Raw genomic sequence first — 54,131 nt, 5'->3', positions numbered from 1 at the left:
TGCGAACCGCGCGCTCGAGTTGCTCGGGCACGGAAAAGGGCAGTACGAACACCTCAGCCCGCTCGATGACGTCAACCGCAGCCAGTCGACGAACGACGTCTACCCCACGGCGATCAAGCTCGCCATGGTGTTCAGCCTGGCTCGGCTGCTCGACGAGCACCGTCTGCTCATCGAGTCCTTCCGCGCGAAGGGGCGTGAGTTCGCCGAGATCCTGAAGGTTGGTCGAACCCAACTGCAAGACGCCGTGCCCATGACTCTCGGCCAGGAGTTCCGTGGTTTCGCTACCACCTTGCAGGAGGACGTCGACCGCCTGTCCGAAGTGATCCCGTGGCTCAATGAGATCAACCTGGGGGCGACGGCCATCGGCACGGGAATCACAGCAGACCCGCGTTACGCCGAGCTGGTGCGTCGCTATCTGAGCGAGATCGCCGGCTACGAGATGGAGACGGCGCCCGACCTCATCGAGGCAACGAGCGATACCGGCATCTTCATGACCCTGTCGGGAACGCTCAAGCGCGCCGCCGTCAAGCTGTCAAAGATCTGTAACGACCTGCGCCTGCTGTCGTCAGGTCCGCAAGCGGGGCTCGGCGAAATCAACCTGCCGCCACGGCAGGCCGGCTCGTCGATCATGCCGGGGAAGGTCAACCCGGTGATCCCCGAGGTCGTGAACCAGGTGGCGTTTTCCATCATCGGTGCAGACGCCACAGTCACCGCCGCCGCCGAGGCAGGCCAGTTGCAGCTGAACGCGTTCGAACCCGTGATCACCTCGAGCATCATGCAGTCACTCGCGTGGATGACCAACGCCTGTAGAACTCTGCGCCTGAACTGTGTTGATGGCATCACCGCGAACACCGACCGCCTCGAGCGCATGGTCGAGTCGAGCGTCGGGGTTGTGACGGCCTTGACGCCGTACATCGGCTACAAGACGGCAGCCGCGCTCGCCTACGAGGCGCTCGCCGGGGGAAGTTCGGTGCGCGAACTGGTCATCGAGCGCGGACTGATGGATCCCGAGCTCGTGCACAAGGTGTTGTCGCCGGGACGACTGTCGGGCGTCGTGCCGGCGACCGGTGCCATCACGCTGCCCCCGGCGCCCCGTAACGAGTAGGCGCAGCGCGCGCGGCGAGTTACCCGGCGGGTCGCTCGTCGTCGAGCGCGATGTCCGGGTCCGGTTCGGGCTCGACCCGCTCCTCAGGGTCCAGCGTCGGAGGCGGCAGCACGGTGTCGGCGTCGTCGTCGACATTGACAACGCGTTCGTCGTCGAGGTTCGGCTCGTACTCGCGGTCCATGATGGTCGTCCCTTCGTCGGTCGCGTACGGCGTGCATCCATTCTGGTCGGATGCTCGGGCCTCGGCCAGGGGCGTTCGTCCCGTCTCCGTCGGGGCGGCGCGCTAGCCTCACCCGTGTGACGGATTATTCGCGAACACCCGACTACACGGCCACCGGCGTGCACAGGGTGGTGTCCCCTCTCGGGGGTGCGCCGATCGAGGTGCGGGCGGAGACGGGCACCTCGGTCGCGCCGGCCGCCCCGGCTCCCCGCGGCGGCCGACGCCCGGGCGCGGGGCGGGTACTCCTGGCCGTTCTCGGCTTCACGGTGCTCGGTCTCGTCTCACTGTTCGTCATCGCCTACCTGGTGAGCGGCCTGGGGGCGACCAGTGTGATCATCGCCGCGATCCTCGCGCTCGTGCCGCTCGGCATCGTGTTCTGGGGCGTCCGCTGGATCGATCGCTGGGAGCCCGAGCCGCGAGTGGCCTTGGCGTTCGCGTTTCTCTGGGGCGCTGGGGCGAGCGTGTTCATCGCGCTGGCGGTCGATGCCGAAATCCAGTCCATCGTGGCGGCGGCCGGCGGTCCGGGCGCGGCGGCAGAGTTTCTCGGAGCGGCCGTCCAGGCGCCCATCGTGGAAGAAGTGGCGAAGGGGCTCGGGGTGTTCCTGCTGTTCCTCGGCGTGCGGCGCCGCTTCGACGGCCCGGTTGACGGCATTGTGTACGCCGCCGTCGTGGCCGGCGGTTTCGCCTTCACCGAAAACATCCTCTACTTCGGGGTCGCGTTCGTCGAGGGCGGGCCCCTGGGCGAAACGTTCTTCGTGCGGGGGCTGATGTCGCCGTTCGCGCACGTCATGTTCACGGCGGCGATCGGTCTTGCCCTGGGCTTCGCGGCCCGACGCGGTGCTCGCTTCCCCGTTTTCGCCTTCGTTGTCGGACTCATGCCCGCCATCGCGTTGCACGCGTTCTGGAACGGAGCGCTCTTTTTCGTGGGCGACTTCTACGGCTACTACCTGCTCGTACAGGTGCCCATGTTCGTCATCGCGGTCGCGATCGTCTCTCTGTTGCGTGCGCAGGAGGGTCGAGTCATCGGTGAGCGCCTCGCCGAGTACGCGGCCGTCGGGTGGTTCCACCCACAGGAGGTCGCGATGCTGGCCAGCAGGAGTGGCCGACGCACTGCGGAGCGCTGGGCTCGCAGCGTCGGCCTGGGGCCGGTCATGCGCGACTTCATTCGCGACGCGACGTTGCTTGCCTACGCTCGACAGCGCATCATCGGGGGCCGCGACCAGATCGGTGCCCAACTCGACGAAGCCGAGCTGCTGCACCGCGTGAGCGCCGCGCGGCACGCGCTCGCCGCACCCGGCGTGCGCGCTTCCTAGCCGCACGCCCGCACTCTCTCGGGCTTAACAGACTCGCCGCCCAGTGGCGGGGCGATGCCTCCGGCGCTCCTGGGCGGCGAGTTGAACTGCTTCCATAGTGCGCCGAGTTGGCGGGCGCGTCAAGGGGTCGACACGGTTCTCCCTACCCCCACGACGGGGGCACGCGACCGGTCACGCGCCGTCGATAGCGTTGAGCGTTGATGGTTGTCGGTGAAACGACGACGCCGTACCCGTGAGGAGGGGGAGCCGGGCGTGGAGAACTGCGTGCGCTGCCGGGCCGTCCTTCGGGTCGGGGTTCGGTTCTGCACCCAGTGCGGCGCACCGTTTTCGGCACCGCCCAGCGCTCCACCGGCCTCGGCGCCCGCGCCCTCGCCTGTCGCCTCGTCTCCTGACCCGAGCATTCCGACCGAGGTCGCGCTAGACACCGTTGTCGTTCACCAGGCAGAGCTCGACCGGGCAACGGTCGCCGCACCCCAGGCCGTGGCAATCAAGGAACGCACACCCCGTCAACGCACCTCGCACCGACTTCCGGCGGAACGAAGCTCGGCGGCGACGTGGGCCTTCGTGACCGGTCTCGCCCCGTTCGCCTCGTCGGTGATCGGCAACATGGTGTCGGCTCAGGCTGGTGCGCAATTGGCGACGGGCGCCGGTTCGCTCGCGGTCGTGCTGGGAGTGCTGACCCTCGTCTTCGTCGTGAACGCCGCCTTGTTGACGGTCTGCGGCATCACGGCGAGTCGCGGAATTCGCGAAACAGCCAACGGCTACACGAAGGGCAGAGGCCTGGCGATCGCTGGCATGACTCTCGGCGCCATCAACCTCGTGCTGTGGCTTGCCGGTCTGGTGGTGAGCGTTACCGCGCTCGGCCCCTTCTTCGCCTGATCAGGCTGCACCCAGGTTTCTCCCTGCTACCTGCCAGCGCAGACCGCATCCAATCGTCAGGTTGCGGCGGAAATGTTCAGTGAAGGCAATTCCGCCTGACCCCCGATCTTGGGGACTCGTCCCCGTAGGGGAACCACAGTAGGAGGAACAATGCGTAACCGAATTCTCGCGGGCGTGGGCGTTGCCGCTCTCGCCACGGTCGGCCTCGCGGCACCCGCGAACGCCGTCTCTGACACCACCGCCGACGTTTGGGTCGTGCACGCCGTTCCCGGCGCCACGGTTGACGTGTACTTGAACGGCGACCTGCTTCTCGAGGGATTCGAACCCGAGACTGTCGAGGCTCTCGTTGACGTGGATCCCGGCAACTACGTCGTGGACATCGTGCTGACGGGTGAGCCCGCTCCCGCGGAGGGCGAGGGGCTTTTCGGCACCGGTGCTGCGGGTGTCGACGTTGAGGCCGGCGTGAGCTACACGCTCGTCGCTCACCCGGGTCTTGAAGAGGGCGAACTCCTCCTGAGCCCGTTCGTCAACAACATCAGCGAGCTCGCGGCCGGCGACACCCGCGTCACCGCACGCCACACCGCGAACGCGCCCGAGGTTGACATCCTGGCCGACGGCGGAGCGATCTTCGAGGGTGTGTCGAACACCCAGGGCGCTGACATCGACGTTCCGGCTGGCACCTACACGGTGGGCATCGCGCCCGCTGGCAGCACGGATGCCCTGTTCGAGGCAGACCTGGACCTCGCCGCTGGAACCGCGTACTTCGTGCACGCTTTCGGCGACACTGACGACCTCGGTGTCGTCGTCTTCACCATCGATGGCCTGGGTGCCGCCCCTGAGGGCGTGCCCGCTGGTGGTGCTGGTCTCGTCGCTGAGGGCGGTAACGGCGCTCTCCTGGGCGGTGCGGCTGCTCTTCTGATCGCGCTCCTGGCTGCCGCGGGTATCATCGCCCGTCGTGCGACCGTTTCGAGCAAGTAAGTCTGAGCAAGCAACTCACATGACAAGGGGGCTGGCGGCTACCGCACTGGTGGCCGCTAGCCTCCTTTTCGTTTCTGGATGCGCGGAACCCGAGTCAGCGGCAACTCCACCGGTCCCTCAACCGACGGAGGAGTTACCAGTCGCGCAGCCTCTGCTGTCAGGGGAAAACCGAGCGTCATCTCTTGAGGATCTCCAAGACAACAAGACGATCGCCCCGGTTTCGCTTACGTATCCCGCCCGCGGCATCGACATGAGCGTCGTTGGAGTCGGCGTTGATGATCGCAATTACATGGAGATTCCGGTCAGCATCTATGAAGCTGGCTGGTATCGCTTCGGACCTGGACCGGCAACCGCGAACGGCGCCACCGTTATCGCTGCTCACGTGGACATGCCGAACCAGGGGATTGGGCCGTTCGCAAACTTGCGCGACGCACAAGTGGGCGAAGAGATCACCGTGGTCGACGAGAACGGAACGACTCACACTTATCGTGTGGTGAAGGTCGAGCGCATCGAGAAAGCCGAGGTTCCGCTCGACCAGGTGTTCACGACGCGTGGGGAGCCGACTCTTGTCTTGATCACCTGCGGTGGCGACTTCGACTTCAGCGCCCAGTCGTACACCGACAACTACATAGTTACCGCGGAAAAGGTGTCGTGACGGGTTCACCCGCTATCATGACCGCGACCGGCGGGGCATACCGTCCCGTGCATCCGGTGCCGAAGGAGGCTCGCCCGACCGTGACGACCGCCATCGACGACGCGACCGACATCGGTCGCCGGCTCATCGCCGGCGACGAACGGGCGCTGGCCGATGCCTATCGCGAGTGGTCGTCGCTCGTGTACTCGCTGGCATTGCGGTCGCTCGGCGATGCCTCCGACGCCGAAGACGTCACCCAGAAGGTGTTTGTCAAGGCGTGGCAGAGCAGAGAGCGGTACGACCCCGCGCGGGCGGCGGTGCCGGCATGGCTCGTCGGCATCACACGCAACACCATCGCCGACACGCATGCGGCACGGGCCCGTGAGCGCGCCATCGCCGACCAGGTGAGCGCGGTCACGCTCGATGACCCGCACCCGGCCGCCGAGGCCGGGCTCGCCGAGCGACTGTTGATCGCCGACGAGCTGGCGAAACTTGACCCCGAACCGCAGAAGGTCGTCAGGCTCGCGTTTTTCGACGACCTGACCCACACGCAGATCGCCGAGCGGCTCGATATGCCGATCGGCACCGTGAAGTCCCACATCAAACGAAGCTTGACCCGGCTGCGCAGCCGATTGGAGGTGAGTCATGGAGCAGCACTGTGACACCGGCGCGCTCGCGCTCGGTGCGCTGGGCGAGGCGCTCGAATCCGACGCTGATGCCCACCTGCGTCAGTGCGGGCGCTGCCAACATGAGCTCGCCCGCATGACCGCCACGGTCTCGGTCGCGCGGTCGACGCTCGGCGAAGCCGAGTTGCACCGACCGCCGGCGCACGTGTGGCAGAACGTGCACCGCCAGGCCGGACTCGGCGATGCTGTGCGCACTGACCCCCTCACGACCGAGGGCGCTGATCAGCGGGCTGCCCGCGAGACCGCCCCGATGCCCGTCGATGAGCTCCCTCCTGCCGCTCCCGTTGCGTCGCTCGCCGCCGCCCGTGAGCGTCGGGGCCTGCGCCGTATCGTCGCGCCGCTGACCGCGGTGGCGGCCGCCGCCGCGCTGATCGCGGGGGTGGCCTTCGGCTGGCAGGCGCTTGCTCCCCGCGACACCGGCACGATCCTTGCCGTCGCCGCTTTGGATGCCCTTCCCGATTGGCAGGGGGCCTCTGGCTCCGCAGAGATCGTCGAGCGCGGCGATGGCGCCCGGGTCGTGCGCATCGCCCTGGACGCGCCGCCCGTGAGCGGTGCGGTTCAGGAGGTGTGGCTGCTCACGCCCGAGGTCGACGGCCTCATCAGTCTCGGGCTTCTGGGCGATGCTCGAGGGGAGTTCGTCATTCCCGCCGAGGTCGACCTCGACCGGTACTCGGTGGTCGACATCAGCGCAGAACCGCTCGACGGTGACCCCTCGCACTCGGGCGACTCGATCGTGCGCGGCGCGCTCGAGTCGTAAGCCCGCTCACGACGCGCGCGCGGCCCTAGGCTTGCCGCATGCCGGAAACCGTTGCCATCGTGGGCGTGGCGAGCCCGTACGCCTGGGAACTCGTCGAGAGTGCGCGTCGCTTGGGGCTTGGCGTCACCACGATCGACAATGTCGGCAGTGCCGATGTCAGCCTCCCGGGCCTGCACTATGACCCCGTGCCGGCCGACCTCGACCTGGGATCGATCGTGGGTGTCGCGTCTGCTCAGCATCGATTCCGCGCCCTGCACGCCGCGTACTCCCTCGGATTCTCGAACCCCGTCTGGATTGCCGACCCCACCGCGACGATGCCGTCGACGGCGGTCGTCGGCCACATGGCGTTCGTCAACGCGGGTGCCGTGATCGGTGCCAACACCCGGATCGACTGTGCGGCGAACGTCAACCGCCTCGCCGCGGTCGGTGAGTCCGCGGTGATCGGTATGGGAGCATCCATCGGACCGGGAGCCGTCGTTGGAGCCCGATCGCTCATCGCGCCCCGGGCCGCGATCGGTGCGGGGGCGATCGTGATGGATGGACTTCGCGTGGGCGAGGGCGCCTACATCGCTCCCGGCTCAGTGGTCACCGAGGCCGTACCCGACTTCGCTGTCGTGGCGGGAAACCCTGGCCAGAGGCTGACGCCGCAGGAACCATGGGCGGTAGGTGCCGCCTGCCCGTACTGCATCAACGCCTGATCCGCGCCCTGCCGGGCCCGACCAGGGCAGTCACCGCACGCTCCGGCGCACACGCTAGAACCTCGCCGGTTCGGGGGCGCGGGTAAAGAGTCGACCCGTGACCTCGTCAGGATGCACGCGCACCCAGCGGTACTTGAGGGTCGGAATCCATGGCTCCAGCCCGAGCTCTTCGGCCGCGTCGATCTCGCTTTGCCGTTCGACGCGTTCGGCCCGTCCCTTCACGACGATGCTCCACGCCTGCTCGTCGGTGTGGCCGTCGACCTCAAAGGCGACCCGGTCATTGATCGCGAGTTCCAGCAACTTGGTGCCGGGGGCGGTGCGAAAAAGAAGGGTGTGCTCGTGCACGACGTAATTGACCGGGAAGATGTCGACGGCGCCCACAGCGCTCACGGCGATCCGCCCGAGCGTATGCCGTTCCAGCTGATCCCAGCACTCTTCGGGCGTCAGCATCGTGACGGCCCCGCTTCCGATTTCCATGGCGACCTCCTGACCTGGCAGTGCACCCATGGTGCGGCCGCAGCCTTCGGCGCGGCCAGGGCCGAAGGTCCCGACCTCGCGGGGTGCCCGGTGTCGCCCTAGCGCTGGCAGACGCCGCTGCCGACGGCTGCCGACAGCTCAGGAGCCTGGGCGATCACGGGGGCGAGCTCAGCCATGGTGTGGGCGTACCCAATGTCGTCACGGAGTTGAGCCTTGGCGAACACCATGCCCACCACCGCGCCGTCGAGACTGAGCACGGGGCCGCCCGAGTTTCCCGGGTTGACATTCGCGGCCAGGGTGTAGGTATCCCGCGGGGCACGCGATGAACCGTCGATCGCCTCCGCGTCGATCGAGCCGACGGCGAGCACCTCCGCGCCGCCTGAGCGGAAGCGTCCGCCGAACGGATATCCCTGCACGGCCCCGACATCACCAGGCGTGAGGCTCGGGGCCACCGGCAAGACCCGAGCCGACAGGTTGTCGACCGCAATGACGGCGATGTCTTGTTGCCCGTCGAAGTACACGATCCGCCCCTCCCGCGCGCCGACTCCCGGCAGTTCGATCACCGGGGTGTCAACCCCGGCAACGACGTGGGCGTTCGTCAGCAGGCGGTTGTCGGCGATGACGAATGCGGTACCCGACTGCACCTGACCGCAGGCGTACGCCGAGCCGGTCACGCGAGCGACTGATTGGGCCGCACGCGTGAGTTCCGGGCTGCCGGCATCGATCGGGGGAACCTCAGCGGGCCCTGCAATGGTGCCGCCGAGTGCCTCGGCAATGCGGGGAATGCCTTCATCGACGACGGCGCCGCGCAGAGCGGCGATCGCGCGAGCGACGGGCTCGGGCGTGAACCGGTCGATGGTGCGCAGCACGGTCGAGTTCGCCGTGGTCGACGACACGACGGGGATACCCAGTGCCGTCACCGTAGACCCGGCGAGCGAGACCACGAGCACCGCGACGACGCCCCCGGCCGCAAAGCCCGCCAGTCGGTCGAGCGGGCGGAGCCGTTTCGCGACGCCCCGGCGGAGGGAATGGCCGATGACCTCACCGATGCTGAGTCCGCCGGTGATCAATACGAGGAGGGCTCCGAGTGTGGCAAGGGGTCGCCACGCGGGATCGGGCACCCAACCGCTGACGAGGGGAACAAGGAACACGGCGGCGATCGCGCCGAGAACGGCACCCACCACGGCCCCCAGCGTGTAGAAGAATCCCGCTCGAGCGCCGCGCACGAGTCCGCCGATGATGGCTATGACGAGGAGTACGTCCAGCACGATCACAAGCGGCACCGAGGCTCCCTCCCGACGATGATTCTGTCAGGTCGTCCGTGTGAGCAGGCTGCTGGTATTCTTGTGCGGTTGCCGTCAGAACGGCCGCGGAGAAAGAGAGCCACAGCATCCGGCTGTGTGCGCCGCGCAACGAGCAGGAAGGGGTCCCCTCTATGGCACTGGACACGGTTACCAAGAAGGCGATCATCGACGAGTACGCAACCCACCCCGGTGACACCGGATCCCCTGAGGTCCAGGTCGCGATCTTGACGCACCGCATCAAGGAGCTGACCGAGCACCTCAAGCAGCACAAGCACGACCACCACTCGCGTCGTGGCCTGCTTCTCCTCGTGGGTCAGCGTCGCCGTCTGCTGGGTTACCTGGCTGACATCGACATCGAGCGTTACCGCTCGCTGATCGAGCGACTGGGTCTGCGCCGCTAGTCGATCGACACCGCGAACTTCTTCTGCGAGAGCCGCCCCCGAGATTTCGGGAGGCGGCTTTCGTGGTTTTCGGCTCGTCGTCTGTCACGATGAGCCTGTGACTCGCGCCTCGCTCACTCGCGCCGCTCGCGCCGCGCTCGGGGCCGGAGGGCTCGCCATCATCGCCCTCGACGTCGCCTGGACGGTGCGCGCGACGGGCGGGCTCGACCTGGGCGATTACGTCGGGCAGTTCACGATTCTCAGCGTGGCCGTCACGAGCATCCTGCTGGTGGTCGGTGCGGCGACCCGTCGCGAACCGCGCGGAATGGTTCATCTGCGCGCGATGGCGCTCACGGGCCTCCTCGTGGCGGCGGTGCTGCACGCGACCCTGCTCGGCGGGGCGCCGGGCGCGAGTGGCGACCTGGTCAACACTCTGCTGCACACGGTGTTCCCCGCGCTCGCGCTGATCGAGTGGGTCGCGGTGCGCTCCCGCACGCGCGTCACACTCCTCACCCCGATCCTCGGTCTCGCCTTTCCGGTGATCTTCTTGGCGGCCACCCTTGTGCGGGGCGCGATCGTCGATCGCTACCCATACGATTTCGTCGACCCGGGTGTGCAGGGCGGCTACGCGGGTCTCGTGGGCAGTCTGGCGATCGTTCTCGTGGCATTTCTCGCGGTCGGCGCCATCGTCTCCGCTCTCGGCGCGGTCCGTGATCGGATGCGCGGCTCGCGCTGATTGCCCCGCTCGGTTCCCAGCCCGCATGCGGCCCGCGGTGTCAGCCTGTGACCATGCGTCGTCGCCTCGCCGCAGTGTTTTCTGCCGCCGCCGTGTTGGCGGGCATGGTGGCCTGCGCGCCTCCGGGGGAGCGGCCCGTCGCCGGTCTCGACGTCGTGCTGATGGAGCGTGATCGCGCCGTGCTCGAGCTGCACGGCGAGACGCTCACCCGCGTTGCGGGGTTTCTGCGCAACACCTGGGGTCCGGTGATCTTGCCGGACGAGCCGATCGTGCGCTTGGTCACGGCGAGTGAGTGGGGCCCGGCCGTGGCGCGCTGCATCGCGACGCTCGGATTCCCAGGGGTCGGCACGGCCGACGGGGGAGAGCGGCTCGACTTCAGCGGCGTCCAGGTGTCGGGCCCACGCGAGAACTTCGAGATCGACGTTGCTACGTACCGCTGCTACGCCCGCTACCCGGTGCGCACCCGTATCGATGAGGGGGTGCGTGCCGTCGAGGCCCCCTGGGCATTCGCGTACACCCGTCAGACGCAGCTGCCGTGTCTGCGTGCTGACGGGCATCCGGTCGCCCCATTGCCCTCACGAGAGGAGTTCGGCGAACGCTGGCGAACCGATGAGGCGTTCGATGCCTATGCAGCGATTGTCGACCCGGCCGACCGGGTGCGCGCTCGCGCACGCTGTCCTGCTCCACTCGATGTGCTCCTCGCCGCCATCGAAGCGCCCGAGGGTAGTCAGGCGGCAGGTCCATGAATGACGACGAGCAGCGTCGGCCCGCCACCGTCGTGCGGGCTACCGTTCGACCGTGGGCCGACCGGCTGGCGTGGACGCTCACGGCGGTTCTCGCCGGGTCGGCTCTCGTCATCACCGAGGTTGTCGACGGCGCGCTGGCGGTGGTCGTCAGAATCGGTGTCGTCGGAGCCTTCCTGCTTATGGTGGCTGCTCTCGCCATCGTGACGGTGCGCCTGCGCACGAGCCTGCGTTCCGACGGCACAGCGGTCGTGGTGCGTGGCCCATTCGGCGCCTCCGTCGTGCCCTTCCACGACTCGCTCGCGGTCGGCCGCTGGCTCGACACTGAGACGCGACGCCCCGTCATCTGGTTGACCGATCACGGCGCGCCTATCGTCCGCGTGCCTCCTCGAATCGACCCGGTGCGCATCGAGCTGTTTGCCAGCCGGGTCGGCCTTGAGGTGGCCGAGCGCGACGGCGCTCCGCCGGCTCCGCCGGAGCCGCCCCCGGTGGCGCGCGACCAGCCAGACGAGCCCGAATACTAGGCGGCCCGGCGTGCCCCTGATAGCCTGGTGAGCGGTGCAGTTGCACCGACAAGTGAATACCGTGCGCAGCAGGCCGGCTCGAAGCTGGTCACCGGTGGAGTTCTCCCGTTCGTGTCGAACGGTGGATGTCTACTGTTGGCCAGAGCAGACACCGGCGGCGTATCCCGCTGATCGTCCCTTCCTGCCTGCTTGCCTCGTGCGGTGCGCCGCGCATCCCTCGCGTCTGTGACGCGGTCGTCGGATGCCCGGTGCGCGAAAGAACGCAAAGGAGAGAGACCTCGTGGAAGGTCCCGAAATCAAGGCTGCCGAAACCGTTATCGATAACGGTTCGTTCGGCACCCGCACTGTCCGTTTTGAAACTGGCCGTCTCGCGCAGCAGGCGCAGGGCGCCGTTGCCGCCTACCTCGACGAAGAAACGATGCTGCTGAGCGCGACGAGCGCCGGCAAGCACCCCCGTGAGGGCTTCGACTTCTTCCCGCTGACGGTCGACGTCGAGGAGCGCGCGTACGCCGCGGGCAAGATCCCCGGCTCGTTTTTCCGCCGTGAGGGTCGCCCGTCGACCGAGGCGATTCTCGTCTGCCGTCTCATCGACCGCCCGCTGCGCCCCTCGTTCGTTGAGGGTTTGCGCAACGAGGTGCAGATCGTCATCACCGTGATGTCGATCGCTCCCGACGAGTTCTACGACGCGCTGGCGATCAACGCCGCGAGCGCCTCGACCCAGATTTCAGGCCTGCCGTTCAGCGGCCCGATCGCTGGCGTGCGCATGGCTCTCATGCCGACGGGCGACGGGGGCGGCCAGTGGGTCGCGTTCCCGAAGCACTCGCAGCTCGCAGACGCCGTGTTCGACCTGACCGTTGCCGGTCGCGTCGTGACGAAGGCCGATGGCACCGAAGATGTCGCGATCATGATGGTCGAGGCTGAGGCCACCGAGTCGAGCTGGGGCCACATCCAGGCCGGCGCGATCAAGCCGAGCGAGGCAGTCGTGGCCGAGGGGCTCGAGGCGGCGAAGCCGTTCCTCGCTCAGCTGGTGAAGGCTCAGGCCGAGTTGGCCGCGCAAAGCGCCAAGGAGGTGCGCGACTACCCCGTGTTCCTCAACTACAGCGACGAGCTGTACGCGGCGGTCGACGCGGTCGCGCACGACGACCTCGCAGCGGTCTACCAGATCGCCGACAAGGTCGAGCGTCAGAACGCCGACGACGAGCTGAAGGCGCGCGTCAAGGGCGAGATCGAGCAGAAGGTCGCCGCGGGCGAGCTGCCCGAGGAGGCGCTGGCGCAGTTCGGCGCTGCGTACAAGGGCGTCTCGAAGAAGATCATGCGCAACCGCGTGCTCACCGAGGGCGTGCGCATCGACGGTCGCGGGCTTGCCGACATTCGTGCGCTCGACGCCGAGGTCCAGGTCATCCCGCGCGTACACGGCTCGGCCATCTTCCAGCGCGGCGAGACGCAGATTCTCGGTGTCACGACGCTGAACATGCTGAAGATGGAGCAGCAGATCGACTCGCTGAACCCCGTCACGAGCAAGCGCTACCTGCACCACTACAACTTCCCGCCCTACTCGACCGGCGAGACCGGCCGCGTGGGCAGCCCGAAGCGTCGCGAGATCGGTCACGGCTTCCTGGCCGAGCGCGCTCTTGTCCCGGTGCTGCCGACCCGCGAGGAGTTCCCGTACGCCATCCGTCAGGTCTCCGAGGCGCTCAGCTCGAACGGTTCGACCTCGATGGGCTCGGTGTGTGCCTCCACCCTGTCGCTGCTCAACGCCGGTGTGCCCCTCAAGGCGCCCGTTGCCGGTATCGCGATGGGCCTGATTAGCGACGAGATCAACGGCGAGACCAAGTACGCGGCCCTCACCGACATCCTCGGTGCCGAAGATGCCCTCGGCGACATGGACTTCAAGGTCGCCGGAACCCGCGAGTTCGTCACCGCGATTCAGCTCGACACCAAGCTCGACGGCATCCCGTCGTCGGTGCTCGAGGGGGCCCTGACGCAGGCTCGCGAGGCGCGCCTCGCGATCCTCGACGTCATGAACCAGGCGATCGACGCACCCGACGAGATGGCACCGACGGCTCCGCGCGTGATCAGCGTGCAGATCCCGGTTGACAAGATCGGCGAGCTGATCGGCCCGAAGGGCAAGACGATCAACGCGATCCAGGACGAGACGGGCGCGCAGATCTCGATCGAGGAGGACGGCACCGTCTACATCGGCGCCGTCGACGGACCCTCGGCCGAGGCCGCGCGTCTGCAGGTCAACGCGATCGCCAACCCGGTGAACCCCGAGGTGGGCGAGCAGTACCTGGGCACGGTCGTCAAGATCGCGGCGTTCGGTGCGTTTGTCTCGCTGCTCCCCGGCAAGGACGGCCTGCTGCACATCAGCGAGGTGCGCAAGCTTGCCGGCGGCAAGCGCGTTGAGAACGTCGAAGACGTGCTGTCGGTGGGTCAGAAGATCCTCGTCGAGATCACGAAGACCGACGACCGCGGCAAGCTGTCGCTTGCGCCGGTCATCGCCGAGGCCGACGCCCCGGCCGAGCCCGAGGGCGAAGACGGCTAAGGCCGACCCCCTCGATCACCGGATGCCCGTCCTGCTTCTCGCAGGGCGGGCATCCGTCGTTCATGGGTCGGCTATCAGACGCCGACGTCGCGGCGTTGGAACGCGGCAACCGCCCCGATCAGCGCCAGCACCGCGAGCGCGTACAGCAGAGCGACCGGTGCGGAGAGGCCGTCGGCGAGCGGGCTCTGCCCGAACGCCCAGTGGTAGGGCGACACCGCGTGCAACCACTCCAGGTCGGGGCTCTGATTTCCGACCGCATTCGCCGCGTAGGCGGCCACGGCGAGGCCGGCAGCGGCACCGACCGCGATAACGCGGCGCCCGACGAGGGCGCCGGCCAGCACGCCAACCATGGCGATCAGCAGACTGAGGCCGAGCAATGCGATGCCTCCGGCGATCACATTGCCGACGGCCAGGTCGAGCTCACTCGGCCCGTTGAGCGCGAGCACGATAATCGTGATCCATGAGACCAGTGCGGTGAGCTTGATGGCAATCGCAGCGGAGCGTTCGAGCACGAGCTGCGTGCGACTCACGCCGTGCGCGAGCGTCAACTCGAGGGTTCCGCGCTCGTCGTCTCCGGCGATCGCCGCCGCTGCCCACCCGGTGGCCGCGATCGTCAGCAGCACGAAGCCCAGCAGACCATAGACCGTCCCCTGGGTATAGCCGGCACCCGACGTGATCTGGTCGTAGTTGAGCGCCGAGACGAGCTCGGGCGGGAGGCTGTCGATGATGTCGGCGAACTGGCTTCCGCCGCCGAAGGAGGGAAAGAGCGGCAGGTAGAGCCCCGCCACCGCGGCAAGCCCGAGAGCCCAGCCGATGAGCCCGCGCCACGAGTCGGCGAGGCTGCGGCGAAGAAGGGGGAGTGCGCTCACTGGTCTGCTCCATCGTTGTCGGCGTGGTCGCCGTAGAAACCGAGGACAACCCGTTCGAGGTCGGGTTCGGCGATCACGAGATCGCGCACGTGACTGTGGGTGAGAGCCGCCAGCAGGTCGTCGAGCCCATCGGCGAGCCGACCGCTGATCGTGACCCGGTCTCCGGCGGTCACGCTGCGAAGCTCCCCGAGGGAGGGGATGCGGGCAAGCCGCTCGGTGAGGGCTGCCGACTCTGCTGCGTCGACTGTGACGCGCACGTCTCGTTCGGCCGCGGCGCGGAGGTCGGCGACGGAGCTGACCGACACGATGCGACCGTCGCGCAGGATCACCACGTCGTCGGCGGCCTGGTCGATCTCGCTGATGACGTGCGAACTGAGCAGCACCGTCTGGCCGTGCGTCGTTGCCTCCCGCACCAACCCCAGGAACTGCTGCTGCACGAGGGGGTCGAGCCCGCTCGTCGGCTCGTCCAAAATGAGCACGTCGGGGCGGTGGGCGAAGGCCTGTACGAGGCCAACCTTCTGCTTGTTGCCCTTGCTGAGCGAGCTCACGGGGCGCGACAGATCGAGTCCCAGGCGGTCCGCCAGCTCGGCGATGCGGGGTGCCGCGTGCGCATCGCCGTTAAGGGCCGCGTAGTGCGTGAGCAGTCCGCGGGCGCAGAGGCGAGCATCCATGATGAGTTCGCCGGGAAGGTAGCCGATGCGGCGCCGTAGCGCCGGGCCGCCGACTCGCGGATCGTGGCCGAGAACGCGAACCGTTCCCGACGTCGGGCGGATGATGTCGAGCAGTATCCGCATGGTTGTCGTCTTGCCGGCGCCGTTGGGGCCGATCAGTCCGACGATGCGGCCGGGTTCGACCTGAAGGTCGACGCCGTGGAGGGCGGTTCGGCGACCGTAGCGCTTCGTGAGCGCTGTCGCCTCGAGGACGGGTGTCATGAGAGGGGGTCCTTACTTGGGGTGGGCGGTTCACCGAGTGCGGTGCGGGCCGCCGCGAGGGTTGATTCGTCGGCGTAGAGGCCGTGTGTGTACAGCTCGAGGGTGGGCAGGGTCATGCGGCGCACAGCGTCGGCGGTGAGGCCGGTTTCGCCGAGCGCTCGGCCGATATGTCGCTCCAGGACGAGCGGCACGAGCCCGTATGCGGCGATGACGATGGCCCGCATGCGCGGATCGCTGCTCGGCCGCATCACGCCGGCCGCAACGCCGTCGGCGAGCATGGCCTCCGTGCGGTCCACCAGGCCATCCCACAGTGCGAGCCCGTCATCGGTGGCCTCGCCGATCATCCGCGCGAGGTAGTCAAAGGCGGGGCGAAACGAGTCCATGTCGGCGATCCAGTGCTGGATGGTGCCGCTCAGGTCGGCGTCCGAGATGGTCTGCGCGTTGCGCCCCATGAGTTCGCCGAGCACGTAGTCGTTGCACGCGCGCTGGAGGCCGTCTTTGGACCCAAAGTGGTGAATGACGAGCGCCGCGCTGACGTCTGCCCGTTCGGCGATCGCGCGGATGCTCGTGGCTGCGATTCCGCGCGCACCGAACAGTTCAAGAGCGGCGTTGCGAATACGCGCGCGAGCGTGCTGGTCGGTCGAGGCTGAACGCATGTTCACCATACTAAACATGTGTTTAGTCAGGCCGCTAGAGGTAAACCGACAGGTCGCGGACGAGCGAGACGATTTCCCAGTGTGTGTGCAGAAAACGCGCAATCTGGACGAGGTCACTTCCCAGACTATGAGCGCACTGTGAATCCGCTCTCCAGCGTCATGAATCCGATAAAGGGCCGGGAGAGCGCCTACCCCCGTCGCCCCCCGATTCGTCGAGGCGACTCCTGATTCAAAGGAGCATCATGGAATTCCAAATTGTTCAAGCCTTCTTCATGCTGGGCTTCGTCGCCATGGCGGCGGGCGCGCTGTGGTTCTTCATGGAGCGCAACGACCTGAAGCCCGAGCTGCGTCCTGTGGCGACCTATGCCACGGTGATCGCTTTCGTGGCAGCGGTGCTGTACTACGTAATGAAGGATGTTGTTCAGTTCCCGCTCGGCGAGATCGGCGTCGAGGCCATTCGCAACACCGTCGAACTGCGGTACATCGACTGGCTGATCACCACCCCGCTGTTGCTCATTGAGTTCGGCATCATCGTCGCGCTCGCGGGCGCGGCGAAGAAGGGCCTGATCGCGAAGATCGTCATCGCCGACCTCATCATGATCGTCACGGGCTACCTGGGCGAGACGGGTGTTCCTGGCGCGCCGAGCACGGTCGTGCTGTTCGTCATCTCGTCGCTCGCGTGGTTCTACATCATCTGGCAGATCTTCCGCATCGACATCTCGAACGGCCCCGAGCACGCTCAGCGCGCGGTGCGCATCATGCGCCTGTTCGTGGTCATCGGGTGGGCGATCTACCCGATCGCGACCGCGATCGAGCAGTTCCTGCAGATCGGTGGCGCTGACCTCGCCCTCGCGGTGAGCATCGCCGCCTGCATCTACGTGGTCGCCGACGTGATCAACAAGGTGGGCTTCGGCATCGTCGCGATCCAGGCGGCGAAGGTGTCCTCGGGCATCGCTGAGGTCGCCCCGTCGACGGTCGCCTCGAAGTAAGGCACGCATGGTGAGGGGGCGGGCCGACGGGGCCCGCCCCCTTCTCTGTCGCTACTCGGTAACGATCGTGTGGCGGTGACCCACTGTGATTGAACTCGGCGATAGCCTCTGAGCCAACCCGCGCGGCACCCCCGCGCCCGAATCGAGGTCGGCATGACGGCACCCTCCGGACGCCCCCGGACGGGCACGAGCGCGCTTGCCGCGCCCACAACGCCGCGCACCGCTTCATCCCCTTCGTCGCTGCCCACCGGGCCCACCGCCGTGCTGCGACGCGTGGGCGGCAGTGACCTCACGGTCTTTCCCATTGCGCTCAGTGGCACGGTGTTTGGGTGGACGACCGACGGCCCCACGACCACCGCCATCCTGAACCGGTTCGTCGAGCACGGCGGAACCTTTATCGATACGGCCGACTCGTACGCGGGCGGGCGCAGCGAGATCATGATCGGCAATTGGATGCGCGAGCGCGGCAATCGCGATCAGCTCACCGTCGCCACCAAAATCGGCAAGAGCGCCGACAATCCGGGACTATCGGCACCGGCCGTGGAGCGGGCGGTCAAGGCGTCGCTGCAGCGCCTTCGCGTGAGCCACATCGACCTGCTATACCTGCACATCGACGATGAGGCCGTGCCGTTCGACGAGACTCTTCTCGCCGTCGACGAGCTGATTCGCGCCGGTGATGTGCGGTACTTCGGTGGTAGCCACCACACCGGAAACCGTCTGCTGGAGGCCCGCATCGCGTCGGGCCAACTCGGCGTCGCCCCCATGGTGGCCGTGCAGAACCACTACAACCTTGTCCACCGCGACGAGTACGAGGGCGACCTTGCCCGTGTGGTCGCTCAGCTCGATCTCGGGGTGATGCCCCGGTTTGCGCTGGCGGGCGGATTCCTGACCGGCAAGTACCGCACCCGAGCCGACCTCGAGCGGTACCGGCGCGGGGCGGAGGCGGCGCCCCACCTGAACCGACACGGTCTTCGCGTGCTCGCGGCGATGGACCGCATCGCCGAACGCTCAGGCACCTCCGTCACGACCGTGGGGCTGTCGTGGCTCCTGTCGCGGCCGAGTGTCGTCGCTCCGGTGGTGTCCGTCAGCAGCCCTGACCAGCTCGATGCGGTGATGGCCGCACCTCGGACGGCCCTCAGCCGTCACGACCTGACCGAACTCGACCGCGTTAGCGCGGAGCGTCGCACTCAGCGATAAGGCGCTCGGCAACGCGGCGGAGGCCGGCCCGAGCGGCCACATCGTCGGCCATGTACGACCAGGCGTGGGCGCCGTTGATGGCGAGGGTGAGCTCGTCGGCAGCGGCTCCCGGCATCGGGTGGCCCAGCTCGGCGAATACTTCTGACAGTCGCGCAGCGACGTGATCGGTGTGTGCCGCGGTCACCTCGCGCACGGGGTGCTGCCGGTCAGGGTACTCGGCTGCTGCGTTCATGAACGGGCAGCCTCGGTAGCTCTCGCTTTCGATGGTCGACTCGACCATGTCGACGACGCGACCGATCGTGGCGGCTGCGCCGCGGGCATCCCCGATTGCCTCCTCCAGCTGCGCCGCACCGCGCTGACGCTGAATCTCGACGTAGTCGAGCACGAGACGGTCTTTCGATCCGAAGTGCTTGTAGAAGGTCGCCTTGGTGACGGACGACTCGGCGATGAGCAGGTCGACACCCGTGGCACGGATGCCCTCGTCGTAGAACAGGCGTTGCGCTGTCTCCAAGATGCGGATCTTGGCCGGGGCCATCGGGCGCTCGCGTCGCGCCGTCGCTACGGGGGGAGGGGCTGTCAGTGTCACCGGGGTCTCCTCGATCGGGGTACGTGACGTCACAGTAGCATGCGGACAGACAAGCTCGTCTGTCCGCAAGCGTACCGGTCTGCCCCCAATTCGAGGTACGTGGCACCGGCGAGTCGTGCGCGCTCATGGCCTAGGCTCGATGGGGCCAACAAAGGAGTGTGCGACGCGGTGTCTCGGTATGTGTATCTGGTTCGACATGGAGAGCAACAAGACGCGGAACACGGCCTCCCCGACGGACCTCTCAGCGGCCGCGGCCAGCGCCAGGCGCGGGCGATCGCCGAGCGGTTGAGTGGCGTTCCGTTCTCGAGCGTGCACACCTCGCCTCTGCAGCGAGCCGTCGAAACCGCGACCTACATGACCGAACGCATGCCGTCGATCGAGCCGCAGTTATCGAGCCTGCTCATGGATTGCGTGCCGTCGGGGCCCGAACCGTCGATGCCGACCGCGTTCGAGCCGTTTTTCGGCGGCATCACGCCTGAGGAAATCGCTGCGGGCGAGGCGCAGATGGCCGATGCGACAGCCGAGTGGTTGTCGCCCTCCCGCGACGATCGCCACGACCTCCTCATCACGCACAACTTCGTCATCGCCTGGTTCGTGCGCGAGGTCTTCGGTGCGCCCGCGTGGCGCTGGATGGGGGTCAACCAGGCCAACTGCGGCCTCACGATCATTCGTGTGCGTTCGGCGAAGCCACCCGTGCTGGTGACGCACAACGACCTTGGGCATCTTCCACCCGAACTGCGCACGGGCCTCCCGGTCGATCAGCCCTTCTAGCGCTCAGCCTCGGCGCGCTCGAGGCGCTCCAGCCGCTGGCGGGTGAACGCCATGCTGGAGGACTCGGTGCCGAGCAGCCGCCGCATCACGGCCAGGCCAAGGCGTGTGGCCGTGATCGCCGGCCACCAGGGGCGGCGAAGGCCCAGCAGGCGACGGTACTCCGTCGGTAACGAGGCCACCGCCCCGGCGAAGAAGATGCGGTAGACGGGGCCGGCGCCCGGCCCGAGGGGAGGGCGACGCAGCCAATTCACGGCCGCGTCTACCCGCTCATCGCGCCGCAACACGGGGCGGTACGCGGCGATTGCGGCGTGCAGTTGCGCGCGGGTGCGGGGCGGCTCGGCCATGCCCATGAGTTCACCAGCAATCGCCCACTCATCGACGTACGCGTCGGCACCTCCGGGGATGGGGCCACCCCACGTTTCGTGGCAACCGAGGAAGGCGTCGGCGAAGACGCAGTGCACCCAGCCGATGAGGTCGGCATCCGCGGCCGAGTAGCTGGCCCGTTCGCCGTCGCTTCCCTGGTACTCGCCGCGCACCTTCTCGTGCATCTCGGTGATGCGTTCGCACACGGCGCGGGCGTGGCGGCGATCGGCGAACGTCGTGGTCAATACCCAGCGCACGGTTCCGGACAGGCGTCCGAGCGGGTCCTCGCGGTATCGGGAGTGATCGTGCACCCCGGCCATCGCGCCCGGATGCAACGTCTGCATCAACAGGGCGCGAATACCGGCGACCACCGTGGGAATGCCGTTGTGCACCTCCCAGACGGCCGAACCGGGACCGAAGAACCCCTCGTCGTCGCCCTCGGCGAGCGCGCGGACCCACGCGGGTTGGCCGTTCGGGTCGCCCGAAAAAATCGTCAGTACGCGGGCGCGCATGCGGGTGACGGCGGCGGGACGGGCCATGATGGACTGAGCGTGCCACACCCCGCTGGGCGCCCGACGAGAGCGACCTGAACGCGCAGGATGCGCGAAGGATCACCCCTTGCAAAAATACCCCCGGGGGTATATCGTGATGGCATGAGCGCATCCCGTACTTACGTCATCATCGGTGGAGTCGCTGGCGGTATGTCGGCTGCCACCCGCCTGCGCCGACTCGATGAGCACGCCCGCATCATCGTCGTCGAACGCGGCGAACACGTCTCGTTCGCCAACTGCGGGCTGCCGTACCACGTCGGCGGGGTTATCACTGACCGAGACGCCCTCGTGCTGCAGACGCCGGCGGCCCTCGGTGCGCGGTTCGCCCTCGATGTGCGGGTGCGCACCGAGGCGATCGCAATTGATGCGCAGGCGCGCACCGTGACCGTTCGCGACCTGGAGTCGGGGGCCGAGGAGAGCATCGCGTACGACGCTCTGATTCTGAGCCCGGGCGCATCGCCGGTGCGCATCCCGATTCCCGGCGTCGAGCGCGGACTGGTCTTGCGTGACCTCGCAGACATGGACGCGATCATCGAGGCCGCCGGCGGAGCCACGCGCGCCGTCGTCGCGGGAGCCGGCTTCATCGGCCTCGAACTTGCCGAAAACCTGCACCACCGCGGGCTCGACGTGACCGTGGTCGAGATGCTCCCACAGGTGCTTCGCCCCCTGGATGTCGAAATGGCCGAACTCGTCGCCTCGCGCATCCGCGAGGCGGGTGTGACGCTTCGACTCGAGACGGGACTGACGGCGATCGGTGACGATCACGTCGTCGTGGGCGACGGTGACCACATCCCCGCCGACCTCGTGGTGCTGAGCGTTGGCGTGCGGCCCGAGAGCGGACTCGCGCGCGACGCGGGGCTCGCGCTCGACGAGCGCGGCTACATCGTCGTCGACGATCACCAGCGCACATCCGACCCGCACATCTACGCGGTGGGGGATGCGGTGGTCAAGCAGCGCTTCGACGGTCCGGCATCGCCGGTCTGGCTCGCCGGACTCGCTAACCGGCACGGTCGCCTGGCCGCTGATGCGATCGCCGGTCGCCCGCACGCCGCCGTGCCCGCTCTGGGTACGGCGATCATCGGGCTCTTCGGCCTGACCGCGGCTGCCGTCGGCCGCACGGAGCGCGAACTGCGTGAAGAGGGGCGAGAGATTCGCGTCATTCACACCCACCCGATGGACCACGCGGGCTACTACCCGGGCGCGACGCAGCTCGCGATGAAGCTGATTGTGGACGCCGAGACCGATCGCATCCTCGGAGCCCAGACGGTGGGTGAGTCCGGCGCGGACAAGCGCATCGACGTGATCGCCACCGCGATGGCCGGTGGTCTGACAGCGAGCGCGCTGGCCGACCTCGAGCTCGCGTATGCGCCGCAATTCGCCAGCGCCAAGGACCCGGTCAACATGCTGGGCTACGTTGCCGAGAACCTGGCCGGCGGCGAGCACAGCGTGCAGTGGCACGAGCTCCCCGACCTCCAGGCAGACGGCTGGCTTCTCGTCGATGTCCGCACGACGAGCGAGAACGCCGCCGGTGCCATTCCGGGCTCGCGACTCATTCCGCTCGACGAGCTTCGCGATCACGCCAGCGCGCTGCGCGGGGAGCGCGTGATCGTGCACTGCAAGGTTGGGCAGCGCGGTCACACCGCGGCGCGACTACTGGAGCAGTACGGTGTCACCGTGGCCAATCTCGACGGCGGTTACCTCACCTGGTCGGCCGGCGCAGCGGCCACCGGGCTCCTCACGAAAGGACACGCGGCATGAGCGCCGAAATCGATGTTGACCGCCTCATTGAGGTGATGGCTCGCGGAGCGCGCGTGATCGACGTCCGCGAACCGGATGAGTACGCCGAAGCGCACGTTCCCGGAGCGCAGCTCATTCCGCTCGGCAGCCTTCCCGACGCACTCGACGAGTTGGCGGGGCATGACGAGAATCTCTATGTGATCTGTCGCTCGGGTGCCCGCAGCCTGCGGGCCGCCGACTACCTCAACGCCCACGGCATCGACGCGGTGTCGGTCGCGGGCGGAACCATGGCGTGGGTCCAACGCGGACTCGACTACGAAACCGGAGAAGACGCATGACCACCATTCCCGCCGACGAGGTCGGCCGCATCGTCAACCGGCTTCGACGCGCACAGGGCCAGCTCGGTGCGGTGCTCGCGATGATCGACGACGGCCGCGACTGCCGCGACATCGTCACCCAGCTGTCAGCGGTCTCCAGCGCGGTCGACCGCGCGGGGTTCGCCATCATCGCTTCGGCGATGAAGGAGTGCCTGCGCGACGACAGCGACGATCAGGCACTCGAGGTCGCGCAGCTCGAGAAGATGTTCCTCAGCCTGTCGTAGCCGATTCGTCGAGACGACGCGCAAGCCAGACGTTCGCGTTGGGGTTGTCGTTGTACGGCTCGACGGGGCGGAAACCGAGCGCCCGATAGAGGGCCGCCGCTGAGGCGAGCGAATCGTGTGAGTCGAGCACCAACTCCTGCGCGCCGAAGTCGTCGCGCGCCCGGCGCATCAGCTCGCGCACCAGCTCGGCGCCAAGGCCCGACCCGCGCGCGTGAGGCTGCACCCAGAGGTGTTTCAATTCAGCGCGACGTCCGGCGGGGCCGTCGGCGAGCATTCGAATGCCGGCGCAGCCCACGTCGGCCGCCTCGCCCGCGAGGTTTTCGCCCTCCGCAACGAGAAACACGCCTCGTTCCCCGGTCAATTCTTCTGGCCGTGCGGGCGCGATCCGGTAGGCGAGCCCCTGCTTCTCGAACGCCGCGGCCCGCCACGCGGCGTACTGCTCGAGCAGGATGCGCGCGGCCGGGTCATCGGCGGGGGTCACGCGAAACACGGTCACGGCCATCGAGCGTAGTCATGCCCCGGCGTTTGTGGGGGAATGCGCCGGTAGGCTCGGGGCATGGTCACCCGGGTCGCCGTCGTCGGCGCGAGCGGACGCCTCGGCTCCGTCGCCTGCGACGTCATCGCACAGCAGTCTGATCTCGTTCTCGCCGCCCGCTTGAACTCGCGCAGCGACCTCGACGAGATGCTCGGCTCCGACGTCGTGCTCGACGTCACGACTCCCGGGGTCTCCGGCACCGTGGTCGACCATGCGGTGCGCGCCGGCCTCGACGTGGTCGTCGGCACGAGCGGCTGGAGCGAGGAGCGCCTGCGCACTCTGCGCACCCTGCTCGCCGACCACCCCGAGCGCGGCGTCATCGTCGTGCCCAACTTCTCGGTCGGCTCTGTGCTCGCCACCCACTTTGCGACGATCGCGGCACGGTTTTACGAGTCGATTGAGATCGTCGAGGCGCACCACGCAGCCAAGGTCGACTCTCCGTCGGGAACCGCGGTACGCACGGCTGAGCTCATCGGCCGCGCGCGCGCCGACATCGGTCCCGTCGTCGCCCCCCACGTTGACCAGCGTGCGCGCGGGCAACAGGTCGCCGGCGTGCCCGTGCACTCGCTGCGCATGCAGGGCGTCGTCGCGCACCAGGAGGTGCACTTCGGCGGCGACGGCGAAGTGCTGACGCTGCGCCACCAGACGCAGTCGGCGTCCAGCTACGAGCAGGGCATCCTCGCCGCAGTGCGCGCTGCGCCCGCCCACAGGGGTCTCACGGTGGGGCTCGATGCGCTGATCGGCCTCAGCGAGCCGGGGTCGTGACGCGCGCCCGCGTGGGCGTCGCCGTCATGGCGGTGTTGCTCGCTCTCTACCTCATCGTTGTCGCGCTCTACGCCGTGCAACTGGTGAGCGACCCGCTGCCGCTCGTTCAGGCGATGGGGTGGGCCCTGATCGTGTTGCCCCTCATCGGCGGGTGGGCGCTCGTCGCCGAGATCCGGTTCGGTTTCCGCGCTGAGCGACTCGCCGCGCTGCTCGAAGCGGAAGGCGGGCTTCCCGACGACGCTCTGCCCGCGACGGCCAGCGGCCGGCTCGACCGGGAACGCGCCGACGAGCTGTTCCTGCGTTATCGGGCCGAGGTCGAAGCCGACGATGGCCCGTGGCAGAACTGGTTCCGGCTGGCGCTCGCCTATGACGCAGCCCGCGACCGGCGACGTGCTCGCTGGGCGACGCGCGAGGCGATTCGGCGCGAGCGCGACGCGCGTCGCTGACGCGCTGCGCGCATCCCGGCCGGATGCTCGTGGCCGGGTTGGTTACGCCGCGTCGCTGTGCGGAGTCACGAGCGCTTGAATCGCCTGCTCGACCGTCTCGTGGCGGAACGTGAAACCGTCATCGAGTAGACGCTGGGGCACCACCTTTTGGCTGGCGAGCAGAAGCTCGCGACCGGCCTCGCCCATGCCGAGCGAGATCAGCTTCTCGGGCAGCGCGAACAGGTGCCAGCGGTGCATGGCCGCCGCGAGGGCGCGGGTGACACGATCGCTTGTCGCGGGGGTCGGTCCCGCGAGGTTGACCGGTCCGCTCAGCGACGAGGTCAGCAGGTGCCGAATCGCCGCAGCCTCGTCGTAGAGGCTGATCCACGGCCAGTGCTGGCCGCCCGTCGCAATCCGCGCCGCGGCGCCCAGGCCGGTGAGCACGCGCAGCGGTGTCATAGCGCCTCCAGGCCCGATGACGAGACCCGTTCGGGCCAGCACGACGCGGGTGGACTCGGGGGCCAGGCGCGCGGCCTCCTCCCACGCGTCAACGACGTCGGCGAGGAAACCCTCGCCCCGCCCAGCGTTCTCGTCGAGCCGCACGGCGGGCTGGTCGCCGTAAATGCCCACCGCCGAGCCGCTGACGAACACGCGCGGGGGAGTGCTCGCCATGCCCATCGCCTCCGCGAGCGCTCGCGTGGCGTGCACGCGCGACTCGAGAATCTGACGCTTCCAGCCGCGCGTCCACGGAATCCGCGCGATGGAGGCACCGGAGAGGTTGACCACCGCGTCCACCGACTCGAGGATGCGGAAATCGAGAACGCGCGACTCGGGCGACCACGCAAATTCGGTGTCGGACTTCGGCGTGCGGCGCACGAGCGTGAGAACGTCGTGGCCGTCAGCGCGCAATTGCTTCTGCAGCTCGGTGCCGATCATTCCGGACGCGCCGGCGATCAACACCCGCATGGGCGTGGGTGCTGCCATTTACGCGAGCGTCGCTTCGAGCGTGATCGACACACCGGCGAGCGCGGCCGAGACGGGGCAACCGGTCTTTGCATCCTCCGCGAACGCGGCGAACTGCTCGGGCGTGATGCCGGGGACCTTGGCGTTCACGAGCAGGTGGCTGCCCGTGATGCCCTCACCCGGCTGAAACGTGACGGCCGCCGTGACCTGAAGGCTCTCCGGCGGATGGCCGGCACCGGTCAGCGCGTGCGAGAGCGCCATCGAATAACAGGCTGAGTGCGCCGCCCCGAGCAACTCTTCCGGATTGGTCGTGCCCGCGACGCCTTCGCTGCGCGCGGCCCAGGTGATGGGAAATTCTGCGGCATCGGAGGTGTCGAGCGACGTCGTTCCATGTCCCTCGGTCAGCGATCCGAACCAGAGGGTCGTTGATTCGCTCGTCACTGCCATGGCCGGTCTCCATTCGTCGCCGTGCGGTTGGGAGCACAAGCCTAGAGCGCACGGCCGCGCGTCGGTAGGGAGGACTCTCAGGCGGTGCGGCGGCCGATGACGCCGAGGCGCACCAGCACGACGTAGAGCTGGCAGCCCAGGCAGTAGGCAAACGCCGCGTTGAGGAAAGCGGCCACGAAGGCAGCGCCCGCAGCGATAGCGAGCGCGCCAGGAACCCCGAGGAGGTGCAGCACGAGGCCGACGCCGGTGACCAGCAGGCCGACGCCCTGGGCAAAGGTTGGCGCTGCCGGGTCTTCCCGCTCACGCGGCGGTCCGAGACGCGGCGCGACGAGGGCGCGGAATACCGCGCCGTACGGATGACGCTGGATACCCGCGACAGCGCCCCAGGCAAACAGGAGGACGAGCACGACGAGGAGAAGAGCGGCGGGCTCTGTCAGGCGTTCGAGCGCCGTGCCTCCGAGCGGTGTCACGAGCGCCAATCCCACCGTGACAAGTAACAGCACGCTCGTGATGGCGGCGCCGAAACGGGGGCCGCGCGGGTCGATGCCCGAGGCGGAGGGTGACGCGGCGCTCACGCGGCGACGCCTTCGCGAAGCGTGCGAGCATCCTCGATCGTTGCGCGGACCGTTTCGACGGTCGCGGCGCCGATGATGCGCGAGCGAACTCGTCCATCCCGGTCGACCACGAGCGTCGTCGGAGTGCTCATGATGCCCAGCTCGCGCACGAGGTCGGGGTGCTCGGTCACGTCGATCTCGCGGTGACCGACGGTCTCGTCGTCGTCCGCCAGCTGCCCGCCGATACGGCGCATCGCCGCGCACGCCGAACAGACGGGGCTCGACAGCTGCAGCAGGGTGAGCTCGGCACCCTCGGCGGTGAGAGCGCGGTCGACGTGCTGACCGTCGGAGCGAACGCGGCCCTGCCGAGCGCGCACCGTCAGGCCGATGAGGGCCGACGCGACGACCAGCGCGACAAGCGTTGCCAGGGCGAACAGGGGATCCACGCAGATGAAAATACGCGTACGGGGCCGAATATTCCCTCCCTGTGACGCCGCATGACGGTCTCCCTGGGCGTGTGACCACCGGTCGCGAGCCGGGTTGCGGCTAGGGTTTCGACCGTGAGCGAGCAGTCAGACGAGGTCGTTTTCCGGTCCGATGTGACGGTCGAGCTGGTGCGCTCGAGCGCCGCCGACTCTGACGTGCTGTTCGCGGCACGAGTGTCGACGCAGGGCGAGAAGACGCTCGATGCCGCCGCAGCGGGAGACGCCGCGACGGTGCGCGACCGCGGACTCATCAACTACCTGATGCGCGACCGTCACGGCTCGCCGTTTGAGCACAACTCGATGACGTTCTACATTCAGGCGCCCATCTTCGTGTTCCGCGAGTTCATGCGTCACCGCATCGCCTCGTACAACGAAGAGTCGGGCCGCTATCGCGAGTTGCGCCCCGTGTTCTACGTGCCGGGTCCCGAGCGCAACCTCGTGCAGGTCGGAAAGCCCGGCGCCTACGAGTTCCTGCCGGGAACGCCCGAGCAGCACGCCCTCGTCGACGCCGAGGTGCGCGCGTCGTGCGAAGCCGCATATGCCTCGTACCAGCGGATGCTCGAAGCCGGCATCGCGCGCGAGGTCGCCAGGGCGGTCCTCCCGGTCACGATCTACTCGACGATGTACGTGACGATGAACTCGCGCTCGCTCATGAACTTCCTGTCGCTTCGCACGAAGCGCGAGGGCACGCACTTCCCGTCGTTCCCGCAGCGCGAGATCGAGATGGTCGCCGAGCGAATGGAAGAGCACTTCGCGGCGCTCATGCCCCTCACCTACGAGGCCTTCAACACGAACGGCCGCGTCGCCCCGTAGCTGGCCCACCGCGGTCGCGTCTACCCGGGGTAGCCTGGGTGTGTGAGCGCAGCGAACCCCTTCGGCCAGGTCTTGGTCGCCCTGGTGACCCCGATGACCGCCGACGGCGAGGTCGACTGGCCGGGCGTCGAGCAGCACATCGATTACCTGTGCGCGCACGGGGCCGATGGCATCGTCGTCACGGGCACAACCGGAGAGACGTCGACCCTCACGGACGCCGAGAAGTTGCGCCTCGTGACCGTCGGCAAAGAGGTCGCGGCGGGGCGCGCATCCATCATCACGGGCGGCGGCTCGAACGAGACGGCGCACGCGATCGAGCTGTACAAGGCCAGCGAGAAGGCGGGCGCCGACGGTGTCATGGTGGTGACGCCGTACTACAACAAGCCAACGCAGGCCGGTGTGTTGACGCACTTCCGCATGATCGCCGACGCAACGGATCTGCCCGTGATTCTCTACGACATCCCGGGTCGCGCCGGCATCGAAATCAAGTACGAGACGATTCTGCGCGCCGCTAAGCACCCCAACATCGTCGCGGTGAAGGATGCGAAGGGTGACCTCTCGGAGGTCAGCCGCGTCATGAACCAGACCGACCTGATGTACTTCGCCGGCGACGACGCAAACGTGCTGCCGACGCTCGCGATCGGCGGCACCGGCCTGATCGGTGTGACGGCGAACATCGCCCCGGCGCCCTACCGGGCGATCGTCGACGCGGTCAACGCGAACGACCTGGCGACGGCCACCGCGCACCACAAACTGCTCGAACCGCTCGTGCGGGCGATCATGACGCACGTTCCGGGCACGGTTGCCGCGAAGTACGTGCTGCACGGCCTGGGCCGCATTGGCTCGCCCCGCGTTCGCCTGCCGTTGGTGGGGCCCGAAGACCACGAGGCGGCGATCATCGAAGACGAAATGGCGCTCGTGCGCGACGTGGAGGGGGTCGACCTCGGCCGCTTCCGCCCCGATCGCAACGCCGCCGCCGGCGGCGCCCTGCCGAAGGTGGCGGGCACCACCCGATAAGACGTCACCCGGGGGCGCGAGGCCCCGCCAACCGGCCCGGGAACGGGCCCAACGAGATTCTTGAGGTCCCTTTCTTATGCCCCACGCTATTGAAGACGCTCCCGCACTGGAGCCCGGCACCCTCCGTGTCACGCCGCTGGGCGGCATCGGCGAGGTGGGTCGCAACATGGCGGTGTTCGAGTTCGACGGCAAGCTGCTCATCGTCGACTGCGGGGTGCTCTTCCCCGAAGAACACCAGCCCGGCGTCGATCTGATCCTGCCCGACTTCTCGCCGATTCGTGACCGCCTTGATGATGTCGTTGGCGTGGTCCTCACGCACGGCCATGAAGACCACATTGGCGCAGTTCCCTACCTCCTGCGCCTGCGGGCGGACATTCCGCTGATCGGTTCGCAGCTGACGCTGGCCCTCATCGAGGCGAAGCTCAAAGAGCACCGGATCAGCCCGTACACGCTGGCCGTGAAGGAGGGGCAACGCGAACGGCTTGCGCCCTTCGATCTCGAATTCGTGGCGGTCAATCACTCGATCCCGGATGCTCTGGCTGTCGCGATCAGGACGCCCGCCGGTCTCGTGCTCCACACGGGCGACTTCAAGATGGATCAGCTGCCGCTCGACGGCCGCATCACGGACCTCCGCGCCTTCGCCCGGCTCGGCGAGGAGGGCGTCGACCTGTTCATGACCGACTCGACGAACGCCGACGTACCAGGATTCACGCCGGTCGAGCGCGAGATTGGCAACGTGCTCGAGAGCGTGATCGCGAAGGCACCCCGCCGGGTGATCGTCGCGAGCTTCTCCAGCCACGTGCACCGCGTTCAGCAGGTGCTCGACGCGGCCCACGCGAATGGCCGCCGGGTTGCGCTACTCGGCCGGTCGATGGTGCGCAACATGGGCATCGCCGCTGAGCTCGGCTATCTGAAGGTTCCCGAGGGCATCCTGATCGACCACCGCAAGGCGGGCGACCTGCCCGACAACGAGATCGTCTACATGTCAACGGGAAGCCAGGGCGAGCCGATGGCGGTGCTCGCCCGCATGGCGAACCTTGAGCACCAGGTGGAGGTGGGGGAGGGCGACACGGTCATCCTCGCCTCGAGTCTCATTCCCGGAAACGAGAACGCGGTCTACCGGGTGATCAACGGCCTGACCGCGCTCGGAGCCAACGTCGTGCACAAGGGCAACGCCCGCGTCCACGTGAGTGGACACGCTGCCGCCGGCGAGTTGCTCTACTGCTACAACATCGTGCGCCCGAAGAACGTGATGCCCGTGCACGGAGAGGCCCGTCATCTCGTCGCCAATCAGCGACTTGCCATGGAGACGGGAATCCCGGTCGAGAACACGGTCCTCGCCGAGAACGGCACGATCGTCGATCTGAAGGACGGCGTGGCTCGCGTGGTGGGGCAGCTCGATCTCGGCGAAGTGTATGTCGACGGGTCAACCGTCGGTGAGATCACCGACGCCGACCTGAAAGATCGGCGAATCCTCGCCGAAGAGGGCTTCATCTCGATCTTCGTTGCGGTCGACGCTCAGACGGGCCGGGTCGTTGTGGGGCCCGAGATCCACGCCCGCGGCTTCGCCCCGGACGACAGCGTGTTTGACGACGTCATTCCGCAGGTCGTGCGGGCGCTCGCCGAGGCAGCCGAAAACGGGACGCGAGACAGTCACGCGTTCAGCCAGGTGGTGCGCCGCACCGTGGGTCGCTGGGTGAACACCCAGCACCGACGCCGGCCGATGATCGTGCCGGTCGTCGTCATCGCCTAAGCGAACGGGGACAGTTGCCGTCTCCGGTCGCGCTGCGGCCGACAGTTCGCCGGCGATCTGTTCCGCACGTGTGGTCGTGACACAATCGTTGTTTCTTCACGAGCGGGATTCGGTCCTGCATCTATCACTTAGCGCATGCAGGGTCTAGCGTCACAAGCATGACTCGTCTTTGGTCGACGCTCGGGGGAATCGCCGGCGTCATGTTGCTCATGTCGTGCGCGCCGCTCACCGGACAGCCGAGCTCTGATCTGCGGGCCGAAGGCCCCACGCCGCCTGTCGTCGCTGACACACCGAGCCTGCCCGACCCGGAACACACCGAAGAGCCCAGGCAGTCAGGGGTAGCGAATTTGCCGTCGCTCAACGACATGGTCGTCAGCCCTGATGGCGTTGGGCCGCTTCGGCTGGGCGAAGAGCTGCCACCGGCTGACGCGCCCGCCATAGTGCGATGGGCGCCTGACGCGTGCTCGTGGTACGTCCCCGATGGAACGGCGTTCGAACAAGGGCGCTGGGTTCTCAACGACATCTACCTCACGGAATCTGTGGGCCCCCTCTGGCGGCGAGACACTCCGTCGACGATGCCAGCCGTGGGGGTCAGTGCCGATGAGGCATCAATTGTCCAGCGAATCGATGTTCACTCTGACCGCGTCGCGACTGAGAAGGGCATCACGCTTGGCGCGTCCCGCGCCGAACTGCTCGCCGCTCACCCCGAGGCGGTTTTGCATGAACGCTTCGACCCGGAGGCCAGCGCCACGGAGGTTTACCGTATCCACGGTGCACGCGGAGCACTCCATTTCGAAGTTGGCTACAACCCACCCGGGTCTGAGCTGTGGTCAGACGCGGAAGAGGGAGTCGTGCTCCTCATGCGCGTGCACGGAGAACGCGGACCCCTCTATTCGACGATGTTCACAGACGACATCGCCGGTGGTTGCCTGTAGCCATCAGCGCGTGGGCACCGGTCGTCGTCATCGCCTAAGCGTGTCAGTCCCCGGTGTGTCCGCCGCGCGCGGGTACCGTGTCGGGCATGGCCTCCGGCTCCCGCACGACACGATCGCGCCCGCAATCGGGCGCGTCGTCGCGCACCTCGTCGAAGCGCACGGACACGGCGCCCACGAAGAAGCTCCCCGCCTCGAAGCGAGCCCCGGCCAAGGCTCCCGAGTTCGAATCGAGCGAGCCTGGACTGTTGACCCGCGCGTGGATGGCACTTGCACACGCCACGGGCGCCGCATTTCGCCTCTTCGGGCGTGAAACCCTCGCGAAGGAGGACCGTCGCGACGGTGTTCCCTTCTTCCTCGTCGTCCTCGCCGGGCTCGGCGCTCTGATCGAGTGGTTCCTGTTCGGCGACCCGGTCGCCGTCGCGCTCGATGCCTTCACCTTCGGCGGCCTCGTTGGTCGCGTCGCCTTCGCCCTGCCGGTCATCATGCTGATGTTTGCCGCGTGGCTCTTCCGCCACCCGGCGAGCGTGCACGACAACACGCGCATCGGAATCGGCCTCGGCCTGCTGATCGCGAGTGTCAGCGGGCTGTGCCACATTGCCCTCGGCGCCCCGAGTCCGTCTGACGGCGCTCCCGTGCTCGCCCAGGCGGGTGGGCTGATCGGGTGGGTGCTCGGCGGAGTTCTGTTGCTGGCGACGGTCTGGGTCGCTGTGCCCGTTCTCGTGGTGATCGCCGCGCTGTCGGTGTTGATCATGACGAAAACGCCGCCGAACCGCATCGGCCAGCGGTTGCGCGAGCTGTATGCCTATCTCTTCGGCGCCGAGCTCGCTGAGCGTCCCGAGAAGAAGGCGGCGGCGGGCGCAGAGGGGGGCGACGACGGTGACGAGTTCGGTTCGCTCACCGACCTCGGCCTCGACATGGAGGACGAGTCGTCGATGCCGTGGTGGCGCAAGGGTAAGGCGCCGCGTCACGATGAGTTGCCGTTCGACTCGGCCGTTGAGCGCGAGCAGCCGACCGACCTCATCGATCCCGAGACGCTCGCCCGCGTCTCCGACGACTTGACCGCTGTCGCCGATGCCGCCGAGCAGGCGGTTCAGCGATTCACCGGCGAGCAGCCAACGCCCGCCGCGTCCCCGGCCTCGACGCCGTCGGCCGAGTCCGGCGACGGCCTCGACCTCGATGACGATGCGGATGCCCGCCCCGCGCATCCGACGGGTCCTCCGGCTGGCGGGCCCACCCGTCCGTACCGCCTCCCCGCGCCGAGCGTGCTCGAGCAGGGCACCCCGCCCAAGGCGCGCAGCGCCGCGAACGACGCGGTTGTGGCGGCGATCACCGACGTGCTCGAGCAGTTCCAGGTCGATGCGAAGGTGACCGGCTTCAGCCGGGGACCGAGCGTGACCCGCTACGAGATCGAGCTCGGCCCGGGTGTGAAGGTTGAGCGCTTCACCGCGCTGACGAAGAACATCTCGTACGCGGTCGCGAGCAATGAGGTGAGCATCCTCTCGCCGATTCCGGGCAAGAGCGCGATCGGTGTCGAGATTCCGAACACCGACCGTGAGATTGTGACCCTCGGCGATGTGCTTCGCTCGAGTGCGTCGGCGAAGAGCCTGCACCCCATGTCGATTGGCGTCGGCAAAGACGTCGAGGGCGGCTACGTCGTGGCGAACCTCGCGAAGATGCCGCACCTTCTGGTTGCTGGGTCGACCGGTTCCGGCAAATCGAGCTTCATCAACTCGATGATCACGAGCCTGCTGATGCGGGCGAAGCCGGCCGAGGTGCGCATGGTGCTGATCGACCCGAAGCGGGTCGAACTGGCCGCCTACCAGGGGGTCCCGCACCTCATCACGCCGATCATCACGAATCCGAAGAAGGCTGCCGAGGCCTTGCAGTGGGTCGTGAAAGAAATGGACATGCGGTATGACGACCTCGCGTCGTTCGGCTTCCGCCACATCGATGACTTCAACCGCGCCGTGCTCGCGAACGAGATCGAGCTTCCCGAGGGCAGCCAGCGAAAACTGCAGCCGTACCCGTATCTGCTCGTCGTGGTTGACGAGCTGGCCGACCTCATGATGGTTGCCCCGCGCGATGTCGAAGACTCCATCGTGCGCATCACCCAGCTGGCGCGAGCCTCCGGTATCCACCTGGTGCTGGCGACGCAGCGCCCGAGCGTCGACGTCGTCACCGGGCTCATCAAGGCGAACGTGCCGAGCCGACTCGCCTTCGCGGTGTCGAGCATGACCGACAGCCGCGTAATCCTCGATCAGCCCGGAGCCGAGAAGCTGATCGGCCAGGGCGATGGCTTGTTCTTGCCGATGGGCGCGAACAAGTCGATGCGGGTCCAGGGCGCCTGGGTGACCGAGGGTGAGATCGCCGCGGTCGTCAAGCACGTCAAAGACCAGGCGCGCCCCGAGTATCGCGACGATGTGGCCGCCGAGACGCAGAAGCGCGAGATCGACGCAGACATCGGAGACGACCTCGAGGTACTGCTTGCCGCTGCTGAGCTCGTCATCACGACACAGTTCGGCTCGACCTCAATGCTGCAGCGCAAGCTTCGCGTGGGTTTCGCCAAGGCCGGCCGACTCATGGACCTGCTCGAATCGCGCGAGATCGTCGGCCCCTCCGAGGGGTCCAAAGCCCGCGACGTTCTCGTGAGCGCCGACCAGTTGCCCGACGTCCTGGCGCGGCTCCGCGGTGACGAACCACCGTCGGCGCCCGCGCAGACGTCGGCCCTCGGTGAGGACGACCCCATTGAGTCGATGACGCGGGGCTATCCTGAAGAGCAGGTGGCGTCTGACGAGGACGCGTGGAGCCTGACCGGGCGCGAGTGACATCCCCGGTCTCGAATCCGGGGGAGGAAACGCGGTGACGTCACGCGACGGTGGTCCCAGCTTTCCGCTGCGCGGGCGCGTGATCGCTGACGGCGACACCCCCGCCTCAAGCGGCAACATCGCGAACATCATCACGATCGTTCGCATCCTGCTGGTGCCCGTCTTCGTGACCCTCCTCGCGCTCGATGGAGGCAGTGATGGCTGGTTGCGCCTGACGGCGGCCGTCCTGTTCATCCTCGCCATCGCCACCGATGGTGTTGACGGTTTCCTGGCTCGCCGCCGCAACCTGATCACCGACCTCGGAATCTTGCTTGACCCGATCGCCGACAAACTGTTGACCGGCGCCGCGCTCGTCATGCTCGCGCTTCTTGCCGAGCTGCCGTGGTGGGTGGTCGCCGTCATCCTGGTACGCGAGTGGGGCATCACCCTCTTCCGTTTTGCGATGCTGCGCAATCGAGTGATCCCGGCCTCCCGAGGCGGGAAGCTCAAGACGGTCATGCAATCGGTGGCAATCTCGTTCGCTCTCGTGCCGCTGTGGGTGGTGTTCGGCGACTGGGTGCACTGGCTGAACACCGGGCTCATGTCGATCGCGGTCGTGCTGACCGTTGTGACGGGTATCGACTACCTCTGGAAGGCGTGGGCGAGCCGTGGCGGCGACCACGTCGAGCCCGAGCCGCGCAGCGAATGACGGACGCAACCGCCTCCCGCGTCATCGCGACGATGGCTGAGCGCGGGCTGACGCTCGCGGTCGCCGAATCGCTTACGGGAGGGATGCTCGTCGCTCGCCTCGTCGATATCCCGGGAGCCTCGGCGGTCGTCTCCGGTGGCGTTGTCGCCTACGCAACGGCCCTGAAGCGCACGCTGCTCGGCGTTCCGCAGAGCCTGCTCACCGAGCACGGTCCCGTGCATCCTGAGGTGGCAATCGCGATGGCGCGCGGTGTGCGTGAGCGCCTCGCCGTCGACGGAGTCCCCGCCCACCTCGGCGTCGCCACAACGGGAGTCGCGGGCCCCGACCCGCAGGGCGATGCCCCGGTCGGCCTCGTCTACGTCGCGCTGGTGGATGCTCGCGGTGCGCTGGTGCGCGAGCTCCGTCTCGCCGGTGACCGCCGGGCGATTCGCGAGGGGACCGTCGAGGCGGCACTGACGCTGATGGGTGACCGTCTGGACGGGCGGGAATAGCGCAGGTGACGGTCGTGTTACACCAAGCGTCCTGACACGCGTTCCCCAGTATTTCGGGGTTACAGTGAAGACACACGGATCGGGTAGTGTTACCGCCCCGGCAGCACACCAGCCCGCCGCGACAGACGTAGAGGAGGCCGCCATGGTTCTGGTCCGACAAGAGATCGGCGAGGTCCTCCGCGACGTGCGCCTGCAAAAAGGACGCACCCTGCGTCAGGTCGCGAGCCGTGCCAGCGTCGCCCTCGGCTACCTGAGCGAGGTCGAGCGCGGCCAAAAGGAGGCCTCTAGCGAGATCCTCGCCTCCGTCGCGGAGGCACTCGACACCCCGATCTCGACGATCATGCGAGAGGTGGGAGATCGCCTCGCCGTCATTGAGGGGCTTGCCACCGTGCCCGACACGCTTCCCGACGACCTGGTCGCCGAGTTCGACGCCGACCTCGCGGTTCGCTAGGCCTGCGGGGCCCTCTCTGAAGCTCTCGGAGTTTCGACGAGCTGTCGTCGACGAGTTCGGCGACGCGTACGGTCGATCGCTGGTGCGCGACCTGGTGCTGGGCGACGTGGGAGACCGCACGGCGCAGCAGGCGCTCGACGCGGGCGTCGCGCCCCGTGACGTGTGGCTCGCCCTATGCGCTGCGACGGACGTTCCCCGCGAGCGCTGGCACGGTGCCGGTCGCCCGCAGCCTCGCCCCGGTCAGTGACACGCCGACGGCAATCACTCGAACATGTGTTCGTGTGTGGCCTAGACTCCCTCACAGCGGCAGTCGAACACCTCTGAGTGCACAGTGTGTTGCGTCCCGTCGACTATGTCGGCGGTCGTGCGTACCGTTCACCGCGAGGCGGCAGACGCCGTCACCGCCTTGTCGCATCCCGGCCGTCCTTGCTCCATCGGGCGACCGGCACGGCGATAGCCGATAGGCGAACCGCGCACGACACAGAGAGAAGTGATGATCATGCCCTCACCCGCAGACCGCGAAAAGGCCCTCGAGACGGCCCTCGCGCAGATTGATCGACAGTTCGGCAAGGGCAGCGTCATGCGGCTCGGCAGCGACGAGCGCGCGCCAGTCGCCGTGATCCCCACCGGGTCGATCGCCCTCGATGTCGCGCTCGGTATCGGCGGCCTGCCTAAGGGTCGCATCATCGAGATTTACGGCCCTGAGTCGTCGGGTAAGACGACCCTCACCCTGCACGCGATCGCGAATGTGCAGCGCGCCGGCGGCATCGCCGCCTTCATTGACGCCGAGCACGCGCTCGACCCCGACTATGCGCAGAAGTTGGGCGTCGACATCGACCAGCTGCTCGTGTCCCAGCCCGACACTGGTGAGCAGGCCCTGGAGATCGCCGACATGCTCGTGCGCTCAGGCTCGATCGACCTCGTCGTCATCGACTCGGTTGCGGCGCTTGTGCCCCGCGCCGAGATCGAGGGCGAGATGGGAGACAGCCACGTCGGCTTGCAGGCCCGCCTCATGTCGCAGGCTCTGCGTAAGCTCACCGGCGGCCTGAACTCGACCGGTACCTCGATGATCTTCATCAACCAGCTACGCGAGAAGATCGGCGTGTTCTTCGGCAGCCCCGAGACCACCGCCGGCGGTAAGGCGCTGAAGTTCTACGCGTCGGTGCGCCTCGACATTCGTCGCATTGAGACCCTGAAAGACGGTACCGACGCGGTGGGTAACCGCACGCGCGTGAAGGTCGTGAAGAACAAGATGGCCCCGCCGTTCAAGCAGGCCGAATTCGACATCCTGTACGGCGTTGGCATTTCTCGCGAGGGCAGCCTGCTCGATTTCGGTGTCGACCACGGCATCGTGAAGAAGTCGGGCGCCTGGTACACCTACGACGGCGACCAGCTCGGTCAGGGCAAAGAGAACTCGCGCAAGTTCCTGCTGCAGAACCCCGACATCGCCGCCGAGATTGAGAGCAAGATTCTCGCGAAGCTGGGTATTGGTGCCGCAGCGGCTGCCGCACCGGCGGCTGACGCGCCGGTCGATTCGATCCAGCAGAAGCTCGCGCAGAAGAAGGCCGCCGGGGCGTGAGCACCGAGCCCGACGCCGGTCAGTGGGTCGCTCCGGTGATCTCACTGGCCGGCGCGCGGGCCAGCCGCACCGGCTCCGATGACGCTCGGCAGGCGTTCACCGACGACGAGCGGGCCGACGCTGAGCGCATCAGCATGCGCGTGCTGGGCCGTCGCGGTGTCTCGCGTCGTGAACTCATTGAGGCACTCGTCGAGCGCGACATTGCCCGCGACCTTGCTGAAGCCGAGGCCGACCGCCTCGAACGGGTGGGCCTCATCGACGACACTGAGTTGGCGAGAACCCTCATTGAGCGTCTCGTCACTCGCAAGAAGCTCGGGCGCGGCGCGCTGAAGGCCGAACTGCAGCGTCGACGCCTCGCCCCCGAAGCGATCGACTCCGCGCTCGCCGATCATGCCGACGACGTCGACACCGACGCGTTGATCGCCGAGCTGGTGGCCGACCGCGCGCGGCGACTGGGGTCAATTGATCGGGCCACTGCTGAGCGACGATTGCTGTCCTACCTGCAACGCAAGGGCCACGGCGGCTCGGCCGCCCAGCGCGCCGTGCGCACCGCACTCGACGGTGCGCCCGCTGCGCGGCGCACCCCGCGGTTCGAGTAACAGCCCCGCGCGTAGACTTGCTGCCACCATGAGCAGCACTTTCGCCCCGCCCAGTACGGTCTCCGTCGAGTCTGACACGCCGCGCACCTACGAGGTTCGCACCTACGGCTGCCAGATGAACGTGCACGACTCCGAGCGGCTCGCCGGCTCTCTCGAGGCCGCTGGATACGTGCCCGCGACAGCCGGCGACATTGCCGATGTCGTCGTCATCAACACCTGCGCCGTGCGGGAAAACGCCGACAACAAGCTCTACGGCAATCTTGGCCACCTCGCGAGCGTCAAGCGCGAGCGGCCCGGCATGCAGATCGCGGTGGGCGGCTGCCTGGCCCAAAAAGACACCTCGACAATTCTGCAGAAGGCGCCATACGTCGACGCCGTCTTCGGCACGCACAACATGGGCTCGCTTCCGGCGCTGCTGGAGCGCGCGCGGCACAACGGTGAAGCCCAGCTCGAGATCCTCGAGTCGCTCGAAGTGTTCCCGTCCACCCTGCCCACGAAGCGTGACTCGACGTACTCCGGATGGGTCAGCATCTCGGTCGGGTGTAACAACACGTGCACGTTCTGCATCGTGCCGAGCCTGCGCGGAAAAGAGAAAGACCGGCGACCAGGAGACATCCTCGCCGAGATTCAGGCGCTCGTTGATGACGGTGCGATCGAGGTCACGCTGCTTGGCCAAAACGTCAACACCTACGGTGTTGAATTCGGCGACCGCCAGGCGTTCGGCAAGCTGCTGCGCGCGGCCGGCCGCATCGAGGGGCTCGAACGCATTCGATTCACGAGCCCGCACCCGGCTGCCTTCACCGACGACGTGATCGACGCGATGGCCGAGACTCCGGCGGTGATGCCGCAACTTCATATGCCGCTGCAGTCCGGCTCTGACCGCATCCTGAAGGCCATGCGGCGCTCGTATCGCAGCGAGAAGTTCCTGGGCATCCTCGATCGGGTGCGCGCGCGCATCCCGAATGCGGCGATCTCCACCGACATCATCGTCGGCTTCCCGGGCGAGACCGATGATGACTTCGACGACACCCTGCGGGTGGTTGAGCAGGCGCGGTTCGCCAGCGCCTTCACTTTCCAGTACTCCATCCGCCCGGGAACCCCGGCGGCGACGATGCCCGACCAGGTGCCGAAGCATGTCGTTCAGGAACGCTACGAGCGGCTGATCGCGCTGCAAGAGCACATCAGCTGGGAAGAAAACCAGCGCCAGGTGGGGCGCGAGGTTGAGGTGCTCATCTCGACGGGCGAGGGAAAGAAAGACGCAGAGACCGAGCGCATCTCGGGCCGCGCGGAAGACAGCCGCCTCGTGCACATCCGGGTGCCAGAAGGGGCCGAGCGTCCTCGCCCGGGCGACGTCGTGACGACGACGATCACGCAGGCGGCACCGTTCCACCTGCTGGCCGACCACGATGGCCCCTTACGCATCCGTCGCACGCGGGCCGGTGACGCGTGGGATCGCGCGCAAGCCGAGAGCTGCGGCGTGCCGAGCCCATCCAGCAACGACGGAACGGCGCGCGTCTCGCTGGGCCTTCCCGGCCTTCGCGTGGGCACGCCCGCGGGCCCGACGACCCCGATCTACGACCCGGCCGACGGAGTGCGCGGCTCCCTGTCGTGATCGCCGTCCTGGTCGGCGCGACCGGAACCGGAAAGACAGCCGCATCTCTCGAACTCGCGGAGCGCATCCGTGAGCGTGGGGTGGCGGCCGAGATCGTCAACGCCGACGCGATGCAGCTGTACCGCGGCATGGACATCGGCACGGCAAAGCTGCCGGTCTCCGAGCGCCGCGGCATTGCGCACCACCTCATCGACGTGCTCGACGTCACCGACGAGGCCTCCGTCGCCGCATACCAGCGGGATGCGCGCCGCGCCGTCACCGACATCGCCGCCCGCGGCGGGGTGCCGATTCTGGTCGGCGGCTCGGGGCTGTACGTGGCGTCGGTGGTCACCGATTTTCGTTTTCCTGGCACCGATCCGGCGGTACGCGCCCGCTACGAGGCCCTCCTCGCCGAGCGAGGCCTCGGTTATCTCGTCGCCGAGCTGCAGCGCCGCGACCCCGAGGCCGCTGCGGCGATCGACCCGCACAATGCCCGGCGGGTCATCCGTGCGCTGGAGATCGGGGAGGTCACCGGTGACGGCGCGCGACCCGGCCTCGCCGCGCGCAGCACCCCGTGGCGTGCGTACACGCAGCTCGGCCTCGCCGTCGACCGTGCCGTTCTCGTTGAGCGCCTCGACGCTCGCGTGCGTGACATGTGGCGCGCGGGGCTCGTCGACGAGGTCGCCGGGCTCCGCGAGCGGGGGCTTGAGCGCGGCCCGACAGCGTCGCGGGCCATCGGCTACGCCCAGGCCCTCGACCAGCTTGCCGGGCGGGTCACCGAGCAACAGGCGATCGCTGACACCGCGGCGTTGACGCGGCGCTACGCGCGCCGCCAGGTGAGCTGGTTCCGCCGCGATGCGGCCACGCAGTGGGTCGATGCTCTCGACGCTGCTGCGCGGGATGCTGCGCTCACCGCTCTCGCCGATTCGTGCGTCGCTAGCATGGCCGGGTGACCGACACGCTGCTCATCACCAAAGGACACGGAACCGGCAACGACTTCGTGCTGTTCGCCGACCCCGACGGTGAGATCGCCCTCACGGAGGCGCAGCGCGCCGCGATCGCCGACCGCCACTTCGGCGTGGGCGGCGACGGGGTGATCCGTGCGGTGCGATCCGCGAGCATCCCCGAGGGTGCCGCGATCCTCGCCGACGAACCCGAGGCCGAGTGGTTCATGGACTACGCGAACGCCGACGGCACCGTCGCCGAGATGTGCGGCAACGGAGTCCGGGTGTTCGTTCTCTACCTCATCGAGCGCGGCTTCATCGATCTTCCGCCCGGCCATTCGGTGCCGATCGGAACCCGCGCGGGTGTGCGCGATGTGCACCGTCTGGCGGACGGCTTCGCGGTCGATCTGGGCCGGTGGCGACTGACGGGCGAAGAGCCGCTGGTGCGCGCCCGCGACCTTCCGGTTGCGCGTCCCGGCTTGGGCATCGACCTCGGGAACCCGCACGTTGTTGTGGCGGTCGCTGGCGACGATGAACTTGCGGGCATTGACCTCTCGACGGCGCCGATCCTCGATCCGGCGGCAGAGGCAGGTGCCAACGTCGAATTCGTGGTTCCGGCCGATCCGCTCGTGCGCGACGGCCTCGGCCGCATCCGCATGAGGGTGCACGAGCGCGGCAGCGGCGAAACGCTGTCGTGTGGCACCGGCGCTGCGGCGGCCGCGCTGGCGGTGCGGCACTGGGCTGGAGCGTCTGCTCCGAACGAGTGGCGGGTCGATGTTCCCGGCGGCACGCTGGGGGTGCGCATGTTTGCCGCCGAGGACGGCGAACACGTGGCGTTGAGCGGGCCCGCCGCGCTGGTGTTCGACGGCGAGCTGACCGTCTAGCGCCTGCTAGGCCCGCGGGAGACCGATGGGGCCCGTCAATCCGGAGCGGTTACGAACCCGCAGTACGCGATAGCCCTTGTTCGTCGCTGCGCGGGTCACCTGCAACTGGCCGGCGTAGCGGCTCTCCATCCAGCGCTGCAGCGAGTCGGATCCGAGGTTGCGTGCCACCACGAGCCAGGCGTCACTTCCTTCATCGAGCCGGGGGAGCCAGGAATCGAGCAGGCCGTGCAGTTCGCCCTTGCCGATCCGGATCGGCGGATTCGACCAGATCGTCGTGAAGCGCACGTCGTCGGGCACGTCGTCGGGAGAGACCACCGTTACGTTGTCGAGGCCGAGGCGCTCGGCGTTGAGCCGGGTCAGCTCGCGAGCGCGTTCGTTGACGTCGACCGCCCACACACGGGCGCGCGGCGACTTCATCGCCAGGGTGAGTGCGATGGGGCCCCATCCGCAGCCGAGGTCAAGCAGGTTTCCCCCGGGTGCGGGGGCGGGAACCGAGCCCAGCAGCACCTGGGTTCCGGTGTCGATGGTTGACGGGCTGAACACTCCGCCCGCGGTGACTACCTCCACGGGGTGTCCGTCGAGCTGCACCTGAAGGGTGCGGGGGGTGAAGTCTCCGGCCGGCTGAGCGCTGAAATAGTGCTCCTGAGCCATGCAGTGAATCTACCCAACGCGAGCACTATGCTGAAGCGAATGATTTCCGACGGTGTGACCCCGGGCGACGAGACGGTCCCGGGCACGAGCGAGGCTCCCGTCGATGACGGAGCCGAGGCCGTTGCGCGCGTTCTCGCGAACGCTGACAGCGCCGCTCGGCGGGTGAACATCAGCGAAGGCCGCGCCACGGCGCTCCAGCAGCAGCACGACTATCTCGACGACCGAGACGGTGACCAGTTTGAGCGTGACGACCGCGCGGCGCTCAAGCGTGTGCGCGGTCTGTCCACCGAGCTCGACGACGTTACCGAGGTCGAGTATCGACAGCTTCGGCTCGAGAACGTCGTCCTGATTGGCGTGTACTCGCACGGGTCACTGGAGGACGCCGAGAACTCGCTTCGCGAGCTCGCAGCGCTTGCCGAGACAGCCGGTGCGGTCGTTCTCGATGGGCTGCTACAGCGGCGGCCCCACCCCGACCCGAGCACCTACTTGGGGAAGGGCAAGGCCGCGGAGCTGGCGATGATCGTCGCCGAGCTTGGCGCCGACACAGTTGTCGCCGACACCGAGCTTGCGCCCAGCCAGCGCCGGGCACTAGAAGACGTGGTGAAGGTGAAGGTCATTGATCGCACCGCGGTCATCCTCGACATCTTCAGTCAGCACGCCAAGAGCCGCGAGGGCAAAGCGCAAGTCGAACTGGCGCAGCTCGAATACCTCCTCCCGCGGCTGCGCGGCTGGGGCGAGTCGATGTCGCGTCAGGCCGGTGGCCAGGTCGGCGCGGGCGGCGCCGGTATGGGCTCCCGTGGTCCCGGTGAGACGAAGATCGAACTCGACCGCCGCCGCATCAACACCCGTATGGCGAAGCTGCGCCGGCAAATCAAGGGTTTTGCGCCGGCCCGCGCGGCAAAGCGCGCAAACCGCGACCGGTACTCGGTGCCGAGCGTCGCGATCGCCGGCTACACGAACGCGGGCAAGTCAAGTCTGTTGAACCGCATCACGCGCGCCGGAGTCCTGGTCGAGAACGCTCTGTTCGCCACGCTGGACGCCACGGTGCGCAAGTCGTCCACGCCCGACGGCCGGCCCTTCACACTCGTCGACACCGTCGGCTTCGTGCGCAATCTGCCCCACCAGTTGGTCGAGGCGTTCCGCTCGACGCTCGAAGAGGTGGGCGAGGCCGACGTGATTGTGCACGTCGTCGACGGCGCGCATCCCGATCCGGCGGCGCAGCTGGCGACCGTGCGTGACGTCATCGGCAGCGTGGATGCGCGCGATATCCCCGAGATCGTCGCCTTCAATAAATGCGACCTGATCGATGAGGATGCGCGGCTGCTGTTGCGCGGGCTCGAACCGACGGCGGTGTTCGTCTCCGCGAAGACGGGTGAAGGCATCGACGAGTTGCGCGCCCGCATCGGCGAGGTGCTTCCCGATCCCGACGTCGAAGTGGTCGTCGTTGTGCCGTACGACCGCGGTGAACTGGTGGCTCTCGTGCATGAGCGCGGTCGCGTTGTATCAACCGACTACGAGGAGGGCGGCACGCGCGTGCACGCCTTCGTGTCGCCGCAACACGCGGCGCAGCTGGCCGACTTCGTCGTCGCCGACGCGGCCTCGAGCGCGTCCTAGACCGAGCGCAGAACGGCGACGACTTTGCCGAGCACCTCGGCGTGGTCGCCGAGGATGGGCTCGTATGCCGTGTTCCGTGGCAAGAGCCAGGTGTGGCCATCTCGCTGCCGGAAGACCTTCACGGTGGCCTCGCCGTCGAGCATCGCGGCGACGATTTCGCCATTTTCGGCCGTCTGCTGCCGGCGCACGACTACGAGGTCTCCATCACAGATCGCCGCATCGATCATCGAGTCGCCCACCACGGTGAGCATGAACAGTTCGCCGGAGCCGACGAGCGTGCGGGGGAGCGGAACGACCTCCTCAACCATCTGGTCGGCCGTGATCGGGATGCCGGCGGCGATGCGACCCACGAGGGGCACCATGGCCGCATCGGCGACCTGCGGGGCGTCGGGGTCAGGATGCTCGGATGCGGACGGTTCGAGGTCGATGAGAACCTCCATCGCCCGCGGGCGGTTGGGGTCGCGACGAAGGTAGCCGCTGAGTTCGAGCTGACCGAGCTGGTGCGCGACGCTCGAGAGCGACGAGAGGCCGACCGCTTCGCCGATCTCGCGCATGCTCGGCGGGTACCCGCGCTGGGCGATCGACGACTGGATGGCGCGGAGGATGGCCTGCTGCTTGTCGCTCAGCGTGGTGCGGCGCCGGGTGCCAGGGGTGCTGGTGGTGCTCTCAGACATGGGGGCTCCCTCGCGTGATGTCGACGCACTGCGGTCAATGTCGGAGGTCGATGGTCGACTATCCGTGTTCTCGAAACTCTATCCAGTGCACACCGTCCAATCAAACACCTGTTCGAGCGTGTCGGTGGTTCTGGTGACAATTTCGGCAGAAACACTTGAACTCGCGTTCGATCGAATGTATGTTCGGAACACGGGTTCGCATCGCCCCTCCCGGCCGAGGGGTGATGCACCTCCGGCGGACCCCCGCCGCCGGAGGCCCGATCTTTTCGCAGAGGAGCTCCCATGACGGCGATCGACGCAGGTGCTTTCCCCACCATCGCTCGCGATGCTGCGGCGTCGACCGCGGCGGTGCCCACCCGGCTGCGGCTGACCCGCCGAGGTCGCGCCGTCATCACCGCACTCGTCAGCGCGCCGATCGTGGCGGTTGTGCTAGCCCTGGCGCTATCCGGCGGCGAGGCCACGGCAACCTCGGGTGACGTCGAACTGCCTGTCGTGACGGTCGAGGCGGGCCAGACGCTCTGGCAGCTCGCCGAGTCGGTGGCCCCAACCGCGAACCCTGCCGACCTCGTTGCCGACATCATCACGCTGAACGGCCTCGACTCGGCGGCGGTCATGCCGGGCCAGACGCTCGTGCTTCCCGAGCGGTACCTCGACTAAGCCGCCCTACGATGGGCGAGTGACTCGGCTCGACGACCTGCCTATTCGTGACGATCTGCGCGGCGCATCGCCGTATGGTGCGCCGCAGCGCCCCGTGCGCATCCAGCTCAACGTCAACGAGAACACCCACCCTGTCCCCGACGACGTCATTGCTCATGTGACGGCCGCCGTCGAGCGCGCCGTGCGCGGTGTCAATCGATATCCCGACCGCGAGTTCACCGTGCTGCGCGAACACCTCGCCGAGTACCTGAGCGCCGCCGAACCCTCCGACCCGGTCGCTCCTGAGCAGGTGTGGGCTGCCAACGGGTCGAACGAGGTGATCCAGCACATGCTGCAAGCCTTCGGCGGCCCGGGCCGCCGCATTCTTGGCTTCCCGCCGACGTACTCGATGCACTCGATCATCGCGGCGGGCACGGGAACCGAGTGGGTCGCGGCCGACCGTGACGCCGACTTCCGCATCAGCCCCGACACGGCCAGAGCGGCGATCGAGCGCACGCAGCCCGACATCGTGGTGCTGTGCGCGCCCAACAATCCGACCGGCACGCCGCTCGATCTCGAGACCATCGAGGCTGCGTACGACGCGACGCACGGCATCGTGTTGGTCGACGAGGCTTACGCGGAATTCATGCCGGACGGTCACCGCTCGGCGCTCTCGTTGTTGCCCGGTCGACCGCGTTTGGCGGTCTCCCGCACGATGAGCAAGGCGTTCGCGTTCGCCGGGGCGCGCCTCGGCTATCTTGCTGCTGATCCGGCCCTTATCGATGCCCTGCGGCTCGTTCGTTTGCCGTATCACCTGTCGGCGATCACGCAGGCGGCCGCCGTGGCCGCGCTGCAGCAGGCGCCTCTGATGCTTGCGACGGTTGACGCGATCCGAGCCCAGCGTGACCGGTTGCTCGTCGAGCTTCCCGCGTTGGGCTACGCACCCCACGACAGCTGGGCCAACTTCGTGCTGTTCGGGGGCGTCGACGACCCGACGGCGACGTTCCAGTACCTGCTCGACAACGACATCCTCATTCGCGATGTCGGTCTGCCCGGGCACCTGCGGGTGACGGCCGGCACCGAGGCTGAGACCAGTGAGTTCCTCGATGTCCTCGGTAGGATGCCCACGTGACCAGCCCCCGCACCGCCGACGTCCACCGCGAAACCAGTGAGTCGAGCATCCGCCTCTCTGTCAACCTCGACGGCACGGGCCGCTCCTCCATCGACACCACCGTGCCGTTCTTCAACCACATGTTGACGGCGTTCGCGAAGCACTCCCTGGTCGACCTCGAGGTGTCTGCCCACGGCGACACCGACATCGACGTGCACCACACGGTGGAAGACACGGGAATCGTGCTCGGCCAGGCGATTGCCTCGGCCCTCGGTGACAAGTCGGGCATCGCCCGCTTCGGCGATGCGCACGTTCCGCTTGACGAGGCGCTCGCCCGCGCCGTTGTTGACCTCTCTGGGCGTCCCTACCTCGTTCACTCGGGCGAGCCGGAAGGCTTCGAGCACCACCTCATCGGCGGCCACTTCACCGGATCGATGGTGCGTCACGTGTTCGAAGCGATCACGTTCCACGCCGGAATGTCGGTGCACCTGACGGTGCTCGCCGGCCGCGACCCCCACCACATCGCCGAGGCGCAGTTCAAGGCGTTCGCCCGCGCGTTTCGTCAAGCGGTCGAGCCCGACCCCCGTGTGTCGGGCATCCCCTCGACCAAGGGCGCACTCTGAGCGCCGTGAGCGCACCCACCGTTGCGTTGCTCGACTACGGGTCGGGCAACGTGCACTCCGCCGCGAAGGCGATCGAGGCGGCGGGAGCGCGCGTGCGCTTGACCGCTGACCGCTCGGCCGTGATGGCTGCCGACGGCCTCCTGGTGCCGGGAGTGGGGGCTTTTCACGCGGTCATGACGGCGCTCAAGGCCGTGCGCGGCGATGAACTGATCGACCGGCGACTCGCGGGTGGTCGGCCCGTGCTCGGCATCTGCGTCGGAATGCAGATCATGTTCGACCGCGGCGTGGAGCGTGGCACCACCTCCGAGGGGCTCGGTGAGTGGCCGGGCACCGTCCGAGAGCTGACGGCGCCGGTCCTGCCGCACATGGGGTGGAGCCCTGTTGAGGCCCCCGCTGACTCCCGGCTGTTCGCGGGCCTGCACGACGAGCGCTTCTACTTTGTGCACTCGTACGCCGCAACCGAGTGGAGCCTCGAGGTCACGAATCCGGCCATTCCCGCGCCGCGAGTCACCTGGGCCGAGCACGGTGAACGCTTCGTCGCCGCCGTCGAAAATGGCCCGCTCGCAGCTACCCAGTTCCACCCCGAGAAGTCGGGCGCGGCTGGCCTGGCACTGCTGCGCAACTGGGTCGAGTCGCTCTAGCTGTTTTTCGCGCTCGGCAAGCGGGGGTAGGCTCGTGTGCTGGCCGTGAGCCCCGATACGCCCGTACCCTGCGAGAAAGTTTCTGATGAGCGAGTTCTCCCGCGTTCCCCACCTCACGCTGCTCCCGGCGGTCGACGTCGCTGACGGCAAAGCCGTTCGACTCACGCAGGGAGAGGCGGGCACGGAAGAGAGCTTTGGCGATCCGATCGACGCGGCGCACGAGTGGGCCGATCAGGGGGCCGAGTGGATTCACCTCGTCGATCTCGACGCAGCCTTCGGTCGCGGCAGTAACCGCGCGATCATCAAGAAGGTGGTGAAGTCGACGCCCAAGCGCGTCAACATCGAATTGTCGGGTGGCATTCGCGACGACGCGAGCCTGGAGGCTGCGCTCGCCACGGGCGCGAAGCGCATTAATCTCGGCACCGCCGCGCTCGAGAACCCCGAGTGGGCCGCGCACGTGATCGCCGAGTATGGCGAGGCGATCGCCGTTGGCCTCGACGTGCGGGGCACGACGCTCGCGGCACGCGGCTGGACGGAAGAGGGCGGCGATCTGTGGAGCGTGCTGGAGCGCCTCGAGGCCGCCGGCTGTGCCCGCTACGTTGTCACGGACGTCACGAAAGACGGCACCCTGAAGGGTCCGAACCTTGAGCTGCTGCGCGCGGTTATGGAGCGCACCCACCGGCCCGTGATCGCCTCCGGCGGTGTGGCGACCCTCGATGACATCGCCGCGCTGCGCGAGCTGGTGCCGCTCGGGCTCGAGGGTGCGATCGTAGGCAAGGCGCTCTACGCCGGCGCGTTCACGCTTCCTGAAGCGCTCGACGTCGCCGGGCGCTAGTCCCGTGGCGTTCGGCCCGACCGACTCTGCCGGCCAACCCTGGAAGGGGCGGTCATTCGAGCCGAACCCGAACGCCGCCGACGACGGCTCGGCTCCGCCCGCGTTCCTCGAGGTACACGCCCGCTTTCGTTCGGGCGACGCGTCGCTGGTCGACGTGGTCGAGACGGTTCGTCAATGCCGCTTCCTGATTCCCCTCGTGGCCGTTGCGGGCGAGGTGGCCGAGGGTCCAGACGGGCGCATGGTCGATAAGTCTCAAGAGCTGTCGATCATTACCGTCGAGGGCCCAGACGGACGTCCGGTGTTGCCGGTCTTCTCATCGACCGAGGCGATCACTGCCTGGCGTGATGACGCGCGCCCCGTGCCCGCCGATGCCGTGCGCGTCGCGCTCGCCGCCGCGTCGGAGAACACCGACCGCGTCGTCATCGACCCCCGCTCTGAGACTCTTACTGTGCTGCCGCGGCCGGCGGTGTGGGCGATCGCCCAGTCGCGGCCCTGGGTGCCGGCTGTCGACGACGACGAGGTCGTGGAGGCGCTATCGCAGCCGGCGAACGAGCATCCCGTGCTCTGGGCGGTGTCGATCGTCCCGGGTGATCCGCGGGCAACGGGCGCGGGGCCAGAGGTCGTCGTGCGCGTCGCGCACGACCCGGATGCTCAGCCCGCCACGGTGCGCACCGCTCTGTCGGCGCTCGGCGCGGCGTGGGCGGCCAACCCGGTCGTTGCCGAGCGCGTCGATTCGATCAGCATTCAGCCGATCGCCGCGCCGCGCTAGTCAGCTCAGGCCGGTCAGGTGACTGGTCCGGTCCACTTCTCGCCCGGACCCTTGCCGGGCGCGTCGGGGAAGGCCGACGCTTCGCGGAAGGCGAGCTGCACCGAACGCAGGCCGTCGCGCAGCGGCCGAGCGTGATGGTCGCCGAGTTCGGGGGCGGCCGCGGTGACGAGTCCGGCGAGCGCGTTAATCAGCGATCGGGCTTCGGCGAGGTCGATTTCGTCTTCGCCATTCTCGGACAGGCCGCACTTCACGGCGGCCGCACTCAGAAGGTGAACGCACGCGGCGTTGATGATCTCAACGGCGGGCACCTCGGCGATGTCGCGGGCGGCGGTGTCCATCATGACCTCGTTCTGCTATTCTTGGGCGGGCTCCGGGGCCATTTCCCCGGTACGAAAGAGGAGTTCGCTCCCACCCGCGCTTGACCGCACTTAGGTTACCGGGTCGCACAGCCTCCCTCGGCCAGGTTCATCTGCCCGAGAGATTGGGGCTACCGCGGCCGTGCGCGCCGTGGAAACGCACTCCTCGATCGGGTCCACCGAGACCGTCTCGGCTGGATCGCCAGCAGCATTGACACGCAACGAGGAGTCGCCATCAGCGAACCGAGAACCAACGACCGCATCCGCGTCCCCGAGGTCCGCCTTGTCGGGCCGGGAGGCGAGCAGGTCGGCGTCGTGAAGGTTGAAGTGGCCCTGCGCCTGGCGCAGGAGGCCGACCTCGACCTTGTCGAGGTCGCCCCGAACTCGAAGCCGCCCGTGGTGAAGATCATGGACTACGGCAAGTTCAAGTACGAGGCTGCGCAGAAGGCCAAGGAGGCCCGACGTAACCAGGCGAACACCGTCCTGAAAGAGGTCCGGTTCCGTCTGAAGATCGACTCTCACGACTACGAAACGAAGCGCAAGCGCGCCGAGAACTTCTTGAAGGCCGGTGACAAGGTCAAGGCCATGATCCTGTTCCGCGGCCGCGAGCAGTCCCGCCCCGAGATGGGCGTGCGTCTGCTGCAGCGCTTCGCTGATGACGTCGCCGAGCTCGGTGTCGTCGAGAACAAGCCCACGATTGACGGCCGCAACATGACGATGATCATTGCGCCGCTGAAGAACAAGTCCGAGGCGAAGGCCGAGCAGAACGCGGCCCGGGCCGAGGCGAAGGCGGCCCGCCAGGGCCGCGCCGGTGACGACGAGTAGTCACCGCCCACATCTGACCGCCCGCAGGGGCGCGTGCAGCACCCGCAACGAAACGAGGAAGAGATGCCCAAGCAGAAGACCCACTCCGGGGCGAAGAAGCGCTTCAAGACCACCGGTAGCGGCAAGGTCATGAAGCAGTCGGCCGGCATGCGTCACAACCTGGAGAAGAAGTCGAGCGAGCTGACCCGCCGACTGAACCGCGAGCAGGTTGTCGCGCCGCAGGACGCGAAGGTCATCAAGAAGCTCATCGGCGAGAAGTAACGCCGAGACACGACGAAGTAAGGACGAAAGAAGATGGCGAGAGTCAAGCGGGCAGTTAACGCCCACAAGAAGCGTCGGGTCATTCTCGAGCGCGCCGAGGGGTACCGCGGTCAGCGGTCGCGCCTCTACCGCAAGGCCAAGGAGCAGGTCACCCACTCGCTCGTGTACGCGTACCGCGACCGTCGCGCACGCAAGGGTGAGTTCCGCCGCCTCTGGATTCAGCGCATCAACGCCGCTGCCCGCCAGAACGGCATGACCTACAACCGCCTCATCCAGGGCCTCGGCCTTGCCGGTGTCGAGGTTGACCGTCGCATGCTGGCCGAGCTGGCCGTCAACGAGCCGGCCACGTTTGCCACGCTCGTCGAGACCGCCAAGAAGGCTCTTCCCGCCGACACCTCGGCGCCGAAGTCGGCCGCGTAGGTCCTCCGCACGACCACACGATGGCGCGCATCCCCGCCCGGGGTGCGCGCCATCGTCGCGTTCACCCGCCGTTTGCCCGCATCTCGCTACCATGAGCGCGTGATCGACAACCCGCGCTCGCCCCGCGTGCGCGCCGCCGCCAAGCTCGCGAAGAAGAACCAGCGCGCCGAAACCGGGTTGTTCCTCGTCGAAGGGCCCCAGGCGGTGGCCGAGGCCATCCGCTTCCGGCCGGCTCTTGTGCGTGAGATTTTCGTGACACCGCAGGCCCGTGACCGCTCCGGCGCGCTCATCCGGGATGCACGCGCCGCCTCCATCCCGGTCGAGATCGTCACCGAGGCCGTGCTGTCCGCGATTGCGGACACCGTGACTCCGCAGGGAATGGTTGCAGTCTGCGCAACCTTCCCCGCGTCGCTCGAGTCGGTGATCGCTGCCCGGCCACGCCTCGTGGCCGTGCTCGAGGAGGTGCGTGATCCTGGCAACGCCGGCACGGTCATCCGGGTGGCGGATGCGGCCGGTGCCGACGCCGTCATTCTGACCGGCACGAGCGTTGACCCGTTCAACCCGAAGGCGGTGCGGGCAACCACCGGTTCCCTTTTCCACGTCCCCGTCGTCGTCGGCGTCTCGCTCGACGAGGCGCTGGAGGCCCTCCGAGCGATCGGGATGCGCGTGCTCGCCGCTGACATTTCCGGCGACGATCTGCTTGCCGCGCGCTCCGACGGCGACCTCGATGGGCCGACCGCCTGGCTGTTCGGCAACGAGGCGCGGGGGTTGACGGCCGAGCAGCTCACGCAGGCCGACCGCGCGGTCATCGTGCCCATCTACGGCAACGCCGAGTCTCTGAACCTTGCCACGGCCGCCGCCGTGTGCCTGTACGAGAGTGCCTTCGCCCAGCGTGCGGCTGCTGTGGACACGCGTGACGACGATCACTGACCCTGTGTTTGGCTGGCGGCCATGCCCGCCCTGGTTGAGATCGATTCGGTCAACAAGCACTTCGGCGATCTGCACGTTCTGAAAGACGTCACGACGAACGTCGAGGCCGGCGAGGTCGTCGTCGTGATCGGCCCGAGCGGCTCGGGAAAGTCGACCCTCTGCCGCGCCATCAACCGCCTCGAGACGATCGACGGTGGCGCGATTCGCATCGACGGCACGGCGTTGCCGGCCGAGGGTCGCGCGCTCGCGCAGCTGCGCGCCGATGTCGGCATGGTCTTTCAGGCGTTCAACCTGTTCGCCCACAAGACCGTTCTCGAGAACGTCGCCCTCGGCCCGCGGAAGGTGCGGCGCCTGTCGAAAGCGGACGCCGAGGCGAAGGCCATGGCGTTGCTTGACCGGGTTGGCGTCGCCAATCAGGCGCACAAGATGCCCGCCCAGCTCTCTGGTGGTCAGCAGCAGCGCGTCGCCATCGCGCGAGCGCTCGCGATGGAGCCGAAACTCATTCTGCTCGACGAGCCCACTTCGGCCCTCGACCCCGAGATGATCAACGAGGTGCTCGACGTCATGGTGCAGCTCGCAAAGGACGGCATGACGATGATCGTCGTCACCCACGAGATGGGCTTCGCCCGACGCGCAGCCGACCGCGTGCTGTTCATGGCCGACGGCGAGATCGTCGAAGAGGCGACGCCCGAGAAGTTCTTCACTGACCCGCAAACACAGCGGGCCAAAGACTTCCTGTCCAAGATCCTCACCCACTAGGGAAGGCCGCCCCGCCGGCCGGTGGGGCGGATCACACACAGCAACGAGGGGGACTTCATGCGGAGACGTTCGACACGCTGGGCCATTGCCACCGCCGCGGTGGCAGCACTGACGCTCAGTGCCTGCGCCGACACCGGATCATCGACACCCGAACCCGAGGTGGTCGATGACGCACAGTTTGAGCCGGGCACGACCATGGCGGCCCTCGCGGACGCCGGCACGATCACCATTGGCACCAAGTTCGATCAACCACTGTTTGGTCTGGCCGGTCCCGAAGGAGTGCCCGTCGGATTCGATGTCGAGATCGGCAAGATCATCGCCGCCGAGCTCGGTATCGCGCCCGAGAACATCAGATGGGTCGAGACCGTGTCGGCGAACCGCGAGCCGTTCATCCAAAACGGCGAGGTCGACATCGTGATCGCGACCTACACGATCAACGACACCCGCAAAGAAGTGATCTCCTTCGCGGGTCCGTACTACGAGGCCGGCCAAGACCTGCTCGTACCTGCCGGCAACCCCGACGGCATCACGGGGCCCGACGACCTGGCCGACAAGGTCGTGTGCACCGTCACGGGGTCGACCTCCGAGGTGAACATTCGCGAGTACGCAACGGCTGACGTGCTCACGACCGACACCTACACCAACTGTCTCGAGCCGATGCGCACCGGGGCCGCTCAGGCGTTGACCACCGACAACGTCATCCTCGCCGGGCTCGCCGACCAGAACGAGGGCGAGTTCGAGGTCGTCGGCAACCCCTTCACCGCCGAGCCGTACGGCATCGGCCTGGCACTCGACGACACCGAGTTCCGTAACTGGATCAACGACGTGCTTGAGGCCGCCTACGCCGACGGGCGCTGGGTTGCGGCGTGGGAGGGCACGGCCGGTGCCGTGCTCGAGACGCCCGAGCCGCCCGCGGTCGACCGCTACTAGTGCCGCCCCGGGGGGGGGGCCCCCCCCCGGCGGCCCCCGCGGCCCCGACGCCAAGCTGCCCGCAGGCGGTCGCGCAGACCGTTCACGACGAGCGCCCGAGCCGTCGACGGATGCGCGCGGT

Annotated in this window: 64 protein-coding genes (1 of these 64 running past the window's edge); 48 read left to right on the top strand and 16 right to left on the bottom strand. The window is 67.9% G+C overall.

Annotation, left to right across the window (positions count from 1 at the left end):
• Nucleotides 1-1,105 carry the 3' portion of an aspartate ammonia-lyase gene (locus tag ACK4SC_RS02270; RefSeq protein ID WP_409614836.1) on the top strand. The gene continues 356 nt to the left of window position 1, outside the view, so only the last 1,105 of its 1,461 coding nucleotides appear in the window; its start codon lies off the left edge, out of view; its stop codon occupies nt 1,103-1,105.
• A gap of 19 nt (nt 1,106-1,124) precedes the next feature.
• On the opposite strand, the gene ACK4SC_RS02265 is transcribed toward ACK4SC_RS02270, so the two are convergent.
• Nucleotides 1,125-1,286, bottom strand: coding sequence for a hypothetical protein (locus ACK4SC_RS02265; RefSeq protein ID WP_409614435.1), 162 nt, complete (start codon nt 1,284-1,286; stop codon nt 1,125-1,127).
• A gap of 116 nt (nt 1,287-1,402) precedes the next feature.
• Between ACK4SC_RS02265 and ACK4SC_RS02260 the strand changes: the two genes are divergently transcribed.
• The 7 genes from ACK4SC_RS02260 to ACK4SC_RS02230 all read left to right on the top strand — a co-directional run bounded on the left by ACK4SC_RS02260 (nt 1,403) and on the right by ACK4SC_RS02230 (nt 7,270).
• A complete protein-coding gene (locus tag ACK4SC_RS02260; RefSeq protein WP_409614434.1) occupies nt 1,403-2,638 on the top strand; it encodes a PrsW family intramembrane metalloprotease in 1,236 nt (411 codons plus the stop codon).
• Between the two features lie 564 nt (nt 2,639-3,202).
• A complete protein-coding gene (locus ACK4SC_RS02255) occupies nt 3,203-3,517 on the top strand; it encodes a hypothetical protein (RefSeq protein ID WP_409614432.1) in 315 nt (104 codons plus the stop codon).
• A gap of 150 nt (nt 3,518-3,667) precedes the next feature.
• Entirely contained in the window at nt 3,668-4,495 is an 828-nt protein-coding gene (locus ACK4SC_RS02250) for a DUF4397 domain-containing protein (protein ID WP_409614430.1), read from the top strand.
• A gap of 19 nt (nt 4,496-4,514) precedes the next feature.
• Nucleotides 4,515-5,150: a class F sortase gene (locus ACK4SC_RS02245; protein WP_409614429.1), complete on the top strand. Its 636-nt coding sequence runs from the start codon at nt 4,515-4,517 to the stop codon at nt 5,148-5,150.
• A 17-nt stretch (nt 5,151-5,167) separates the two neighbouring features.
• The gene (locus tag ACK4SC_RS02240) at nt 5,168-5,791 is read left to right on the top strand and encodes an RNA polymerase sigma factor (RefSeq protein ID WP_409614427.1); all 624 of its coding nucleotides are present in this window, start codon (nt 5,168-5,170) and stop codon (nt 5,789-5,791) included.
• On the top strand, nt 5,775-6,572 hold the full coding sequence (locus ACK4SC_RS02235; RefSeq protein WP_409614425.1) for an anti-sigma factor: 798 nt from the start codon (nt 5,775-5,777) through the stop codon (nt 6,570-6,572). Before ACK4SC_RS02240 ends, ACK4SC_RS02235 begins: the two co-directional genes overlap by 17 nt.
• Nucleotides 6,573-6,610: 38 nt before the next feature.
• The gene (locus ACK4SC_RS02230; protein ID WP_409614423.1) at nt 6,611-7,270 is read left to right on the top strand and encodes a hypothetical protein; all 660 of its coding nucleotides are present in this window, start codon (nt 6,611-6,613) and stop codon (nt 7,268-7,270) included.
• A 54-nt stretch (nt 7,271-7,324) separates the two neighbouring features.
• On the opposite strand, the gene ACK4SC_RS02225 is transcribed toward ACK4SC_RS02230, so the two are convergent.
• Together ACK4SC_RS02225 and ACK4SC_RS02220 are read right to left on the bottom strand one after the other, a co-directional pair.
• Nucleotides 7,325-7,777 carry a pyridoxamine 5'-phosphate oxidase family protein gene (locus tag ACK4SC_RS02225; RefSeq protein ID WP_409614421.1) on the bottom strand — a complete coding sequence of 151 codons (453 nt, stop codon included), beginning with the start codon at nt 7,775-7,777 and terminating at the stop codon, nt 7,325-7,327.
• Between the two features lie 68 nt (nt 7,778-7,845).
• A complete protein-coding gene (locus ACK4SC_RS02220) occupies nt 7,846-9,030 on the bottom strand; it encodes a MarP family serine protease (protein WP_409614419.1) in 1,185 nt (394 codons plus the stop codon).
• A 152-nt stretch (nt 9,031-9,182) separates the two neighbouring features.
• On the opposite strand from ACK4SC_RS02220, the gene rpsO reads away from it, so the two are divergent.
• From rpsO to ACK4SC_RS02195, 5 genes are all read left to right on the top strand, one after another.
• Entirely contained in the window at nt 9,183-9,452 is a 270-nt protein-coding gene (gene rpsO, locus ACK4SC_RS02215) for a 30S ribosomal protein S15 (RefSeq protein ID WP_409614417.1), read from the top strand.
• 97 nt (nt 9,453-9,549) lie between these two features.
• The gene (locus ACK4SC_RS02210; RefSeq protein ID WP_409614415.1) at nt 9,550-10,167 is read left to right on the top strand and encodes a Pr6Pr family membrane protein; all 618 of its coding nucleotides are present in this window, start codon (nt 9,550-9,552) and stop codon (nt 10,165-10,167) included.
• Nucleotides 10,168-10,220: 53 nt separating this feature from the next.
• Nucleotides 10,221-10,913 (top strand): hypothetical protein, encoded by a 693-nt coding sequence (locus ACK4SC_RS02205; RefSeq protein ID WP_409614413.1) that lies wholly within the window; start codon nt 10,221-10,223, stop codon nt 10,911-10,913.
• Nucleotides 10,910-11,434: a hypothetical protein gene (locus tag ACK4SC_RS02200; RefSeq protein WP_409614411.1), complete on the top strand. Its 525-nt coding sequence runs from the start codon at nt 10,910-10,912 to the stop codon at nt 11,432-11,434. The genes ACK4SC_RS02205 and ACK4SC_RS02200 overlap by 4 nt, the downstream gene beginning before the upstream one ends.
• Before the next feature lie 280 nt (nt 11,435-11,714).
• Nucleotides 11,715-13,979 (top strand): polyribonucleotide nucleotidyltransferase, encoded by a 2,265-nt coding sequence (locus ACK4SC_RS02195; RefSeq protein WP_409614409.1) that lies wholly within the window; start codon nt 11,715-11,717, stop codon nt 13,977-13,979.
• Between the two features lie 74 nt (nt 13,980-14,053).
• Here ACK4SC_RS02195 and ACK4SC_RS02190 read toward each other — a convergent pair whose 3' ends face one another.
• Genes ACK4SC_RS02190 through ACK4SC_RS02180 form a run of 3 tightly spaced genes read right to left on the bottom strand, consistent with a single transcriptional unit; the run spans nt 14,054 to nt 16,436 of the window.
• A complete protein-coding gene (locus ACK4SC_RS02190; RefSeq protein ID WP_409614407.1) occupies nt 14,054-14,848 on the bottom strand; it encodes an ABC transporter permease subunit in 795 nt (264 codons plus the stop codon).
• Nucleotides 14,845-15,780, bottom strand: coding sequence for an ABC transporter ATP-binding protein (locus tag ACK4SC_RS02185; protein WP_409614405.1), 936 nt, complete (start codon nt 15,778-15,780; stop codon nt 14,845-14,847). Before ACK4SC_RS02185 ends, ACK4SC_RS02190 begins: the two co-directional genes overlap by 4 nt.
• A complete protein-coding gene (locus ACK4SC_RS02180) occupies nt 15,777-16,436 on the bottom strand; it encodes a TetR family transcriptional regulator (protein WP_409614403.1) in 660 nt (219 codons plus the stop codon). Before ACK4SC_RS02180 ends, ACK4SC_RS02185 begins: the two co-directional genes overlap by 4 nt.
• A 242-nt stretch (nt 16,437-16,678) precedes the next feature.
• Between ACK4SC_RS02180 and ACK4SC_RS02175 the strand changes: the two genes are divergently transcribed.
• Both ACK4SC_RS02175 and ACK4SC_RS02170 read left to right on the top strand, forming a co-directional pair.
• On the top strand, nt 16,679-17,425 hold the full coding sequence (locus tag ACK4SC_RS02175; protein ID WP_409614401.1) for a bacteriorhodopsin: 747 nt from the start codon (nt 16,679-16,681) through the stop codon (nt 17,423-17,425).
• A gap of 153 nt (nt 17,426-17,578) precedes the next feature.
• The gene (locus ACK4SC_RS02170; RefSeq protein ID WP_409614399.1) at nt 17,579-18,622 is read left to right on the top strand and encodes an aldo/keto reductase; all 1,044 of its coding nucleotides are present in this window, start codon (nt 17,579-17,581) and stop codon (nt 18,620-18,622) included.
• On the opposite strand, the gene ACK4SC_RS02165 is transcribed toward ACK4SC_RS02170, so the two are convergent.
• A complete protein-coding gene (locus ACK4SC_RS02165) occupies nt 18,594-19,208 on the bottom strand; it encodes a TetR/AcrR family transcriptional regulator (RefSeq protein WP_409614397.1) in 615 nt (204 codons plus the stop codon). The genes ACK4SC_RS02170 and ACK4SC_RS02165 overlap by 29 nt on opposite strands.
• Nucleotides 19,209-19,376: 168 nt before the next feature.
• Here ACK4SC_RS02165 and ACK4SC_RS02160 point away from each other — a divergent pair, with 168 nt between their 5' ends.
• Entirely contained in the window at nt 19,377-19,979 is a 603-nt protein-coding gene (locus ACK4SC_RS02160) for a histidine phosphatase family protein (RefSeq protein WP_409614396.1), read from the top strand.
• Here ACK4SC_RS02160 and ACK4SC_RS02155 read toward each other — a convergent pair.
• On the bottom strand, nt 19,976-20,881 hold the full coding sequence (locus ACK4SC_RS02155; protein WP_409614394.1) for an oxygenase MpaB family protein: 906 nt from the start codon (nt 20,879-20,881) through the stop codon (nt 19,976-19,978). The two genes, ACK4SC_RS02160 and ACK4SC_RS02155, sit on opposite strands and share 4 nt — an antisense overlap.
• A 114-nt stretch (nt 20,882-20,995) precedes the next feature.
• On the opposite strand from ACK4SC_RS02155, the gene ACK4SC_RS02150 reads away from it, so the two are divergent.
• From ACK4SC_RS02150 to ACK4SC_RS02140, 3 genes are read left to right on the top strand one after another with little or no spacing between them, the layout of a single operon-like run.
• The gene (locus ACK4SC_RS02150) at nt 20,996-22,651 is read left to right on the top strand and encodes an FAD-dependent oxidoreductase (RefSeq protein WP_409614392.1); all 1,656 of its coding nucleotides are present in this window, start codon (nt 20,996-20,998) and stop codon (nt 22,649-22,651) included.
• Nucleotides 22,648-22,968 carry a rhodanese-like domain-containing protein gene (locus tag ACK4SC_RS02145; RefSeq protein ID WP_409614391.1) on the top strand — a complete coding sequence of 107 codons (321 nt, stop codon included), beginning with the start codon at nt 22,648-22,650 and terminating at the stop codon, nt 22,966-22,968. Before ACK4SC_RS02150 ends, ACK4SC_RS02145 begins: the two co-directional genes overlap by 4 nt.
• Nucleotides 22,965-23,231, top strand: a complete 267-nt coding sequence (locus tag ACK4SC_RS02140; RefSeq protein ID WP_409614389.1) for a metal-sensitive transcriptional regulator — start codon at nt 22,965-22,967, stop codon at nt 23,229-23,231. The genes ACK4SC_RS02145 and ACK4SC_RS02140 overlap by 4 nt, the downstream gene beginning before the upstream one ends.
• Here ACK4SC_RS02140 and ACK4SC_RS02135 read toward each other — a convergent pair.
• On the bottom strand, nt 23,218-23,727 hold the full coding sequence (locus tag ACK4SC_RS02135) for a GNAT family N-acetyltransferase (RefSeq protein ID WP_409614387.1): 510 nt from the start codon (nt 23,725-23,727) through the stop codon (nt 23,218-23,220). The two genes, ACK4SC_RS02140 and ACK4SC_RS02135, sit on opposite strands and share 14 nt — an antisense overlap.
• A 60-nt stretch (nt 23,728-23,787) precedes the next feature.
• Between ACK4SC_RS02135 and dapB the strand changes: the two genes are divergently transcribed.
• Together dapB and ACK4SC_RS02125 are read left to right on the top strand one after the other, a co-directional pair.
• Nucleotides 23,788-24,531: a 4-hydroxy-tetrahydrodipicolinate reductase gene (gene dapB, locus ACK4SC_RS02130; RefSeq protein WP_409614385.1), complete on the top strand. Its 744-nt coding sequence runs from the start codon at nt 23,788-23,790 to the stop codon at nt 24,529-24,531.
• Nucleotides 24,528-24,977 carry a hypothetical protein gene (locus ACK4SC_RS02125; protein WP_409614384.1) on the top strand — a complete coding sequence of 150 codons (450 nt, stop codon included), beginning with the start codon at nt 24,528-24,530 and terminating at the stop codon, nt 24,975-24,977. Before dapB ends, ACK4SC_RS02125 begins: the two co-directional genes overlap by 4 nt.
• 42 nt (nt 24,978-25,019) lie before the next feature.
• Here the strand turns inward: ACK4SC_RS02125 and ACK4SC_RS02120 are convergent, their stop codons facing one another.
• The 4 genes from ACK4SC_RS02120 to ACK4SC_RS02105 all read right to left on the bottom strand — a co-directional run bounded on the left by ACK4SC_RS02120 (nt 25,020) and on the right by ACK4SC_RS02105 (nt 27,366).
• A complete protein-coding gene (locus tag ACK4SC_RS02120) occupies nt 25,020-25,940 on the bottom strand; it encodes a TIGR01777 family oxidoreductase (protein WP_409614382.1) in 921 nt (306 codons plus the stop codon).
• The gene (locus tag ACK4SC_RS02115) at nt 25,941-26,366 is read right to left on the bottom strand and encodes an OsmC family peroxiredoxin (protein WP_409614380.1); all 426 of its coding nucleotides are present in this window, start codon (nt 26,364-26,366) and stop codon (nt 25,941-25,943) included.
• A gap of 77 nt (nt 26,367-26,443) precedes the next feature.
• Nucleotides 26,444-26,941 (bottom strand): DUF4395 domain-containing protein, encoded by a 498-nt coding sequence (locus ACK4SC_RS02110; RefSeq protein WP_409614378.1) that lies wholly within the window; start codon nt 26,939-26,941, stop codon nt 26,444-26,446.
• Nucleotides 26,938-27,366: a thioredoxin family protein gene (locus ACK4SC_RS02105; RefSeq protein WP_409614376.1), complete on the bottom strand. Its 429-nt coding sequence runs from the start codon at nt 27,364-27,366 to the stop codon at nt 26,938-26,940. Before ACK4SC_RS02105 ends, ACK4SC_RS02110 begins: the two co-directional genes overlap by 4 nt.
• A gap of 114 nt (nt 27,367-27,480) precedes the next feature.
• Between ACK4SC_RS02105 and thyX the strand changes: the two genes are divergently transcribed.
• From thyX to dapF, 14 genes are all read left to right on the top strand, one after another.
• Nucleotides 27,481-28,218: an FAD-dependent thymidylate synthase gene (thyX, locus tag ACK4SC_RS02100; RefSeq protein WP_409614375.1), complete on the top strand. Its 738-nt coding sequence runs from the start codon at nt 27,481-27,483 to the stop codon at nt 28,216-28,218.
• Nucleotides 28,219-28,260: 42 nt separating this feature from the next.
• Complete coding sequence (gene dapA, locus ACK4SC_RS02095; protein ID WP_409614374.1) at nt 28,261-29,235, top strand: 4-hydroxy-tetrahydrodipicolinate synthase; 975 nt, start codon at nt 28,261-28,263, stop codon at nt 29,233-29,235.
• 76 nt (nt 29,236-29,311) lie between these two features.
• Nucleotides 29,312-30,988 (top strand): ribonuclease J, encoded by a 1,677-nt coding sequence (locus tag ACK4SC_RS02090; protein ID WP_409614373.1) that lies wholly within the window; start codon nt 29,312-29,314, stop codon nt 30,986-30,988.
• A 158-nt stretch (nt 30,989-31,146) separates the two neighbouring features.
• Nucleotides 31,147-31,923 (top strand): hypothetical protein, encoded by a 777-nt coding sequence (locus tag ACK4SC_RS02085; protein WP_409614371.1) that lies wholly within the window; start codon nt 31,147-31,149, stop codon nt 31,921-31,923.
• Nucleotides 31,924-32,009: 86 nt separating this feature from the next.
• Nucleotides 32,010-34,748, top strand: a complete 2,739-nt coding sequence (locus ACK4SC_RS02080; protein ID WP_409614369.1) for a DNA translocase FtsK — start codon at nt 32,010-32,012, stop codon at nt 34,746-34,748.
• A gap of 34 nt (nt 34,749-34,782) precedes the next feature.
• On the top strand, nt 34,783-35,436 hold the full coding sequence (gene pgsA, locus ACK4SC_RS02075; RefSeq protein WP_409614368.1) for a CDP-diacylglycerol--glycerol-3-phosphate 3-phosphatidyltransferase: 654 nt from the start codon (nt 34,783-34,785) through the stop codon (nt 35,434-35,436).
• Nucleotides 35,433-35,927, top strand: a complete 495-nt coding sequence (locus tag ACK4SC_RS02070; RefSeq protein ID WP_409614366.1) for a CinA family protein — start codon at nt 35,433-35,435, stop codon at nt 35,925-35,927. The genes pgsA and ACK4SC_RS02070 overlap by 4 nt, the downstream gene beginning before the upstream one ends.
• A 142-nt stretch (nt 35,928-36,069) precedes the next feature.
• Nucleotides 36,070-36,378: a helix-turn-helix domain-containing protein gene (locus ACK4SC_RS02065; protein ID WP_409614364.1), complete on the top strand. Its 309-nt coding sequence runs from the start codon at nt 36,070-36,072 to the stop codon at nt 36,376-36,378.
• Between the two features lie 16 nt (nt 36,379-36,394).
• Nucleotides 36,395-36,625: a DUF3046 domain-containing protein gene (locus ACK4SC_RS02060; RefSeq protein ID WP_409614834.1), complete on the top strand. Its 231-nt coding sequence runs from the start codon at nt 36,395-36,397 to the stop codon at nt 36,623-36,625.
• A 252-nt stretch (nt 36,626-36,877) separates the two neighbouring features.
• A complete protein-coding gene (gene recA / locus ACK4SC_RS02055; RefSeq protein WP_409614362.1) occupies nt 36,878-37,957 on the top strand; it encodes a recombinase RecA in 1,080 nt (359 codons plus the stop codon).
• Nucleotides 37,954-38,556: a regulatory protein RecX gene (locus ACK4SC_RS02050; RefSeq protein WP_409614360.1), complete on the top strand. Its 603-nt coding sequence runs from the start codon at nt 37,954-37,956 to the stop codon at nt 38,554-38,556. The genes recA and ACK4SC_RS02050 overlap by 4 nt, the downstream gene beginning before the upstream one ends.
• A gap of 28 nt (nt 38,557-38,584) precedes the next feature.
• Nucleotides 38,585-40,168: a tRNA (N6-isopentenyl adenosine(37)-C2)-methylthiotransferase MiaB gene (gene miaB / locus ACK4SC_RS02045; RefSeq protein ID WP_409614358.1), complete on the top strand. Its 1,584-nt coding sequence runs from the start codon at nt 38,585-38,587 to the stop codon at nt 40,166-40,168.
• Entirely contained in the window at nt 40,165-41,100 is a 936-nt protein-coding gene (gene miaA / locus ACK4SC_RS02040) for a tRNA (adenosine(37)-N6)-dimethylallyltransferase MiaA (RefSeq protein ID WP_409614357.1), read from the top strand. Before miaB ends, miaA begins: the two co-directional genes overlap by 4 nt.
• Nucleotides 41,097-41,975 (top strand): diaminopimelate epimerase, encoded by an 879-nt coding sequence (dapF, locus tag ACK4SC_RS02035; protein ID WP_409614355.1) that lies wholly within the window; start codon nt 41,097-41,099, stop codon nt 41,973-41,975. The genes miaA and dapF overlap by 4 nt, the downstream gene beginning before the upstream one ends.
• Nucleotides 41,976-41,981: 6 nt before the next feature.
• Here the strand turns inward: dapF and ACK4SC_RS02030 are convergent, their stop codons facing one another.
• Complete coding sequence (locus ACK4SC_RS02030; protein WP_409614353.1) at nt 41,982-42,626, bottom strand: class I SAM-dependent methyltransferase; 645 nt, start codon at nt 42,624-42,626, stop codon at nt 41,982-41,984.
• Nucleotides 42,627-42,665: 39 nt separating this feature from the next.
• Between ACK4SC_RS02030 and hflX the strand changes: the two genes are divergently transcribed.
• Complete coding sequence (gene hflX / locus ACK4SC_RS02025) at nt 42,666-44,240, top strand: GTPase HflX (RefSeq protein ID WP_409614352.1); 1,575 nt, start codon at nt 42,666-42,668, stop codon at nt 44,238-44,240.
• Here the strand turns inward: hflX and lexA are convergent.
• A complete protein-coding gene (lexA, locus tag ACK4SC_RS02020) occupies nt 44,237-44,914 on the bottom strand; it encodes a transcriptional repressor LexA (protein ID WP_409614350.1) in 678 nt (225 codons plus the stop codon). The two genes, hflX and lexA, sit on opposite strands and share 4 nt — an antisense overlap.
• A 282-nt stretch (nt 44,915-45,196) precedes the next feature.
• Here lexA and ACK4SC_RS02015 point away from each other — a divergent pair, with 282 nt between their 5' ends.
• The 6 genes from ACK4SC_RS02015 to ACK4SC_RS01990 all read left to right on the top strand — a co-directional run bounded on the left by ACK4SC_RS02015 (nt 45,197) and on the right by ACK4SC_RS01990 (nt 49,529).
• Nucleotides 45,197-45,571: a LysM peptidoglycan-binding domain-containing protein gene (locus ACK4SC_RS02015; protein WP_409614348.1), complete on the top strand. Its 375-nt coding sequence runs from the start codon at nt 45,197-45,199 to the stop codon at nt 45,569-45,571.
• Between the two features lie 19 nt (nt 45,572-45,590).
• Nucleotides 45,591-46,682: a histidinol-phosphate transaminase gene (locus tag ACK4SC_RS02010; RefSeq protein WP_409614346.1), complete on the top strand. Its 1,092-nt coding sequence runs from the start codon at nt 45,591-45,593 to the stop codon at nt 46,680-46,682.
• Nucleotides 46,679-47,284 (top strand): imidazoleglycerol-phosphate dehydratase HisB, encoded by a 606-nt coding sequence (hisB, locus tag ACK4SC_RS02005; RefSeq protein ID WP_409614345.1) that lies wholly within the window; start codon nt 46,679-46,681, stop codon nt 47,282-47,284. Before ACK4SC_RS02010 ends, hisB begins: the two co-directional genes overlap by 4 nt.
• Before the next feature lie 5 nt (nt 47,285-47,289).
• A complete protein-coding gene (gene hisH / locus ACK4SC_RS02000) occupies nt 47,290-47,925 on the top strand; it encodes an imidazole glycerol phosphate synthase subunit HisH (RefSeq protein WP_409614344.1) in 636 nt (211 codons plus the stop codon).
• Nucleotides 47,926-48,010: 85 nt separating this feature from the next.
• Complete coding sequence (gene priA, locus ACK4SC_RS01995) at nt 48,011-48,760, top strand: bifunctional 1-(5-phosphoribosyl)-5-((5-phosphoribosylamino)methylideneamino)imidazole-4-carboxamide isomerase/phosphoribosylanthranilate isomerase PriA (protein WP_409614342.1); 750 nt, start codon at nt 48,011-48,013, stop codon at nt 48,758-48,760.
• A 4-nt stretch (nt 48,761-48,764) separates the two neighbouring features.
• Entirely contained in the window at nt 48,765-49,529 is a 765-nt protein-coding gene (locus ACK4SC_RS01990) for an SseB family protein (protein WP_409614340.1), read from the top strand.
• A gap of 14 nt (nt 49,530-49,543) precedes the next feature.
• Here the strand turns inward: ACK4SC_RS01990 and ACK4SC_RS01985 are convergent, their stop codons facing one another.
• Nucleotides 49,544-49,870 (bottom strand): DUF1844 domain-containing protein, encoded by a 327-nt coding sequence (locus ACK4SC_RS01985; protein ID WP_409614338.1) that lies wholly within the window; start codon nt 49,868-49,870, stop codon nt 49,544-49,546.
• 249 nt (nt 49,871-50,119) lie between these two features.
• On the opposite strand from ACK4SC_RS01985, the gene infC reads away from it, so the two are divergent.
• The 6 genes from infC (at nt 50,120) to ACK4SC_RS01955 (ending at nt 54,010) form a co-directional block, all read left to right on the top strand.
• Nucleotides 50,120-50,710, top strand: coding sequence for a translation initiation factor IF-3 (infC, locus tag ACK4SC_RS01980; protein ID WP_409614832.1), 591 nt, complete (start codon nt 50,120-50,122; stop codon nt 50,708-50,710).
• A gap of 63 nt (nt 50,711-50,773) precedes the next feature.
• Nucleotides 50,774-50,971 carry a 50S ribosomal protein L35 gene (gene rpmI, locus ACK4SC_RS01975; protein WP_409614337.1) on the top strand — a complete coding sequence of 66 codons (198 nt, stop codon included), beginning with the start codon at nt 50,774-50,776 and terminating at the stop codon, nt 50,969-50,971.
• A gap of 33 nt (nt 50,972-51,004) precedes the next feature.
• Nucleotides 51,005-51,391 (top strand): 50S ribosomal protein L20, encoded by a 387-nt coding sequence (gene rplT / locus ACK4SC_RS01970; RefSeq protein ID WP_409614335.1) that lies wholly within the window; start codon nt 51,005-51,007, stop codon nt 51,389-51,391.
• A 99-nt stretch (nt 51,392-51,490) separates the two neighbouring features.
• The gene (locus ACK4SC_RS01965; RefSeq protein ID WP_409614333.1) at nt 51,491-52,321 is read left to right on the top strand and encodes a TrmH family RNA methyltransferase; all 831 of its coding nucleotides are present in this window, start codon (nt 51,491-51,493) and stop codon (nt 52,319-52,321) included.
• Between the two features lie 21 nt (nt 52,322-52,342).
• Complete coding sequence (locus ACK4SC_RS01960; RefSeq protein ID WP_409614331.1) at nt 52,343-53,080, top strand: amino acid ABC transporter ATP-binding protein; 738 nt, start codon at nt 52,343-52,345, stop codon at nt 53,078-53,080.
• A 57-nt stretch (nt 53,081-53,137) separates the two neighbouring features.
• The gene (locus ACK4SC_RS01955; RefSeq protein WP_409614329.1) at nt 53,138-54,010 is read left to right on the top strand and encodes a glutamate ABC transporter substrate-binding protein; all 873 of its coding nucleotides are present in this window, start codon (nt 53,138-53,140) and stop codon (nt 54,008-54,010) included.
• Nucleotides 54,011-54,131: the final 121 nt, after the last annotated feature.

It is taken from the genome of Microcella sp. (assembly GCF_046293215.1).
In the GTDB taxonomy this organism is placed as follows: Bacteria; Actinomycetota; Actinomycetes; order Actinomycetales; family Microbacteriaceae; genus Microcella.
This window is presented reverse-complemented; position numbering and strand designations above follow the sequence as displayed.

Coding starts and splice junctions, on each gene's coding strand:
- ACK4SC_RS01955 (WP_409614329.1), top strand. CDS start 53,138: ATGCGGAGACGTTCGACACGCTGGGCCATTGCCACCGCCGCGGTGGCA.
- hflX (WP_409614352.1), top strand. CDS start 42,666: ATGATTTCCGACGGTGTGACCCCGGGCGACGAGACGGTCCCGGGCACG.
- ACK4SC_RS02120 (WP_409614382.1), bottom strand. CDS start 25,940: ATGGCAGCACCCACGCCCATGCGGGTGTTGATCGCCGGCGCGTCCGGA.
- ACK4SC_RS02240 (WP_409614427.1), top strand. CDS start 5,168: ATGACCGCGACCGGCGGGGCATACCGTCCCGTGCATCCGGTGCCGAAG.
- ACK4SC_RS02065 (WP_409614364.1), top strand. CDS start 36,070: ATGGTTCTGGTCCGACAAGAGATCGGCGAGGTCCTCCGCGACGTGCGC.
- ACK4SC_RS02185 (WP_409614405.1), bottom strand. CDS start 15,780: ATGACACCCGTCCTCGAGGCGACAGCGCTCACGAAGCGCTACGGTCGC.
- ACK4SC_RS02205 (WP_409614413.1), top strand. CDS start 10,221: ATGCGTCGTCGCCTCGCCGCAGTGTTTTCTGCCGCCGCCGTGTTGGCG.
- ACK4SC_RS02265 (WP_409614435.1), bottom strand. CDS start 1,286: ATGGACCGCGAGTACGAGCCGAACCTCGACGACGAACGCGTTGTCAAT.
- ACK4SC_RS02085 (WP_409614371.1), top strand. CDS start 31,147: ATGACTCGTCTTTGGTCGACGCTCGGGGGAATCGCCGGCGTCATGTTG.
- ACK4SC_RS02090 (WP_409614373.1), top strand. CDS start 29,312: ATGCCCCACGCTATTGAAGACGCTCCCGCACTGGAGCCCGGCACCCTC.
- ACK4SC_RS02080 (WP_409614369.1), top strand. CDS start 32,010: ATGGCCTCCGGCTCCCGCACGACACGATCGCGCCCGCAATCGGGCGCG.
- ACK4SC_RS02180 (WP_409614403.1), bottom strand. CDS start 16,436: ATGCGTTCAGCCTCGACCGACCAGCACGCTCGCGCGCGTATTCGCAAC.
- rpsO (WP_409614417.1), top strand. CDS start 9,183: ATGGCACTGGACACGGTTACCAAGAAGGCGATCATCGACGAGTACGCA.
- ACK4SC_RS01960 (WP_409614331.1), top strand. CDS start 52,343: ATGCCCGCCCTGGTTGAGATCGATTCGGTCAACAAGCACTTCGGCGAT.
- ACK4SC_RS01985 (WP_409614338.1), bottom strand. CDS start 49,870: ATGATGGACACCGCCGCCCGCGACATCGCCGAGGTGCCCGCCGTTGAG.
- miaB (WP_409614358.1), top strand. CDS start 38,585: ATGAGCAGCACTTTCGCCCCGCCCAGTACGGTCTCCGTCGAGTCTGAC.
- ACK4SC_RS02030 (WP_409614353.1), bottom strand. CDS start 42,626: ATGGCTCAGGAGCACTATTTCAGCGCTCAGCCGGCCGGAGACTTCACC.
- rplT (WP_409614335.1), top strand. CDS start 51,005: ATGGCGAGAGTCAAGCGGGCAGTTAACGCCCACAAGAAGCGTCGGGTC.
- ACK4SC_RS02155 (WP_409614394.1), bottom strand. CDS start 20,881: ATGGCCCGTCCCGCCGCCGTCACCCGCATGCGCGCCCGCGTACTGACG.
- ACK4SC_RS02235 (WP_409614425.1), top strand. CDS start 5,775: ATGGAGCAGCACTGTGACACCGGCGCGCTCGCGCTCGGTGCGCTGGGC.
- ACK4SC_RS02145 (WP_409614391.1), top strand. CDS start 22,648: ATGAGCGCCGAAATCGATGTTGACCGCCTCATTGAGGTGATGGCTCGC.
- ACK4SC_RS02070 (WP_409614366.1), top strand. CDS start 35,433: ATGACGGACGCAACCGCCTCCCGCGTCATCGCGACGATGGCTGAGCGC.
- priA (WP_409614342.1), top strand. CDS start 48,011: ATGAGCGAGTTCTCCCGCGTTCCCCACCTCACGCTGCTCCCGGCGGTC.
- ACK4SC_RS02150 (WP_409614392.1), top strand. CDS start 20,996: ATGAGCGCATCCCGTACTTACGTCATCATCGGTGGAGTCGCTGGCGGT.
- ACK4SC_RS02245 (WP_409614429.1), top strand. CDS start 4,515: ATGACAAGGGGGCTGGCGGCTACCGCACTGGTGGCCGCTAGCCTCCTT.
- ACK4SC_RS02175 (WP_409614401.1), top strand. CDS start 16,679: ATGGAATTCCAAATTGTTCAAGCCTTCTTCATGCTGGGCTTCGTCGCC.
- lexA (WP_409614350.1), bottom strand. CDS start 44,914: ATGTCTGAGAGCACCACCAGCACCCCTGGCACCCGGCGCCGCACCACG.
- rpmI (WP_409614337.1), top strand. CDS start 50,774: ATGCCCAAGCAGAAGACCCACTCCGGGGCGAAGAAGCGCTTCAAGACC.
- ACK4SC_RS02250 (WP_409614430.1), top strand. CDS start 3,668: ATGCGTAACCGAATTCTCGCGGGCGTGGGCGTTGCCGCTCTCGCCACG.
- ACK4SC_RS02140 (WP_409614389.1), top strand. CDS start 22,965: ATGACCACCATTCCCGCCGACGAGGTCGGCCGCATCGTCAACCGGCTT.
- ACK4SC_RS02015 (WP_409614348.1), top strand. CDS start 45,197: ATGACGGCGATCGACGCAGGTGCTTTCCCCACCATCGCTCGCGATGCT.
- recA (WP_409614362.1), top strand. CDS start 36,878: ATGCCCTCACCCGCAGACCGCGAAAAGGCCCTCGAGACGGCCCTCGCG.
- ACK4SC_RS02170 (WP_409614399.1), top strand. CDS start 17,579: ATGACGGCACCCTCCGGACGCCCCCGGACGGGCACGAGCGCGCTTGCC.
- ACK4SC_RS02200 (WP_409614411.1), top strand. CDS start 10,910: ATGAATGACGACGAGCAGCGTCGGCCCGCCACCGTCGTGCGGGCTACC.
- ACK4SC_RS02230 (WP_409614423.1), top strand. CDS start 6,611: ATGCCGGAAACCGTTGCCATCGTGGGCGTGGCGAGCCCGTACGCCTGG.
- ACK4SC_RS02225 (WP_409614421.1), bottom strand. CDS start 7,777: ATGGGTGCACTGCCAGGTCAGGAGGTCGCCATGGAAATCGGAAGCGGG.
- ACK4SC_RS02115 (WP_409614380.1), bottom strand. CDS start 26,366: ATGGCAGTGACGAGCGAATCAACGACCCTCTGGTTCGGATCGCTGACC.
- dapB (WP_409614385.1), top strand. CDS start 23,788: ATGGTCACCCGGGTCGCCGTCGTCGGCGCGAGCGGACGCCTCGGCTCC.